General features: G+C 62.0%; 53 protein-coding genes and 4 pseudogenes (2 of these 57 only partly in view). 43 read left to right on the top strand and 14 right to left on the bottom strand.

From position 1 onward, the window contains the following. The 13 genes from AB4Y35_RS35955 to AB4Y35_RS35895 all read left to right on the top strand — a co-directional run. A protein-coding gene (locus AB4Y35_RS35955; protein ID WP_368708151.1) for a VOC family protein crosses the window boundary here: on the top strand, positions 1-673 show its 3' portion. Its footprint begins 254 nt before the window's first position; 673 of the gene's 927 nt are visible here — the last part of the coding sequence; its start codon lies off the left edge, out of view; its stop codon occupies positions 671-673. A gap of 37 nt (positions 674-710) precedes the next feature. After that, positions 711-1,637, top strand: coding sequence for an amidohydrolase family protein (locus AB4Y35_RS35950; RefSeq protein ID WP_368708150.1), 927 nt, complete (start codon positions 711-713; stop codon positions 1,635-1,637). A 115-nt stretch (positions 1,638-1,752) separates the two neighbouring features. Further along, entirely contained in the window at positions 1,753-3,030 is a 1,278-nt protein-coding gene (locus AB4Y35_RS35945; protein WP_368708211.1) for an MFS transporter, read from the top strand. 14 nt (positions 3,031-3,044) lie between these two features. After that, the gene (locus AB4Y35_RS35940; protein WP_368708149.1) at positions 3,045-3,608 is read left to right on the top strand and encodes a V4R domain-containing protein; all 564 of its coding nucleotides are present in this window, start codon (positions 3,045-3,047) and stop codon (positions 3,606-3,608) included. Next, positions 3,605-4,930 carry a Rieske 2Fe-2S domain-containing protein gene (locus AB4Y35_RS35935; protein WP_368708148.1) on the top strand — a complete coding sequence of 442 codons (1,326 nt, stop codon included), beginning with the start codon at positions 3,605-3,607 and terminating at the stop codon, positions 4,928-4,930. The genes AB4Y35_RS35940 and AB4Y35_RS35935 overlap by 4 nt, the downstream gene beginning before the upstream one ends. Further along, positions 4,927-5,910: a 2Fe-2S iron-sulfur cluster-binding protein gene (locus AB4Y35_RS35930; protein ID WP_368708147.1), complete on the top strand. Its 984-nt coding sequence runs from the start codon at positions 4,927-4,929 to the stop codon at positions 5,908-5,910. Before AB4Y35_RS35935 ends, AB4Y35_RS35930 begins: the two co-directional genes overlap by 4 nt. 17 nt (positions 5,911-5,927) lie before the next feature. Further along, positions 5,928-7,265, top strand: coding sequence for an aromatic ring-hydroxylating dioxygenase subunit alpha (locus AB4Y35_RS35925; protein ID WP_368708210.1), 1,338 nt, complete (start codon positions 5,928-5,930; stop codon positions 7,263-7,265). Beyond that, positions 7,262-7,762 carry an aromatic-ring-hydroxylating dioxygenase subunit beta gene (locus AB4Y35_RS35920; protein WP_368708146.1) on the top strand — a complete coding sequence of 167 codons (501 nt, stop codon included), beginning with the start codon at positions 7,262-7,264 and terminating at the stop codon, positions 7,760-7,762. The genes AB4Y35_RS35925 and AB4Y35_RS35920 overlap by 4 nt, the downstream gene beginning before the upstream one ends. A gap of 175 nt (positions 7,763-7,937) precedes the next feature. After that, on the top strand, positions 7,938-8,351 hold the full coding sequence (locus AB4Y35_RS35915; RefSeq protein ID WP_368708145.1) for a LysR substrate-binding domain-containing protein: 414 nt from the start codon (positions 7,938-7,940) through the stop codon (positions 8,349-8,351). Between the two features lie 134 nt (positions 8,352-8,485). After that, complete coding sequence (locus AB4Y35_RS35910) at positions 8,486-9,544, top strand: LacI family DNA-binding transcriptional regulator (protein WP_368708144.1); 1,059 nt, start codon at positions 8,486-8,488, stop codon at positions 9,542-9,544. Positions 9,545-9,636: 92 nt separating this feature from the next. Beyond that, positions 9,637-10,995, top strand: coding sequence for a sugar MFS transporter (locus AB4Y35_RS35905; RefSeq protein WP_368708143.1), 1,359 nt, complete (start codon positions 9,637-9,639; stop codon positions 10,993-10,995). Continuing rightward, the gene (locus tag AB4Y35_RS35900; RefSeq protein WP_368708142.1) at positions 10,992-12,158 is read left to right on the top strand and encodes an ADP-ribosylglycohydrolase family protein; all 1,167 of its coding nucleotides are present in this window, start codon (positions 10,992-10,994) and stop codon (positions 12,156-12,158) included. The genes AB4Y35_RS35905 and AB4Y35_RS35900 overlap by 4 nt, the downstream gene beginning before the upstream one ends. A 173-nt stretch (positions 12,159-12,331) precedes the next feature. Beyond that, positions 12,332-13,474, top strand: a complete 1,143-nt coding sequence (locus AB4Y35_RS35895) for a porin (protein ID WP_368708141.1) — start codon at positions 12,332-12,334, stop codon at positions 13,472-13,474. Positions 13,475-13,559: 85 nt separating this feature from the next. Here AB4Y35_RS35895 and AB4Y35_RS35890 read toward each other — a convergent pair whose 3' ends face one another. The 3 genes and pseudogenes from AB4Y35_RS35890 to AB4Y35_RS35880 all read right to left on the bottom strand — a co-directional run bounded on the left by AB4Y35_RS35890 (position 13,560) and on the right by AB4Y35_RS35880 (position 17,231). Then, entirely contained in the window at positions 13,560-14,762 is a 1,203-nt protein-coding gene (locus AB4Y35_RS35890) for a mechanosensitive ion channel family protein (protein ID WP_368708140.1), read from the bottom strand. Between the two features lie 277 nt (positions 14,763-15,039). Next, positions 15,040-15,282 (bottom strand): annotated as a pseudogene (locus tag AB4Y35_RS35885) (sugar ABC transporter substrate-binding protein); the annotation flags it as partial. 422 nt (positions 15,283-15,704) lie between these two features. Further along, the gene (locus AB4Y35_RS35880; protein WP_368708139.1) at positions 15,705-17,231 is read right to left on the bottom strand and encodes a PLP-dependent aminotransferase family protein; all 1,527 of its coding nucleotides are present in this window, start codon (positions 17,229-17,231) and stop codon (positions 15,705-15,707) included. 195 nt (positions 17,232-17,426) lie between these two features. Between AB4Y35_RS35880 and AB4Y35_RS35875 the strand changes: the two genes are divergently transcribed. From AB4Y35_RS35875 to AB4Y35_RS35840, 8 genes and pseudogenes are all read left to right on the top strand, one after another. Continuing rightward, on the top strand, positions 17,427-18,179 hold the full coding sequence (locus tag AB4Y35_RS35875; protein ID WP_368708138.1) for an SDR family oxidoreductase: 753 nt from the start codon (positions 17,427-17,429) through the stop codon (positions 18,177-18,179). After that, positions 18,152-18,529, top strand: a pseudogene (locus tag AB4Y35_RS35870) (SDR family NAD(P)-dependent oxidoreductase); the annotation flags it as partial. The gene AB4Y35_RS35875 and the pseudogene AB4Y35_RS35870, both read left to right, overlap by 28 nt. Positions 18,530-18,850: 321 nt before the next feature. Then, positions 18,851-19,819 carry an ABC transporter substrate-binding protein gene (locus AB4Y35_RS35865; RefSeq protein ID WP_368708137.1) on the top strand — a complete coding sequence of 323 codons (969 nt, stop codon included), beginning with the start codon at positions 18,851-18,853 and terminating at the stop codon, positions 19,817-19,819. A 111-nt stretch (positions 19,820-19,930) separates the two neighbouring features. Then, positions 19,931-21,445, top strand: coding sequence for a sugar ABC transporter ATP-binding protein (locus tag AB4Y35_RS35860; RefSeq protein ID WP_368708209.1), 1,515 nt, complete (start codon positions 19,931-19,933; stop codon positions 21,443-21,445). After that, entirely contained in the window at positions 21,442-22,482 is a 1,041-nt protein-coding gene (locus tag AB4Y35_RS35855; protein ID WP_368708136.1) for an ABC transporter permease, read from the top strand. Before AB4Y35_RS35860 ends, AB4Y35_RS35855 begins: the two co-directional genes overlap by 4 nt. After that, a complete protein-coding gene (gene yjfF / locus AB4Y35_RS35850) occupies positions 22,479-23,558 on the top strand; it encodes a galactofuranose ABC transporter, permease protein YjfF (protein WP_368708135.1) in 1,080 nt (359 codons plus the stop codon). Before AB4Y35_RS35855 ends, yjfF begins: the two co-directional genes overlap by 4 nt. A 41-nt stretch (positions 23,559-23,599) precedes the next feature. Continuing rightward, positions 23,600-24,598 carry a hypothetical protein gene (locus tag AB4Y35_RS35845; protein ID WP_368708134.1) on the top strand — a complete coding sequence of 333 codons (999 nt, stop codon included), beginning with the start codon at positions 23,600-23,602 and terminating at the stop codon, positions 24,596-24,598. Positions 24,599-24,692: 94 nt separating this feature from the next. Next, positions 24,693-26,249, top strand: coding sequence for a methyl-accepting chemotaxis protein (locus AB4Y35_RS35840; protein ID WP_368708133.1), 1,557 nt, complete (start codon positions 24,693-24,695; stop codon positions 26,247-26,249). A gap of 102 nt (positions 26,250-26,351) precedes the next feature. Here the strand turns inward: AB4Y35_RS35840 and AB4Y35_RS35835 are convergent, their stop codons facing one another. The 5 genes from AB4Y35_RS35835 to AB4Y35_RS35815 form a co-directional block, all read right to left on the bottom strand. After that, positions 26,352-26,756, bottom strand: a complete 405-nt coding sequence (locus AB4Y35_RS35835) for a RidA family protein (RefSeq protein ID WP_368692241.1) — start codon at positions 26,754-26,756, stop codon at positions 26,352-26,354. Beyond that, positions 26,746-27,882, bottom strand: coding sequence for a DSD1 family PLP-dependent enzyme (locus AB4Y35_RS35830; protein WP_368708132.1), 1,137 nt, complete (start codon positions 27,880-27,882; stop codon positions 26,746-26,748). Before AB4Y35_RS35830 ends, AB4Y35_RS35835 begins: the two co-directional genes overlap by 11 nt. A 4-nt stretch (positions 27,883-27,886) precedes the next feature. Further along, complete coding sequence (locus AB4Y35_RS35825) at positions 27,887-28,564, bottom strand: HAD-IA family hydrolase (protein ID WP_368708131.1); 678 nt, start codon at positions 28,562-28,564, stop codon at positions 27,887-27,889. Positions 28,565-28,682: 118 nt separating this feature from the next. After that, positions 28,683-29,588, bottom strand: coding sequence for a LysR family transcriptional regulator (locus AB4Y35_RS35820; RefSeq protein WP_368708130.1), 906 nt, complete (start codon positions 29,586-29,588; stop codon positions 28,683-28,685). An 85-nt stretch (positions 29,589-29,673) separates the two neighbouring features. Further along, complete coding sequence (locus AB4Y35_RS35815) at positions 29,674-30,351, bottom strand: TetR/AcrR family transcriptional regulator (protein WP_368708129.1); 678 nt, start codon at positions 30,349-30,351, stop codon at positions 29,674-29,676. Between the two features lie 198 nt (positions 30,352-30,549). On the opposite strand from AB4Y35_RS35815, the gene AB4Y35_RS35810 reads away from it, so the two are divergent. The 11 genes from AB4Y35_RS35810 (at position 30,550) to AB4Y35_RS35760 (ending at position 43,538) form a co-directional block, all read left to right on the top strand. Then, positions 30,550-30,960: a Zn-ribbon domain-containing OB-fold protein gene (locus AB4Y35_RS35810; protein ID WP_368692236.1), complete on the top strand. Its 411-nt coding sequence runs from the start codon at positions 30,550-30,552 to the stop codon at positions 30,958-30,960. Beyond that, entirely contained in the window at positions 30,957-32,129 is a 1,173-nt protein-coding gene (locus tag AB4Y35_RS35805; protein WP_368708128.1) for a thiolase family protein, read from the top strand. Before AB4Y35_RS35810 ends, AB4Y35_RS35805 begins: the two co-directional genes overlap by 4 nt. A 3-nt stretch (positions 32,130-32,132) precedes the next feature. Then, entirely contained in the window at positions 32,133-32,999 is an 867-nt protein-coding gene (locus AB4Y35_RS35800; protein WP_368708127.1) for a xanthine dehydrogenase family protein subunit M, read from the top strand. 7 nt (positions 33,000-33,006) lie between these two features. Beyond that, positions 33,007-35,952, top strand: coding sequence for a molybdopterin cofactor-binding domain-containing protein (locus AB4Y35_RS35795; protein ID WP_368708126.1), 2,946 nt, complete (start codon positions 33,007-33,009; stop codon positions 35,950-35,952). 4 nt (positions 35,953-35,956) lie between these two features. Next, entirely contained in the window at positions 35,957-37,204 is a 1,248-nt protein-coding gene (locus AB4Y35_RS35790; protein WP_368708125.1) for a CaiB/BaiF CoA transferase family protein, read from the top strand. 14 nt (positions 37,205-37,218) lie between these two features. Next, the gene (locus tag AB4Y35_RS35785) at positions 37,219-38,784 is read left to right on the top strand and encodes an alpha/beta fold hydrolase (RefSeq protein ID WP_368708124.1); all 1,566 of its coding nucleotides are present in this window, start codon (positions 37,219-37,221) and stop codon (positions 38,782-38,784) included. After that, positions 38,772-39,425 (top strand): SRPBCC family protein, encoded by a 654-nt coding sequence (locus AB4Y35_RS35780; RefSeq protein ID WP_368708123.1) that lies wholly within the window; start codon positions 38,772-38,774, stop codon positions 39,423-39,425. The genes AB4Y35_RS35785 and AB4Y35_RS35780 overlap by 13 nt, the downstream gene beginning before the upstream one ends. 151 nt (positions 39,426-39,576) lie before the next feature. Next, the gene (locus AB4Y35_RS35775; RefSeq protein WP_368708122.1) at positions 39,577-40,863 is read left to right on the top strand and encodes an MFS transporter; all 1,287 of its coding nucleotides are present in this window, start codon (positions 39,577-39,579) and stop codon (positions 40,861-40,863) included. 64 nt (positions 40,864-40,927) lie between these two features. Further along, on the top strand, positions 40,928-42,073 hold the full coding sequence (locus AB4Y35_RS35770) for a porin (RefSeq protein ID WP_368708121.1): 1,146 nt from the start codon (positions 40,928-40,930) through the stop codon (positions 42,071-42,073). A gap of 26 nt (positions 42,074-42,099) precedes the next feature. Next, positions 42,100-42,483, top strand: coding sequence for a BON domain-containing protein (locus tag AB4Y35_RS35765; RefSeq protein WP_368708120.1), 384 nt, complete (start codon positions 42,100-42,102; stop codon positions 42,481-42,483). 47 nt (positions 42,484-42,530) lie between these two features. After that, a complete protein-coding gene (locus AB4Y35_RS35760) occupies positions 42,531-43,538 on the top strand; it encodes an XdhC family protein (protein ID WP_368708119.1) in 1,008 nt (335 codons plus the stop codon). A gap of 163 nt (positions 43,539-43,701) precedes the next feature. On the opposite strand, the gene AB4Y35_RS35755 is transcribed toward AB4Y35_RS35760, so the two are convergent. After that, a complete protein-coding gene (locus tag AB4Y35_RS35755; RefSeq protein ID WP_368708118.1) occupies positions 43,702-44,337 on the bottom strand; it encodes a TetR/AcrR family transcriptional regulator in 636 nt (211 codons plus the stop codon). A 93-nt stretch (positions 44,338-44,430) separates the two neighbouring features. Between AB4Y35_RS35755 and AB4Y35_RS35750 the strand changes: the two genes are divergently transcribed. The 11 genes and pseudogenes from AB4Y35_RS35750 to AB4Y35_RS35700 all read left to right on the top strand — a co-directional run bounded on the left by AB4Y35_RS35750 (position 44,431) and on the right by AB4Y35_RS35700 (position 53,696). Then, a complete protein-coding gene (locus AB4Y35_RS35750; RefSeq protein WP_368708117.1) occupies positions 44,431-45,204 on the top strand; it encodes an SDR family oxidoreductase in 774 nt (257 codons plus the stop codon). A gap of 237 nt (positions 45,205-45,441) precedes the next feature. Next, the gene (locus AB4Y35_RS35745) at positions 45,442-45,624 is read left to right on the top strand and encodes a hypothetical protein (RefSeq protein ID WP_368708116.1); all 183 of its coding nucleotides are present in this window, start codon (positions 45,442-45,444) and stop codon (positions 45,622-45,624) included. A gap of 49 nt (positions 45,625-45,673) precedes the next feature. Beyond that, positions 45,674-46,357: a hypothetical protein gene (locus AB4Y35_RS35740; RefSeq protein ID WP_368708115.1), complete on the top strand. Its 684-nt coding sequence runs from the start codon at positions 45,674-45,676 to the stop codon at positions 46,355-46,357. Between the two features lie 11 nt (positions 46,358-46,368). Beyond that, positions 46,369-46,644, top strand: coding sequence for a hypothetical protein (locus tag AB4Y35_RS35735; protein WP_342923770.1), 276 nt, complete (start codon positions 46,369-46,371; stop codon positions 46,642-46,644). A gap of 15 nt (positions 46,645-46,659) precedes the next feature. Next, the gene (locus tag AB4Y35_RS35730) at positions 46,660-47,040 is read left to right on the top strand and encodes a hypothetical protein (protein ID WP_368708114.1); all 381 of its coding nucleotides are present in this window, start codon (positions 46,660-46,662) and stop codon (positions 47,038-47,040) included. A gap of 284 nt (positions 47,041-47,324) precedes the next feature. Further along, positions 47,325-48,464 (top strand): annotated as a pseudogene (locus AB4Y35_RS35725) (2-isopropylmalate synthase); the annotation flags it as partial. 133 nt (positions 48,465-48,597) lie between these two features. Beyond that, the gene (locus AB4Y35_RS35720; protein WP_368708113.1) at positions 48,598-49,692 is read left to right on the top strand and encodes a branched-chain amino acid aminotransferase; all 1,095 of its coding nucleotides are present in this window, start codon (positions 48,598-48,600) and stop codon (positions 49,690-49,692) included. 381 nt (positions 49,693-50,073) lie between these two features. Next, the gene (locus tag AB4Y35_RS35715) at positions 50,074-50,772 is read left to right on the top strand and encodes a YfiR family protein (protein ID WP_368708112.1); all 699 of its coding nucleotides are present in this window, start codon (positions 50,074-50,076) and stop codon (positions 50,770-50,772) included. Beyond that, a complete protein-coding gene (locus AB4Y35_RS35710) occupies positions 50,769-52,037 on the top strand; it encodes a diguanylate cyclase (protein WP_368708111.1) in 1,269 nt (422 codons plus the stop codon). Before AB4Y35_RS35715 ends, AB4Y35_RS35710 begins: the two co-directional genes overlap by 4 nt. 83 nt (positions 52,038-52,120) lie before the next feature. Continuing rightward, positions 52,121-52,633, top strand: coding sequence for an OmpA family protein (locus AB4Y35_RS35705; RefSeq protein ID WP_368708110.1), 513 nt, complete (start codon positions 52,121-52,123; stop codon positions 52,631-52,633). Positions 52,634-52,799: 166 nt separating this feature from the next. Beyond that, on the top strand, positions 52,800-53,696 hold the full coding sequence (locus AB4Y35_RS35700) for a class I SAM-dependent methyltransferase (RefSeq protein ID WP_368708109.1): 897 nt from the start codon (positions 52,800-52,802) through the stop codon (positions 53,694-53,696). A gap of 180 nt (positions 53,697-53,876) precedes the next feature. Here the strand turns inward: AB4Y35_RS35700 and AB4Y35_RS35695 are convergent, their stop codons facing one another. The 5 genes and pseudogenes from AB4Y35_RS35695 to AB4Y35_RS35675 all read right to left on the bottom strand — a co-directional run. Continuing rightward, complete coding sequence (locus AB4Y35_RS35695; RefSeq protein ID WP_368708108.1) at positions 53,877-54,245, bottom strand: helix-turn-helix domain-containing protein; 369 nt, start codon at positions 54,243-54,245, stop codon at positions 53,877-53,879. A gap of 55 nt (positions 54,246-54,300) precedes the next feature. Continuing rightward, a pseudogene (locus AB4Y35_RS35690) lies at positions 54,301-54,519 on the bottom strand (FAD-binding oxidoreductase); the annotation flags it as partial. Positions 54,520-54,636: 117 nt separating this feature from the next. Further along, positions 54,637-55,977: an amino acid permease gene (locus AB4Y35_RS35685; protein ID WP_368708208.1), complete on the bottom strand. Its 1,341-nt coding sequence runs from the start codon at positions 55,975-55,977 to the stop codon at positions 54,637-54,639. 197 nt (positions 55,978-56,174) lie between these two features. After that, positions 56,175-56,684, bottom strand: coding sequence for a hypothetical protein (locus AB4Y35_RS35680; RefSeq protein WP_368708107.1), 510 nt, complete (start codon positions 56,682-56,684; stop codon positions 56,175-56,177). A gap of 171 nt (positions 56,685-56,855) precedes the next feature. Then, a protein-coding gene (locus AB4Y35_RS35675) for a class II aldolase/adducin family protein (RefSeq protein ID WP_368708106.1) crosses the window boundary here: on the bottom strand, positions 56,856-57,275 show its 3' portion. It continues 363 nt past the right edge of the window; only the last 420 of its 783 coding nucleotides appear in the window; its start codon lies off the right edge, out of view — the gene reads right to left on this strand; its stop codon occupies positions 56,856-56,858.

The following is a 57,275-nucleotide window of genomic DNA, read 5'->3' as shown; positions in this document are numbered from 1 at the left end:
GGCAGGACTCGACGTCCTGGAGCAGGCGCCGACCGGCGGCCACCGCGACGGCCTGTGGTTTCAGGATCCGTGGGGCACCTGGATTCACCTCAGCCCGGATCTGCCAGTGTCGCTCGCGGAGCCGGCCGCCGATGCCGCCGTGCGCCGGCCGGTGGACGTCGCGGCGTGGCAGTCGCTGGAAGGCGGGCGACCGCCGCGCAAGTTAGGTCATGTGCTGATCTTCACCCCCGAGCTGGCAAGCGCCGAGCGCTTCCTGTGCGAGACGCTCGGCCTGCGTGTGGCCGACAGGGCAGTCGGGAAGGTGAGCTTCCTCGCTGCGGGTGAGGGCGTGATCGACCACCACTGTTTCGGGCTGATCGCCAGTACGCATCGCGGCTTCCAGCATGCCAGCTTCCAGGTGGGCGGGATCGACGACATCGGCCTCGGTGCCTGGCGCATGCGCGAGGCGGGTTACCGGGACAGCTTCGGCCCGGGACGGCATGCGCTGGCGTCGAACCTGTTCCAGTACGTGCGGGATCCGTGGGGTAGCTGGGTGGAGTACTACGCCGATATGGACAAGATCAGCGACCAATGGGTCAGCCGGGACTGGACGGTCCTGCCGTACATCTGGGGACCGACGTGGTCGCCGGAGTTCTGGGGAGGGGAGATGAATGCCAACCTGGAGCCACGGTGACCCCGCGTATGGATTGTCGGAAGACGAAGGAAAACCCATGTCCTCGATCGCATTGGATGTCCATACCCACCTTGTGCCCGGCGGCACGGCTGCATTGCCGCCATTGGATGGCGTCGTCAGGCGGCCTGCCGACGGTGTGATGGTGATCGACGGCCAGCCGCTGATGGCCGAGGACCTGTATCACCCCGAGCGGCTGCTTGCCTGGATGGAGGTCAACGGCGTGCAGCGTGCGCTGGTCTCGGTGCCGCCGCCGCTCTACCGGCAGCACCTGGACGCCGTCGCAGCCCACGAGTGGGCCTGTTACCTCAACGATGGCCTGCTCGAGATCGCCACTCGCCACAGTGCAAAGCTGGGTGCCTTGCTGCACTTGCCGATGGAGCACCCGGCGGTGGCGCAGGCGTTGGCCGCGTGTTATGGCGAGTCGGTTCATGCAGGATACGCGCTGGCGGCAGGAGGCGTTGACGCCGTCGATTACGGCGATCCGGCGCATCGGCCGCTGTGGGAGAGGCTGGACGCGCAGGGCGCCTTCGTCTTCCTCCATCCGGCGCACTGTTGCGACGGCAGGCTCACACGGCATTACATGGACAACCTGATTGGCAATCCTTACGAGACCGCGGTCGCGGCGTCGCAACTGGTGATGGCGGATGTCCCGAGGCAGTACCCGCGCATCCGCTTCTGTCTGGCGCACGCTGGCGGCGCATTCCCGGCTGTATGCGGGCGCTTGCAGCGCGGCCTCGAGAGCGGGCGTCCGGGAGTGCCGCCACGGATCGAGCCTCCCTTGCAGGCGGCGAGGCGCTTCTTCGCCGATTGCATTGCGCACCAGCCTGCCGGCCTGCGGCTGGCACAGGAGGTGTTCGGCCGCCCCAATGTGCTGTTCGGGTCGGACTGGCCGTTTCCCATGGGCATCCCCTCGCCGGGCACCGATGACACTGTGCGCGTGTGGAGGCAAGACGCCACGCCGTAACAACCCGGCGCACACACCCCAACAGGCAGAGAACGAGAATCAAGGAGACAACATGAATGTGGAACAAGGATCAGCCACGGCCGGTGTGCCGGTGGCTGCCGATGCGCGGCGGGCGATGTTGCGCAAGACCGTCATGACATCGATCGTCGGGCAGGCACTCGAGTGGTATGACTTCTTTCTGTATGGCACGGCCGCCGCGCTGATCTTCGGCAAGCTGTTCTTTCCGATCGGCACCGATCCGCTGGTGGGCACGCTGGCGGCGTTCGGCGGCTTCGCGGTGGGGTTCGTCGCGCGCCCGCTCGGCGGCGTGATCTGCGGCCACGTGGGCGACCGCTACGGTCGCAAGCTGGTGCTGGTTCTGACGCTGATCGTGATGGGGCTTGCCACGGCCCTGATGGGCCTCCTGCCGACGTATCAGCAGATCGGGATCTGGGCGCCCGTGCTGCTGGTGTTGCTGCGCCTCCTGCAAGGGCTGGCTGCCGGCGGCGAATGGAGCGGCAGCATCCTGCTGATCAGTGAGAATGCGCCGCCGACGCGGCGTGGCTTCCTGTCTGCCTGGAGCCCGAGCGGGGCGACCGTCGGCTTCGTGCTGTCGGCAGTCGCCTTCTGGGCGGCGCAGAAGCTGCCTGCCGAAGACTTCATGAACTGGGGATGGCGCGTCCCGTTCCTCGCCAGCATCGTGCTGGTCCTGGCGGGCTACTACATCCGCAGCCGGATTCCCGAAAGCGCGGAGTTCGTGGCGGTCAGGCGCAGCGGCCACGGTGTGCGCCTGCCCGTGATCGAAGTGCTGCGCCAGCAGCCGAAGGAAGTGCTGATGGTGGTGGGGCTGCGCATGGCGGAAGGCGGCGCGTCCTACATCTTCTTCGCATTCTCGCTCGCCTATGGCGCTCATCTTGGCATTCCTAACCAGGTCATGCTGGAAGGACTGACGATCTCGATGGTGCTGGTCATGGGCACCGCACTGGCGTATGGCCACCTGTCTGACCGAATCGGCCGACGCACCGTCTATATGGCAGGCGCGGTCGGCGTGATGCTGGTGGCGTTCCCGTTCTTCTGGCTGATCGATACCGGCCAGCCGTTCCTGGTGCTGCTCGCCTACGTACTGGCCGACTCCGTGGTGCTGGCCGCCATGGTCGGGGTGCAGCCGAGCTACATGGCGGAATTGTTCCGCACTGAAGTGCGCTACTCGGGCATGGGCGTTGGCCGCGAACTGTCGTCGGTGATCGGCGGCGGCGTGGCACCAATGGTCGCCACGGCGCTGCTGGCGGAGTACCACTCGGCGACGCCGGTGGCGCTCTATCTGATCGTGCTGGGGGGCATCACGGTGATCGCGCTGATGTTCACGCCGGAAACGCTGCCCAGTGAGGCGCGCAGGCGCTCCGGGCAGGCCTGAGGGAAGGGAGCGCCATGACAACCCAGACTTCACCCCTGACCACGCCGATCGCCCAGCGGCTCGTATTCGATCTGGTGCGCGGAGAGGTGCGTGACCATGACCGCCGCTACCTGCTGATGCGCCCAGATGTCCTCATGGGCATGCTGCAGTTGCTGGATGACACCACGCGGTCGCAAGCGCTGTGTGCCTTCGCCGACTCTACTGCCCAGCACGGCAAGCGCAGCATCCTCGCCTATCTCGACGGCCTGCCCGGCCGTGGGGCGGGCGACGGCAATGCGCTGCTCGATCTGATCTGCGAAACCTCGCCCGCCCTCGGCTGGGGGCGGTGGGACTTCGAGCGCAGCGGCGATGGCCTGGTTCTCAATGTTTTCAACAGCCCCTTTGCCGCGGGCTATGGGTCGGCGGCCCAGCCGGTCTGCGCGCCGATCGCAGGCATGTTCCGCACCGTCGCCGCGATTGTGTTGGGGCAACCGGTGCGGGTGCAGGAAACCGCGTGCGCCGCCGTGGATCCGCATGCCACTTGCCGTTTTGTCGCCCGCCCGGCGCTGGAGAGCGATGAGGAAGGAGACTTGACATGACCCGCTACCGGGACGATGCCGGCGCCATCCGCGCGCTGGTGCAGGAAGACCGCGTGCACCGCGACGTCTACCTCAGCGAGGAGTTGTTCCGCCTCGAGCAGGAACGCTTGTTCCAGCGCAGCTGGAATTACGTCGGCCACGAAAGCCAGGTGCCCGAGCCGGGCGACTACTACACCACCGAAATCGCCGGCCAACCATTGATCCTGGTGCGCCAGCCGGACCGCAGCCTGCGTGTGCTCATGAACCGCTGTGCCCACAAAGGTGCACGACTGGTTTGCCAGGTGCAAGGCAACACCGGCAAATTCTTTCGTTGTCCGTACCACGCGTGGGCCTACAAGACCGATGGCGCCTTACTGGCCGTGCCGCTGAAGACAGGCTATGAACACACCCGTATGCATGCCTGCGAGTCCGGAGCTGGCCTGGTGGCGCCACGCATGGCGGTGCATCGCGGTTTTGTCTTCACTTGTTTGTCGGCGGACGGCCCGGAGTTTTCGCATTACGTCGGTCCTGTGCTGACGGTGCTCGACAGCCTCGCCGACCGCTCCCCCATGGGCGAACTGCAAATTGCCGGCGGCTGCCTGCGCAGCGTGATGCGGTGCAACTGGAAGATGTACCTCGAGAACGTCAACGATTCCGTGCACCCGGTTTCCACGCACGAGTCAGTCTCGGCGACGGCCAGGTTCGTGCAGGACACGCAGCCGGCCGATGCGCCGGAGTCGATGGCCCTGCAGCAACTGCTGCCATTCGGCTCGGGCTATGACTTCTTCACGAGGACCGGCGCGCGCGTCTATCCGAATGGACACAGCGTGCTGGGCATTCACGCCAGCATCCATTCGGGATATGACATGCCGGCGGATTACCGGCAGGCGCTGGAGGCGGCCCATGGCGCGCAGCGAACCGCTGAAATTCTCGGCTTCGCGCCGCAGAACGTGGTCCTGTTTCCGTCACTCGCGCTCAAGGGATCGCCGCAGACGCTGCGTGTGATCAAGCCGCTTGGCGTGGACCGTACCCTGGTCGAGGTCTGGGCGCTGGCACCCAAAGGGGCGCCGCAAGCGCTGCTGGAGCGCACGCTGACCTACAACCGGCTGACGTTCTCGCCGATGTCGGTGGTGGCGCATGACGACATCCATATTTTCGAGGGCGTCCAGAGATCGCTGGCCGCCCAGGGCAATCCATGGATCAGCCTGCATCGCGAGTACCGCGATGGCGAACAGCTGGAGCCCGAGCAGGAGGTGAGCGGCACCAACGAGTTGCTGATGCGCAACCAGTTCCGCGCGTGGGCGACGCTGATGACGGCGGATGCGAAAGGAGCAGCGGCATGACGGGCTCCGACGCAACGATCGAACTGGTGGTCGACGAAGTGCTTCCGCTGACCGGCACCATCACCGAGTTCCGCCTGCGGGATCCGGCGGGCAGGGCGTTGCCGGGGTACACCGCGGGCGCTCATCTGCGCGTGCGGGTCGCGCCAGGCGGGACCGCGGACTGGCGCCATTACTCGCTGATCAACGCCACGGTGGGCGCCACGCTGGCGCCTGAGGTCTACCGTATCGCCGTGCGGCGCGAAGACAATGGTCTGGGCGGGTCTCGCTGGATGCACACAATGCTTAAGCCTGGCAGCCGGTTGCTGACCAGCCGGCCGCGCAACGCCTTTGTGCTCGACGCGGATGCCGAAGACGCCGTGCTGATTGCCGGTGGCATCGGGGTCACGCCCATTGTGTCGATGGCGGCCGTGTTGGCGGCCGCCGGGCGGCGCTACCGCGTGCACTACAGCGCCCGCAACACCCGCCAGCTGGCATTTGCGCAGGAACTGCGCGGCATCGCCGGCGCGCAATTGTCGCTGTACGCCGACCAGGGCGTACTGCCAGCGCTGGATATCGCGGCACTGCTGCAAGGCCTGCGTCCCGGCCAGCCCCTCTACGTCTGCGGTCCGGCGGGGATGATCGACGCGGTGCTGGCGCAGGCGTGCGCGCGCGGGTGGGCTCGCGAGGACATTCACTTCGAGCGGTTTGCCGCGCCGGCGGCCGCGGCGTCCGACACCGGCTTTGAAGTCGAACTGCGCCAGTCGGGCCGCACGCTCACGGTGGCGGCCGGGGAATCGATTCTTGACGCCATGCTGGCGGCGGGCCTGGACCCGCTTTACGACTGCAAGCGCGGTGAATGCGGGCTGTGCCGGACGACAGTGTTGGAGGGGGCGCTCGATCACCGCGACTATTGCCTCACTGAGTCGGAACGGCAGGCTGGCAATGTGATGCAAATCTGCGTGTCGCGTGCCGGCTGCGGGCGGCTGGTGCTCGATGCATGAAAGGGAGCGGGAACATCGTGGGTAAATACCGGGACAATCCTGAAGCCCTGCGCCGGCTGGTGCAGGACGAGCAGGTCCATCGGGACGTCTATCTCGATGAGGAGGTCTTCGCGCTGGAAATGGAGCGGCTCTGGTCACGGGCGTGGGTGTACGTCGGTCACGACAGCCAGGTGCCGCAAGCCGGTGACTTCATCACGGCGGACATCGCCGGGCAGCCCGTCGTCATGGTGCGGCAGCCCGATGGCACGGTGAAGGTACTGCGCAACCGGTGCGCGCACAAGGGCGCCCGGGTGGTCTCGCAGGCCAGCGGAAATGTCGGGCGCTTCTTCCGTTGCCCGTATCACGCATGGACCTACAAGACGGATGGCGCGCTGCTGTCGATACCGCTGCGGCAGGGCTACGAGGGCTCCAGCCTGGATGCCTGCCCCGCGAGCCAAGGCATGGGGGCGTTGCGGCACGTAGCGAACTACCGAGGCTTCGTGTTTGTCCGCCTGGCTGACGACGGGCCGGAATTCAACGCCTACTTTGGCGCGGCGCTGTCGTCCATCGACAACATGGCCGATCGCGCGCCGGAGGGCGAACTGGAAGTCGCGGGCGGCGTACTGCGCTACACCCACGACTGCAACTGGAAGATGTTCATCGAGAACCTGAACGACACCATGCACCCCATGGTGGCGCACGAGTCGTCAGCCGGCACGGCAAGACAGCTGTGGGCCGGCAAGCCGCAAGACGAGCCCTTGCCGATGGCGATCGAACAGCTGGTGCCCTTTACGTCGGGCTATGCGTTCTCCGACGAGATGGGCGTGAGGGTGTTCGCCAACGGGCACAGTTACACGGGAGTCGGCACGGTGTCATTGCATGCCGACTATGTCCGCATGCCCGAATACGAGGAGCGCATGGCCGAGGTCTATGGTGCGACACGTGCCGCGGAGATACTCGCGACGGTGCGGCACAACACCGTCTTCTATCCGAGCCTGACCATCAAGGGCGCTATCCAGGCGATCCGCGTAGTGCGGCCGGTGGCGCCCGGCAAGACGATCGTCGAATCGTGGACCTTCCGACCCAAGGGTGCGCCGGAAGACCTGTTGCGCCGCACGCTGATGTACACGCGGCTGATCAACTCGCCGATGTCGGTGGTCGGCCACGACGACCTGCACGCCTACCGCGCGATGCAGGAAGGGTTGCGTGCAGGCGGCAACGAGTGGGTGAGCCTGCACCGCAACTTCGATGCTGCCGAAGTCGGGCAGGAGGACACCACCGCTAACGGCACGAGCGAAATCTCCATGCGCAACCAGTTCCGCGCATGGGCCCGATACATGACACCGGAAATTCAGTCAGGAGATACAACAAAATGAGCCAGCCCCAACTCGCGACGCCGCCCGCACGGGATGACCTGATCGCCTTCGTCTATGAAGAAGCACGGCTGATCGACGACAAACGCTTCGACGATTGGTTAGCGCTCTTCGCGGACGACGGCCACTACTGGATTCCGCTCGTGCCGGACCAACGGGATGGCATCGATCACGCGTCGCTGATGTACGAAGACCGCCTGCTGCTTCAACTGCGCATCGAGCGCATGCGCAGCCCGCGCGCTTTCTCCCTGCAGCCGGAAAGCCGTTGCCTGCATGTGCTGCAGTGTCCGGAAGTGCTGGCGCAGGACCACGACAGCGGTACGTACCTCACGCGCACCCGCTACATCTACGTGGAGACGCGCGGCGACGAACAGCAGGTTTATGCCTGCACCGCTGAGCACACCCTCGTGCTGCGAGACGGTATGCTGAAGGTACGCCAGAAACGGGTCAACCTGCTCAACTGCGACGCGGCTCTGCCCTCGGTCCAGCTTTTTATGTAAGGCCAGCGGCGCGGCACGCGGCAGGAATCAGAATGACTGGCCGGCGCGCTGCTGAATACCTAATCTGCTTCTGCCGCGGTAAGCGCTAGAGGCCGGTCAATTCAAATACGATACGGATTCCTCATTCAGATAGTCGAACCATGGCAGCAATCCATATTGTGTCGCTCGTTGCCAGTTGTCGCTGACCCAGTCGGCGATTAGCCATCAGATCCTCCAACTCGAGGAATGGACTGGGCAATCAAGCTTTTTGCGTGTGGGCCGGTCACAGGAATGGGCACCCTGGTTGCCCGAACTGCGGCGCTGCGGTCTGCAAACCCGGCGCGTAATGACGAGTGCCGATCCGCATCTGCTCGTGGCGGCTGCGGAGCGGGAGGCCGGGATTGCCATGGTCTCGCAGCTGTTCGCGAGCGAAGCGCTGGCGCAACAGCGCGTGTGCCGGCTGCCACAGGTGCCACGAATCGCAATGCCGCCTCTGTGGCTCATGAAATCGAAGCTGCCCGCGCGCTCAACGGCGGTCGAGCCTGCCTTCCGATGGATTGCATCGGCCTGCGGCGCCTGTGTCGATGATGGTGCCACGCCGATGCAGTGATTTTCCACTGCATCGAGCATCGCGGCGCGCGAGATCAACAGATCGACTCACGTTTTCCCTACTGCATGTTGATCATCGAAGTATCTGTGGTATCGTTCCCAAATCAAAGCTGATAAGCGAACAGGAGACCAGCCATGGAGTCCCTCAACGGACGCAGGCCGACCGTCATCGACGTAGCGAAGCGTGCAGGGGTCTCCAAAAGTACGGCGGCTCGGGTGCTGTCGGACGCGCCCAACATTTCCGATTCGGCGAGAGAGCAGGTGCTGCTGGCTGCGAAAGCGCTGGGCTACACGCGCAATGAGCTGGCGGTCAGCATGCGTTCGGGCCGCAGCGGCATGCTGGGCCTCGTCTTGCCGGACATCGCGAATCCATTTTGGGGCGAGGTTGCGCGGGGTGCGCAGGACCGGGCTGCGGATGCAGGTGTTTCCATCCTGATTTTTTCGTCCAACTGGAGCGCGGAAAAAGAAAAGATGCATTTGAGCACCATGATGCAGGCGCGTGTTGATGGCGCGATCATCAATCCAGTCGCAGACGAACTCGGCGATTTCGAGCGTTTTGGATTGCCTTGCATCATGATTGGATCGAGTGCTGAGCGGTTTCCCGACAGTGCTTCGGTCGGCTCGGACATTGCACAAGGCGTGGGTCTCGGCATGAATTATCTGCGCTCCAAAGGCCATCTTCGGCCCGCCCTCATCGTCGGACAGCGCACGCGCCTTGCCCGTGCGAGGTTCTTACGCGCGGTACACGAACACTGCATCAAGCATGACATCGATCCTGTCACGCTGCCCGTGGAAGATGCCGACTACACGACGGAAGGCGGCGCACTCGCTATGCGACGTCTGCTGGAGCGGCATGAGGGTGGACATCTATGTGTGTTCGCCGCGAACGACCTCATGGCGCTCGGGGCGATGAGCACCGTTCGAGAGGCGGGTTTGCATTGTCCACAAGATGTGTCGATTCTTGGCTTCGACGGCATTCAAGCGGGCGCATTCGCGTGGCCAGGACTCACAACAATAGAAAAACCCGCTCGTCAGATCGGCGCCGAGGCCGTCGCACAACTTCTTAAACGCGATGTCGAAGCAGCCCACGGTACGCGGATTTATCTGCCATGCACCTTAACTGAACGCGGATCGATTGCCGATCTGCGTCGCAAATCGATGCGCGACTCCGCGGCATCAGGGGAGAGGCGCTGAGCCGCGAGGCCATCGATATATTTTTTTCCGCAAAATGGGAACGTTCCCATAGCAATGACGAAGCCAAAAACTTATTGAAGGAGACAGGAACCATGTTGACCGCTCACCCAATCGTCCAGCCGCCCGATAGAACATATCTCCGGCCCATGCTGACCATCGGCATGCTGTACTTCGTGACTGGAGCCTTCAGTTGGCTAAACGGGCCTTTGACCGTCTTCGTCAAATTGGCCTTCAGACTGGATGATGTTCAGGCGCTCCTGATTACCGTCGTCTTCTATGTCCCATATTTCGTGTTCGCATTGCCGTATGCCGCTGCGCTGAAGCGGATCGGGATGAAAAGAGGGATGGCGGCGGGCCTGGGCGTCATGTCGATCGGTGCGCTGTCCTTCAGCTGGTTCGTTGGTGCGCACAGCTACCCCGGCGTACTTGCAAGCCTTTTGGTGATCGGAACGGGGCTGTCCCTGATGCAGACCGCCTACAACCCGTACGTCAGCATTCTGGGACCGATCGACAGCGCGGCGCGGCGTGTGGCTACGATGGGAATCTGCAACAAGACCGCCGGTATCCTTGCGCCCTACGTATTCGGCGCATTGGTTATGGGTAGCGTGGGTGAATTCGTCACGCGGGTCAAAGCGGCGCCGACAGCAGCACATGCCGACGCTCTGCTCAACGCATTTGCCGCCAGATTGCACGGTCCGTATCTCACGCTCGCGGCCATTCTCGCGGCGCTCGCCGTTTTCATCGCATTTTCGTCTCTCCCCGACATCAAGCCATCGGAAGTCAATGTCGCTGAGCGCGGTAGTCATTCCGTGCGCAGCATCTTTTCATTTCCTCATCTTTGGTTGGGAGTGCTTTGCATCTTCACGTACATAGGCGCAGAAGTGCTGGCAGGTGACGCGATCGGCCTATACGGGCAGAGCTTGAACTTGCCGCTCGACGCAACCAAACATTTCACGTCTTATACGATGTCCGCGATGCTCGTTGGCTACCTGGTCGGGCTCGTTCTCGTGCCGCGCTTCATCTCGCAGCAGCGCTATCTGGTCGTTTCCGCACTGATTGGCGTGCTGCTCAGCGCTTGCGCCTATGTCTCCGACGGCTATACGTCGATTGCGTTCATCGCTGCACTGGGCTTCGCGCACGCGATGATGTGGCCGGCGATCTTTCCGCTCGCGATCAAAGGCCTGGGCCGGTTTACCGAAACCGGATCGGCATTGTTGATTATGGGAATCGTGGGTGGCGCCGTGATGCCCCAACTCTTTGCACACCTGAAGCGAGTGTATGACTTTCAGTTGGTGTACATGGTGCTAACCGTGTCGTGCTACCTGTACATCATGTACTACGGCTTTCACGGCCACATGGTGGGAAAACGTGAGTCGAACGTAACGAGCACGTCCAAAACTCAACGGGCCCGACGGGGCAGCGACGAAAACAAGGATAAGGAGAACGTATGAGCATTACCCACCAGTCACTGCAGGACCGCATCCGTGGACTTGTTTACGGGGTCGCGTACGGCGATGCGCTCGGAGCCACGGTCGAGAAGCTTTCGGCGTCGCAAATCCGTGAGCGCTTCGGGCGCGTCACTTCGATCAATACCGAATGGCATCGTGCGAAAGATGACGAAGCGGGCCGCAAGGGGCGCATACGCGGCGGCGGCATTGTCACCGACGACACCTTCATGGTGCTTTCGCTGATGAGTGTGTACAACGAGGTCGGTCGGCACCTCGACGCGTGGGATATGGCCGATGCAATGGTGCGCCAGATCGCCTGGGTTCCGCGCTGGATACCCGAACTGCAGCGCGAGACGGTGCTGATCGAGCGCCTGTTTTATCCGGAGAAATGGATCTATCTGCGGCATCAGCTTGCTTCCTGCGATCCGCGTCAAGGAGGCATCGGGAACATGGTCAACTGCGGTGCGGCCATGTACATCGCGCCGATCGGCGCGATCAACGCCGGCGATCCCAGGGGCGCCTATGACGAAGCGATCGCATTCGCCAGCGGGCATCAGGAGAGCTACGGTCTTGAAGCAGCCGGTGTGCTCGCCAGTGCGGTAGCCGCGGCGTTCGTGCCTGGCGTCGCGATCGAAGCAGTTGTCGAGGCTGCGCTCGACGTCGCCAGGGACGGCACACGTGCAGCGATTGACGCGATCGCCGATGCCGCTGTGAGGCTGCGTGGCAAAGACTACGAGACGGTGGTTACGGAATTTCACCGGATCATCGGTCGCTACTCGCCGATTGGTGACGATGTCGAGCATACCGCGAGAAAAGCGGGTATTGCCTCCGACGCCTATCGGCCCTCGCGGCGTCTTTCGATCGAAGAATTGCCGCTGGCGCTCGGCTTCATCCAGACGAACTGCGGGGACTTCCATCAGGCGATCGAGGACGGCATCAATTCAGGGCGCGACACCGATTCGATTGGTGTGATGATCGGAGCGGTGCTGGGGGCGATGCATGGCAGCACCGTGATCGACGAAGGCGTTTGCCGACAACTTGACGAGGTGAACCGGCTGGAACTGCTATCCGCTGCCGATTGCTTCGGTGAAACGGTAAAGGCCATCCATGAGGCGGACCGCGCGTTCGCTGAAAAGAAGTTCAAGGTGCGCGCGGACTTGTCCTGAAACGAATAGGGAATCCTCACGCTCCAGGCAAAGAATAGTCAAAGCTGTTGACGAGGTGGCGGTGTTCAGATCAAGCCCGCCTTTTCCATTAGTTAGTAGTGCGACTGACAAAATTAAATCTGGTGAAGCGACGCAAGCCGATTCGCTTACCAGTCTTATCGGGAGACGACGTCATGAAAGACAATATCCGGGTAGCCGCAATCGCAACCGCAATCCTTGCAATGACCAGCATTGCGCGAGCACAGTCCAGCGTCACGCTCTACGGGATCGTCGACGACGGCCCGAGCTACACGAGCAATGCGGGTGGCCATGCCGGCTGGCAAATGGTCAGCGGAAGCGCGCAGGGAAGTCGTTGGGGTCTAAAGGGAATCGAAGACCTGGGAGGTGGCCTGACGACGATATTCCGGCTCGAAAACGGCTTCAACATCAATAACGGCACGCTCTCGCAGGGCGGACGTGAGTTCGGCCGGCAAGCGTATTTCGGATTGGCTTCGAGCACGCTCGGGACGCTGACCCTGGGTCGGCAACTCGACATGATCAATGACTATGTGGCGCCAATGACCGCAAACTCGTCGTGGGGCGGTTACGCCTTCTCGCATCCGTTTGATAACGACAATACGGACGGCTCGTTTCGCATCAACAACGCGATCAAGTACACCAGTGCGAACTATCTGGGTCTAAGTTTCGGGGCGACATACGCGTTCAGCAACGCAACGGGTTTCGCGCAGGACCGCGAATACAGCATGGGGGTTCAGTACACGCACGGTCCGCTGGTTATCGCCGGGGCGTTCTCGAACGTCAACGGCCTCGGCACCAGCACGAACGGTGCCGTCACGCCCGACACCGCGCCGTTCGTCGCAGATTCCCAGAAGATTGCTGGCGCGGGAATCAAGTACGCCTTCGGCCCTGCGGCAGTCGCCTTCGTTTATACGTATACGGACATCGGCCAACCCGTAAGGAACAACCTCGTCCGCGCAACACTGAACGGCACCAGCTTGAGGTTCAGCAACTACGAAATCAACGGGACATACCAGCTTGCTCCGCAGTTCTCCGTTATGGCGATGTACACCTTTACACATGGCGACTACGCGGCGAGCAGCGGTACCGTCCGCCCGAACTGGAACGAAATTGGCTTGATGGGCGACTACCTGCTATCCAAGCGCACGGACGTGTATGTCCAGGGCGTGTGGCAGCACGTGAGCGGCGTGGCCGATGACATGGGCGGAATGAGCGGGGCGTTGATACTCGGCAGTGCGGGGCAGTCGAGTACGGCTAGCCAGATGCTCGTGCATGTGGGTTTGCGGCACAAATTCTGAGTGTGCGAACCGGTGGGTTGCTGTCAATCAGCCAGGTGACGGTGTGGCGAATTGGGTGTGGCCAGACCGATCAACGCTCCCGGCACTACAACGCTCTTCGGTCCTGCCAGCAACGCAGTCCGAATAGCGGCACGAGTGCGTAAGCATGATCGAGCATATCCGACTGCAGGCTTTCATACGGCTCCCAGCGCGTCTCGCCAACGTAGAGAATGATCTCCAGTGCAATCACGGGCTGGCTCGACTGGACCTGGCGGATGACAAGCGGCATGTCGCGGCGCACTGCCGGGTGGTCACGATAATACGCACTCAGACAGAGACGGTACAGGCCGAGATTCGTGCGGCGTTGTGCTTCCCCCGGTACATACGACGCAAGCGGCCGGTCGATATCGTTGCTCAACCGGGCAAGCAGGGACTCGTCGGGAAGGCGAACCGTATCGGCATCGAAATGGATTGCATGCCTGACGCGCCTGCCGCCCGATTCAGTCATGCCACGCCAGTTCCTCATGCTATTGGTTAGCAATACGTAGCTTGGCAGCATGATGATCGAATTGTCGAAGTTCCGCACCTTGATCGTATTCAGCGCGATGTCGATCACGGTGCCGTCGGCGACGAAGCCGGGCACTTCGATCCAGTCGCCCACCCGCACCATGTCGTAGACGGTGAGCTGGATGCTCGCCACGAAGCCGAGCAGCGAATCGCGGAAGATGATGATCAGGAGCGCCGTCATGGCGCTCAGGCCGGTGAGGAAGTAGGCCGGCGAGCGTTCCAGCAAAACCGAGATTCCCGCGATCAGCGCGATCACGTAGAGTGCGATCGTCGCGATCTGCAAAAAGCTTTTGATCGGCCGCTCGCTCGCAGTCGGGAAGTGACTGTAGCGCTCAGCGACGCTGTTGAGGAATGCCAGCGCGGCGCGCAGGAGCGTGTACACCATATAGCAGGCCGCGAGCAACGCCAGGGGATGCCCGAGCGCCGCGATCAGCGGGAACGTGAGGCCGGAAAGCAGGGGAGCGGCCGCATAGAGGATCATGGCGGGCACGAGTGGCGCGAGCCGATGGAACACCTTGTGGGACTCGGCGGCGCGCAGCCACTTGCGGTGCGGCTGGCGCGCAAGGCGGCCGACGATCATCAGCATGACTGTGCGCGTCACGTAGTAGCAAATCGCACTCGCCAGCAAGATCGCAAGCAGCAAGGCGGCAACGAGCAGAATCGCGACAGGCATGCTGTCGGTATAGATGTGGAAGTGATGCCAGTCGGGCCCGCCCTCGATACGCAGTTGCCTGTCGAACATGGGTTCCCTCCAGTGCCGGCAGCCGTTCTCGCCGGGCATGTTCCATCTGGCCAATGGTGCGGGACGCTGCAGTGGCTCGAGCGCGCCGCCTGCGGCGGCGGCATGCGAAGCGATGCGGGCAGGGCGGACTGGGCGGCGTCAGCGGTAGATTATTGCATGGCCGCCGGCATCGGGGATGGCTATCCGGTCATCGCGGGCGCATGCTCGGGGCGAGCTGGAAACACGATTGCCGGTGTTGATGCGACAGGGTACCTGCGCGTTGGCACTGGAGCCGTTCAGACCCGGTCGATGCGTCGAGCCGCGACTTTGCGCGGCGGTCGTTCTCTCCGAAGTAGCTGATCTCGATCTTCGTTCCGGTCTTTTTCTCGTAGTCCGGCAAGGACTTTTCCATCACGGTGAGGCCGAGACTTTTCTGCGCGAGCACCTTGATGACCGGAACATTGCACGACTGCGCGACTGACACGACAGGCAGGGTCGCGCCCAGCAACGCACACAGTGCGGAATAGTGGAACCTTTTCACTGCCGTCTCCTGAAAGGTTTTAGTTCGAGTGGTTGTTATCGGCCGGTGGAGTTTGCGTGCCGGTAGATAGCGAGCGTAAGTTAGCACCGGCCTGGCGAGCCAGCCACGCCAAAACGGGGCAGCGGTTCTGTACTTTTTGCTCAGTTTTTGTGTGCAGCGCAAAATTTTGTGTCGAACCCGGTTGGTTTGGGAAACCATGGCTGTATGCGTTCTGGGAGATCGCGACACCAGTTCGATGGGGTCAGGGATGGTCGCGCGCGCAACTTTCCGCTTTGTCACGCGGCAGATCATTCCGGCCTCGATGATAAGTATCCCTATATTATTTTCTTGTTCGCGGGGATCGAATCTGTCGATGTCCGGGTTCTCCAGGGGAAGTGCAAAAACGAGGCCGATCCTCCGATGCAGGGAGACCGGCGTCGGCGTCACTCCTCGAGACACCCACGCAGCGTTCGCGCGAGCCGGGCGGCCTCACCTGCGTCGGCAATGTTCGCGAACCCCATCACAAGGCCGCGCGGCGTGTGCTGCGTGCGGCCATTCGCGTACCAGATCGAAAGCGGCAGCACGGCGAGCCCCGCTTCGCGGGCTCGCGCGGCAACGGCGACGTCGTCGACCGGACCCTCGCGGCCTTCGCCGAACCGCACCGCGAACTGGATCCCCCCGGGCGGCAATTCGACAGCCAGCCGTTCGCCGAAGGCCTGCTCCAGTGCGCGTACGATCAGCACGCGCCGCTGCGCGTACAGGGTTCGCATGCGCTTCAGATGCCGCGCAAAATGCCCCCGCTCGATGAAATCCGCCAACGCCGCTTGCAATAACGTCGGCGATCCGGCGTTCATGCTGTACGCGACCCGAGCGACGCGCTCGACGGCCCGCTCCGGCACCACTGCATACGCCAGCCGCAAACCGGGAAACATCACCTTGCTGAACGTGCCGCAATAGATCACATGATCGTGCCGGTCGAGGCTCTTCAGCGCCGGCAAAGGACGGCCGAGATAACGGAACTCGCTGTCGTAATCGTCTTCGATGATCCAGCTCGATGCCTGCTCTGCCCAGTCCAGCAGCGCCATGCGTCTCGCGAGCGACAGCGTGCGCCCGAGCGGACTCTGATGCGATGGCGTGACCAGCGCGAAACGCGCCTCGGCATCCAGCCGTTTGCCGCGCTCGACATCGATGCCTTCATCATCCGCCGGCACCGCTACGAGCTGGACGCCGGTCTCGGCCAGAAAACCGCGCGCGAGCAGATAGCCCGGATCTTCGAACCATACGCGATCGTTCGGGCGGGCGAGGCTGCGCAACACGAGTTCGAGCGTCGCGCGATAGCCGCCGGTCACGAACACCTGCTCCGGCAGGCAGGTCACCCCGCGCGACAAGCCAAGATAGGTGGCGATGTGTTCGCGCAGGGGCCGGTAGCCCGCCGGATCGGGGTAGGCGAACATCGCGCGCTCGCCGCTGCGCGCGCGATGCGACACGAGACGATTCCAAACCTTGACGGGAAACGCGTCGAGTGCCGGCAACCCGGGCTGCAACGGTCGCGGCTCGCCGCTCATGGCGGCGGCGATGGCAAGCGGGCGCGGCGCCACATGTGCGCCGCGCGAGTCGACCGGTGCTTCCGCCGTGGCCTTTCCCTGCGTGTTTGGCCTGCCGTTCGAATCCCTCGCTATCTGTGCACGCGCTGGGCGCGTGACCGACGCCGGCAGCGACGGCGAGACGAAGGTGCCTGCCGCCCCGCGCATCTGCAGGTAGCCCTCGTCGACCAGGATCGTGTAGGCCAGCTCAACCGTGCCGCGCGCCGTGTTCAGCTGGGTGGCGAGGCTGCGCAGGGCGGGCACGCGATCGCCGGGACGCAGGTGCCCGGCAGCGATCGCCGTTCTGAAGCGCTCGCAAATCTGCAGGTAGATCGGCGCGTGCTGCTGGCGATCGATATCGATGGTGAAGGTGGCGGGCGACGGCATGCTGTCTTGCTGACAAGGGCTGCGGAAACGACTTGGCCTGGTCGAAACGGCAATTCTTGGCACTTTTCGATAGTTCATGATCTTCCCACAATAGCTTCACGCGATGCGACGGCGGCCCAATCGTTCGGTCGACGCCGATGCGACACCCGCCAGGCGCTTTCGCGCGTTCACTGCCTCTCATCTGGAGAATCTGTCATGAAGATCGTCGTAATCGGTGGTTCCGGCCTGATCGGGTCGCGTCTCGTGAAACTGCTTGGCGATGCGGGACATGAGGCGCTCGCCGCGTCGCCGCGTCACGGCGTGAACGCCGTGACGGGGGAGGGCTTGAGCAATGCGCTAGCGGGCGCGGACGTCGTCGTGGATGTGGCGAACGCGCCATCGTGGGAGCCCCAGGCAGTGCTCGACTTCTTCCGCAACTCGGCGCGCAATCTCGGCAAAGCGGAAGTGGCCGCTGGGGTACGCCATCACGTCGCACTGTCCATTGTCGGCTGCGAGCGCACGCCGGAGAATGCGTATTTCGTCGCCAAGGTTGCGCAGGAAGAAGCGATTGAGGCGGCCGGAGTGCCATACACGATTGTGCGCGCGACCCAGTTCATGGAATTCATCGGCGCAATCGCCGACTACGGCACCGAAGGCGGGACGGTGCGCGTTGGCGACGGACTGTTTCAGCCGATCGCCGCCGATGACGTCGCGGCAAGCCTCGCGCAGGTCGCGCTCGCCGCGCCGCTGAACGGCACGGTCGACATCGCCGGCCCCGACCGCGTGCCGTTCGCGGAGATCGTCTCACGTTATCTGAAATCGGTGGGCGATGCCCGCCCGGTGGTGACGGATCGCGATGCGCTCTACTACGGCGGCCGCGTCGAGGAACAATCGCTTGTCCCGCTTGGCGACGCACGGATCGGCCGCATCAGTCTCGACCAGTGGCTGGCGCAGGCAAAGAAGGCTTGAGCGCGCCTCGCCTGTTTGAAGCCGTCAAGGCATTTCGCAGTCTTGACTATCGCATCGTCGCGACCGCACGCTCGACCAAGCCATCGGACGATGCGGACGTTCTTGCGGTTGCCGGTGACATTGGCGATCCGGCAACCGCCCGCCGCGTTGTTTCCGAGGGCGTCGCGCGATTTGGCCGGATCGACACGCTGGTCAACAACGCCGGCATCTACATCGGCAAGCCTTTCACCAAACACACTGCGGAAGACTACGCCGCAGTGATGAACGTGAATATGGCGGGCTTCTATCACATCACGCAGCTCGCCATTGCCGAGATGGAAAGGCATTCGAGCGGCCACGTGGTCAGCGTGGACCACTACCCGGCGTGGAAAGGATAGGTATTTACACCAATGCCAAAACGTGTATCGGGGAAGGCGAATTTTTCATTAGAAGGTTATCGGGCTTCTCCATAGACTGTGCCGAACCCAGTGATCGAGCGCTGTCCCGAGGTCAGGGGCCGGGTCGACGGCGTTCTTGCCTTACCCAATTGCCAGGAAATTCAAATCTAACGACACAAAGGGGGAGCGGAATACTTGCGTTTTGCCTAATGCATCCATTCGATCGGTGATTCGAACAGCATCAGGCTGTGGCGAAAAATAGCAATTAGAAACTCGTACATCGGAGACAGAATAATGAAGCTGGTCAGAAAGATCGCACTGCGTACGATGGTGGGAGCGGCGTTCGCGCTTGCTGCCGGGACAAGCGCATTCGCGCAGGGCAAGCCGGTTACGCTTGGGTTCTCCCAGGTGGGCGCCGAGAGTGCATGGCGCACGGCGAACACCGTGTCGGTGAAAGCGGCAGCCAAGGATGCCGGCATCAACCTGAAGTTCTCGGACGCTCAGCAGAAGCAGGAAAACCAGATCAGGGCGATCCGCTCGTTCATCGCGCAGAAGGTTGACGTTATCGCGTTTTCGCCTGTCGTCGAGTCGGGCTGGGAGCCGGTGCTCGAAGAGGCGAAGCGGGCAAAGATCCCGGTCGTCCTCACCGATCGCGCGATCGACGTAAAGGATCCCTCGCTGTACGTGACGATGATCGGCTCCGACTTCATGGAAGAAGGGCGGCGCGCCGGTCACTGGCTCGAGGAGCGTTACAAGAACGAGCCGGGTCCCATCAACATCGCAGAACTGCAGGGGACGGTCGGTTCCGCGCCGGCCAACGACCGTCATGCGGGCCTGATGGAAGTGATCAAGAGCGATCCGAAGTTCAAGGTCATTGCCTCGCAAAGCGGTGACTTCACGCTCGCGGGCGGCAAGCAGGTGATGGAAGCGTTTGCGAAGACGTACGGCAAGAAGATCAACGTGGTCTATGCCCATAACGACGATATGGCGCTCGGCGCGATCCAGGCCATGGAAGAGGCAGGCATCAAACCGGGCAAGGATGTCACGGTGGTTTCCTTCGATGCGACGAAGGGCGGCTTCCAGGCCATGGTGGACGGGAAGATCAACGTGGACGTCGAATGCAGCCCGCTGCTCGGTCCTCAGCTGATGGCCGCGGTGAAGGACGTCGTGGCCGGCAAGCAGGTTCCGCGGCGCATCGTGACCGACGAAGGCATCTTCCCGATGAATGTCGCAGCGCAAGTCATGCCGAGCCGCAAGTACTGATCCGCACGTCATATCCCGCCGCTGACGGGCGCGTTCGGGAGGGTCGCTCCCGAGCGCGCCGGCTCGTCCCCGACACCCTTGGCGAGGCCGTCCGCGGATCTCGCGAACACCATGAACCCTTTACCCATCCTCGAAATGACCGGCATCGACAAGACGTTCCCGGGCGTCAAGGCGTTGCAGCAAGTCGATTTTCGGCTGTATCCCGGTGAGATTCACACGTTGATGGGCCAGAACGGCGCGGGCAAATCGACGCTCATCAACGTGCTCACCGGCGTATTCGCACACGATAGCGGCGAAATCTGCCTCGCCGGGAAGCCGGTGCGCTTCACGGCGCCGCTCGACGCCGAAGCCGCCGGGATCCAGACGCTGTATCAGGAAGTGAACCTCTGCCCGAACCTTTCCGTGGCGGAGAACATCTTCGCCGGCCGGCACCCGAAGAAGCGCGGAGCGATCGACTGGAAGGCGATCAACCTGCAGGCGCGGGACGCGCTGGCCGCGCTGGATCTCTTCATCGATGTCACGCACTCGCTGGACGCCTACCCGATTGCGGTCCAGCAAATGGTGGCCATCGCGCGCGCCGTCTCCGTCGACGCGAGCGTGCTCATTCTCGACGAACCGACTTCAAGTCTCGATGACGGCGAAGTCGCGCGGCTTTTCGCCGTGCTGCGCCGCTTGAAGGAATCGGGAATGGCGATTCTGTTCGTGACGCACTTTCTCGAGCAGACCTATGCCGTATCGGATCGCATCACCGTCATGCGCAATGGCGCACGAGAAGGCGAGTACCTGGCAAAGGACTTGCCCGTCGACGTGCTGGTCGCGAAGATGACTGGCCGGGAAGGCATGAACGAGGCGATGAAGGCAGGCACATCGGACGGTCCGCACCCGGATGCAGCGTCCACGCCTTTTCTTTCCATGCAGGGTGTGGGTCGGCGCGGGTTGATGAGTCCCGTCGATCTCGACGTGTGCCCTGGTCAGATCGTCGGCCTGGCCGGACTGCTCGGTTCTGGCCGCACCGAAACAGCGCGGCTGGTGTTCGGCGCCGAACGCCCGGACACCGGGACGATGCTGATCGACGGACATCGCGCCAAGCTCACTTCGCCGCGAGACGCGGTGCGACATGGCATTGCCTATTGCCCGGAGGATCGAAAAAAAGAAGGCATCGTCGCGGCGTTGTCGATCCGGGAAAACATCGTTCTGGCGTTGCAGGCACGACGTGGATGGTGGCGCATGCTGAGTTACACCCGCCAAAGAAAAATGGCCGATCAATACATCGCGCAACTCGGGATCAAGGCACGCGACGCAGAGCAGCCCATCGGTTTGCTTTCGGGGGGAAACCAGCAAAAGGTGCTGCTCGCCCGCTGGCTCGCGACCGAGCCAAAACTGCTGATTATGGATGAGCCAACCCGCGGCATCGACGTTGCCGCAAAGTTCGAGATCATGGACCGCGTGCGTTCGCTTTGCGCGAAGGGCCTCGCAATTCTCTTTATCTCTTCTGAAATGAGCGAAGTGGTTCGCGTCAGTCACAGGATTGCGGTCCTGCGCGACCGTCGCAAGGTCGCCGAGATTGCGGGCGATCGCCTCTCGGAGGATCAGGTGTATCAACTCATCGCAGGAGGCGAGTCATGAAGCCGGTTCACGCGCTGATGCGGCACCAACTGGTGTGGCCTGCCATCACGCTCATCTTGCTGATCCTCCTGGACGTTGCGCATCGCGCAAGCTTCCTCTCGGTGACAGTCCTGGACGGTCACCTTTTCGGCGCGCCGATTGATATCCTGAATCGTGCTGCGCCGCTTGTGCTGGTCTCCCTCGGAATGACGCTCGTTATCGCGACGCGCGGCATCGACATCTCGGTCGGAGCAACGGTGGCCATTGCCGGCGCGGCCGCCGCGATCATCCTCGAGGCGGATCCGTCGCACGTAGGCATGGCGCTTGTGGCGGCGATTGCCGTCGGACTGTTGGCCGGGATGTGGAACGGTCTGCTTGTCGCGCTCGTCGGTATGCAACCGATCATCGCCACACTCATTTTGATGGTCGCAGGGCGGGGCGTTGCACAGCTGCTGACAGGTGGCCAGATTATTCCCATCGGTGCACCGGGCTACCTCAGGCTGGGTGATGGATATCTGGCGATGGTTCCCTGCTCGGTCTGGATCGCGGTCGTCGTGACACTCGCGCTCGCGCTTCTGGTGAACCGCACTGCTCTGGGACTCTTCGTTCGCTCCATTGGCGTCAACCCTGTCGCAACGCGGCTGGTGGGGCTGCGTTCCGGTGCGATCGTCTTCGGCGTGTACGTCATCTGCGGGCTGATGGCGGCGCTCGCCGGGATCATCGCAAGCTCGAACGTACGGAGTGCTGATGGAAACAATGCGGGACTGTTGCTCGAACTCGACGCGATTCTGGCCGTGACGCTCGGCGGCACGTCGTTGCTCGGCGGCCGCTTCAGTCTTGGCGGCACGGTGCTCGGCGCATTGATCATCCAGACGTTGACCTACACGACCTATTCGATCGGTGTGCCGCCGGAAGCAACGCTCGTTGTCAAGGCGATTGTCGTGGTCGTGGTGAGTGTCATCCAGTCGGAAGTTGCGCGCGCGCTGGTCGTCAAGCAGGTGAAACATCTTCTTTCCCCGGCGCGCGAACGCGCATCCACCGGAACGAGTCCATCATGAGAAAGCTGACTGGCCGGCTGGCTGATCCGAGAACCTTGCCCATCGTCGCAACGATCGTGCTGTTCGCTGCGCTGTTCGGTTTTGGTTCCGTCATGTACACGGGTTTCTTTTCGATGCAGGTATTGACGGGCCTGTTCGTTGACAACGCGTTTCTGCTTGTCGTGGCGATTGGCATGACGTTCGTGATCCTGTCGGGAGGCATCGACCTGTCGGTCGGCGCTGTGGTTGCCCTGACCACGATACTGTGCGCTGTGGGCGCGCAGTGGCTGCACTGGCCCATCTGGGTCGTCGTGCCGATCGTGCTGGTTTTCGGCGCGCTTTACGGTGCGGCGATGGGAGCGTTGATTCACTTCTTCCGCCTGCAGCCATTCATCATCACGCTCGCGGGCATGTTCCTGGCCCGCGGCGCATGCTTCCTGATCACGACGGAATCCATCACGATCGACGAGCCGACGTTCCATGCTGTCGCGTCTCTGAATATTCCGGTCGGCGGCGGCTCCCTCAATGCCGGAGCGCTGGTTGGCATTGCGACGCTCGTGGTCGCCATTTTCATCGCGCACTTTACGCGCTTCGGGCGCAACGTCTATGCGATTGGCGGCAATGAGCGCTCTGCGCTCCTTATGGGCTTGCCAGTCGCAAGAACGAAGATCGCCGTGTATGCGCTGAGCGGCTTCTGCTCGGCGCTGGGCGGGGTGATCTTTACGCTGTATGTGCTTTCCGGGTACGGACTGCAGGCACAGGGGATGGAACTCGATGCGATCGCCGCAACGGTGATCGGCGGAACGTTGTTGACCGGCGGGGTCGGCTATGTAATTGGCTCGCTGTTCGGCGTCGGCATCCTCGGCACCATCCAGACGCTGATCACCTTCGACGGCACGTTGAGTTCGTGGTGGACGCGCATCGTCATCGGCGCATTGCTCTGTGTGTTCTGTTTGCTGCAGCGGATCATCGAGCGGCACGCGGGCCGACGCCGCACGGGCGGCGCGGATCTCGCGCCGACCTCGGCCGGGCCGTCACACGGTGGGCAGCGGGGGCGGGACAAGCGTGGCAGCGGTGATCTCGTCACGACGACCTGATCGTTGCAGGTTGGTATTCGGTCTGAACGAGAGGGGAAAACATGCTCGAGCTGCGGGAAACGGATGTACGAAAGCCAGCCTTCGGGGAGGCGGTGCGACCTGGCGAGCCAGAGCAGGGCGCAGCCGGGAAGGCGTATCGGCAGACACTTTCGAACGCCTATCTGAGGCTCGACATAGAGGCAGGGCGCCACGGCGGGATTGCGCAACTGGAGTGGAACGACCGCGGGGTGTGGACGCCCGTCTTTCGACAGGCGGAGCGGCGAGGGCATGGAGCGGCTCCCCGTCGACTATCGTGTCAACCGTCGATCTGGGTTCAGAACGCGGCGCAGGACATCGAGGCAGCGGCGCCGTCGTCGGGGTCGCAGCCAATCGGCGCAAGTCGGCGAGCTCCAGTGGCCGATGTTGCTCCAGATGTTGCACTCATGGGTGACTGGAAACTCGACCCCACTGGGGAAAAATGTCTCCGCCTGAAAGCCGAAGTCGCAGATCGCTATAAGGCGGTCCAGACATACGAGCTTGACGGGCCGACACTGGAAATCGCCATTGAACTCGAAAATTCGGGACACACGCCGCTACCGTGCGAAATCGAGGTCAGTCCGGTCCTGGTGCGGGATTCGGATACCCGCATCAGCGCACCGGCGGGCGGGATCTGGATTGCGCGAGAGAACGGAAAAGCTCCCAGGCTCGTTCCGGCTCCGTTCGCGTGGCAATTCGGGGTGACATACCCTTTGCCGGCGAAGGCGGTTGACCACGCATTCACTGGCTGGGGAGGGAGGGCACTGGTCGAATGGCCGGCGCGACAGTTTTCTCTCGCGATCGTGGGAAACACGGACTGCTATCGCCTTCGCGCCTATCCGGAAGACGATTCGTTTTCGTTCCAGGTGATGAATGATCAGTCGGAACACCGCTACATCCGCGAAGGCGATGGCGTGCGCGGACTTTCGGTTCTTGCTGCGGGACAAACGCTCAGCCGTCGGGTGAGCTTCACAGTCGAACGTCTCGCGTCTCTGACGAGGACCGCGCGTTACTCGACGGAGTAGCGGCTTATTCCGGCTGGAATCTTTTTCTATTAATAGAAAGTCATCACGGCCCGCTTGAGAGGTCTATTTGACAAATCATGAATCGGGGGGAAACATGCTCAAGGGGCTCAGTATCAAACGCGGGCTGACCTGCGTAATTTCGGTGTTTGTCGTCATCCTTGCCTTGACGAGTTCTGCGGGCATTCTGGCGCTGAAGTTGAACAACGACGCGCTGCGAGCCATGTACGAAGTCGATACCGGTTCGCTGGTCGCGCTGAAGACCAGTGACGCCTTGCTTCAGCGTGCACGCGTTTCGCTCGACAGCTACCTTTCGTTGTATGGTCTGGGCGACCCGGAACCAGAGCTGCTTTCGGGCGCGCGACAGGATCTAAAGGATTCCGAACTGGAATTCTCGAAGTATCTTTCACTGCAATCGGGCGCGGACTCCGAGGCGGCGAGGCAGCTGGCAGGGCGCCGCCGGTCGGTCCTCGACAAGGCAATCCTGCCGGCGGCCGACGCGCTCAGCCAGATGGACTTCGGCCGCTTCAAGGAGCTCCAGGGGAAGGCGACGCAGGATGCGGTGGCGTCTTATCAGAGCGCGATGAAGGCGCGCGAGAACGCGGTCGTCGACTTGCAACGGGAACGTTTTGCGCAGGCGCAGTCGCGCTTTCATTCGATGGTCGCCATGCTTGCCGCAACGGCGATCGTCGCACTTGCGGTGGGGATAGGCGCGAGGCGGATCCTCGTCGGCATCGTTGTGCGCCCTGTCGCTGAAATCAAGGGGCATCTCGCGCGCATTGCCTCAGGCAATCTTCAGGGGGATGTGCTCGCAGAATCCCGGAACGAGATGGGAATGCTCATGGCGGACGTCAGGACAATGCAGGACGCGCTGGTGCGAACTGTCCGGAGCGTTCGCGGCGGAACGGAAACCATCAACGTCGGCGCACAGGAGATCGCCTCCGGCAGCGCAGATCTTTCCCGGCGAACCGAGCAACAGGCCGCTTCGCTCGAGCTTGCGGCCGCGAACATGGCGCAGTTGACGCGGGCCGTCAAGAAAAACGCGGAGACCGCCAATAGCGTGAGTCGACAGGCATTGGTAGCTTCACAAACCGCATCTGCCGGCGGCGAGGTGGTTCACGAAGTCGTCCGCACGATGCAAGGCATATCGGTGCATTCCAGCAAGGTTGCCGAAATCGTGGGCCTGATTGAAAGCATCGCCTTCCAGACCAACATTCTGGCGCTGAATGCCGCCGTCGAGGCGGCACGCGCTGGAGAACTCGGGCGCGGTTTCGCGGTCGTCGCGAGCGAGGTTCGAAGTCTCGCTCAGCGAAGTGCCCAGGCGGCAAAGGAGATCAAGCAGCTGATTGACGCGACGGTCGGAAAGATCGACGAAGGTTCGCTGCTCGCGCAAAAGGCAGGCACGATCATGACCGAGGTCGTGTCGTCAGTCACGGCGGTAAGCGGCTTGATGGCGGAGTTGCATCGGGCTACGCAGGAACAGAGCCACGACATCGAGCAGGTGAATGGCGCGGTCGTGCAAATGGACACGACCACTCAGCAAAACGCAGCGCTTGTCGAGCAGGCTGCAGCCGCAGCCCAGTCGCTCAAGGAGCAGGCCGCGCTGCTCGACGATGTCGTTTCGGAATTCAAGCTTGCATCGGGTACGGCGTGACTCTCCGCGCGCTCAGACGGTATCGTTCACGAGCCCCGTCGGGTTGCCGCTCGCCACATCCCGGCCGGTCCTCGCCATTCACGCCCACGAACTCAAGCAGGCTTACAGCACTGCCGTCGCTTCGATCTCGATCTTGAAGCCGAAGTGGAGCGGCCCCGTCGGCACGATTGTACGTGCCGGCCGCGCCTCGCCCGCCCAGCCCGCGTAGATCTGGTTGAAACTCGGCCAATGTTCGATATCGTCGAGATAGACGCGAACCTGGACCAGTTGCGCGATGCTGCTGCCTGCGCCTTCCAGCGCGACCTTGAGATTCGCCAGCACCTGCTCTGCCTGCACCTCGAACGACGCGTCGGTCAGCTTTTGGCCCTGCGGGTCGATCGGCAACTGACCGGAGACGAATACCAGTCCGTTTGCGATCGCCACGTGACTATAGTGGCCCCCCGGGGGACGCAGGTTCAGCGGATTTTCCGTGCGCGGCAATCGCGTGCCCGATTCGTTACCAGCCATGAAAGCGGCTCCATACGGTTGTTTCGCCATCTGCGGATAGCGCGTGATACTCCGGGAACTGCGTACCCGTCGCGCAGGCGTGATTGGGCAGGATACGCAGCTTCGTTCCGATCGGAAAGCGCGTCGCAAGGCTCGTGGTTTGCTGAGTCTCATGAGCGGGCGACAGAATGCCGTGCTCCTGGTTTGCGCCGCTCAAAACCCAGTCGGTCAAGGGCGTGCCATCGAGACTGCAGGGCAGACCATAGCCGAAATCTTCCGCCTGCCGCGACGTCCCGCGGTCGCGGCTCATCGCCATCCAGCCTGCGTCCACGATCACCCAGTTTTTCTCCGGCTGATGGCCGATGACCGTCGTGAGCACGCTCAACGCGATGTCTTCGCTCGAGCATACGCCGATGTTGCGCATCACGAGATCAAAAAAGACGTAAACCCCCGCGCGCACTTCGGATACGCCATCGAGTTTCCCGGCGGACAACGCGGTAGGTGTCGAACCGACGCTCACCGCGTCACAAGGGAGGCCCGCGTCACGCAACCGTTGCGCCGCGCGAACACAGCCCGAGCGTTCCTGCTCGGCGAGCGCAGACAGCGCGTCGGGCGTGTGAAGTTCGTAGCTGGATCCCGCGTGCGTCATCACGCCGCCGAGCTTCACGCCGCTGTCGTGCAGAATGCGGCCGACCTCCAGCAACGCATCCTGTTCCGGTGCGATTCCTGAGCGATGCCCATCTGTATCGACCTCGATCCAGACTTCGAAGGCTTCCTGCTGCGCGGCGCAAAACTTCGCGACCTCTACCGCGGCGCGCGTGTTATCCACCACCAGCTTCAGATCGCAGCCCCGTTGTCTGAGCGCCATTGCTCTTGGCAGCTTCGACGGCGCGATACTGACCGCATAGAGAATATCGGTCACGCCAGCCGCAAAGAACGCTTCCGCTTCCTTCAGCGTCGATACCGTGATGCCGTTCGCGCCGGCCGCCAGTTGCGCCCGCACGACCTCCAGACATTTGGTCGTTTTCACGTGCGGGCGGAACCTCACGCCGAGCGCGTTCATGCGCGACTGCATGCGCGCAATATTCCTGTCCATCCGCGGGATATCGACCACGGCCGCGGGGGTATCGAGTTCATCGAGTTTCATGATTTCAGGCGGTCAGGTTGTTGTGCGCCGAAACGTCAAACCGGCTGCACCAGGGCGCAAGGGCTTCCAGTGTCGGCGCCTCGATTTCAGGAGGCGGCGCACCTTCTACCAGGGGCAGGGCAACCCGGTTGTGCCAATAGGTCCGCAAGCCGACCGCGGCGGTGCCGAACATGTCGTAGCTCGATCCGGCGACGAAGACGGCTTCCGAAGCCGTCACGCCGAGCACGTCGAGCGCCAGGCGATAGGGCGTCGGATCGGGTTTGTAGGTGCCGGCTTCTTCGGCGGTGATCACCGCATCCCATTTGACGGGAATGATTTCTGCCGCCTGGCGGCCAAGTCGTATCGAGCAGTTGGTTACGATGGCGATCTTGCAATGCGATCGAAGCTGTTGCAATGCCTCGACAGCACCGCTCCACGGGGTCAGTTGAAGCCAGTCCGCCTCAAGCGCGAGTGCGGCGGATTCGGGCAAGCCCACGTGCGCCGCGGCCTCCTTTACCAGCTGTTCGTAAGCGACATAGCGCCCGCACCCGTAGGTTAGACGCAAATATTCGGCGCGCCACGCACGCCCCGCCTGTTCCGAGCCTGCGGAACGGTTCCAGAGCGTCCACGAGTCGAGCAGTGCAGTCAGGAGATCGAAGAGGACCGCCTTCGGATAGCCGGTCGTTGAAGATGGATTGCTCATGAGCGAGGCCTCCACGTGGTTCGTTCATGGCATCAAGTATAGAGTTCGATGAGGCGCCGGGAATTCAGTCTCACGAAATCAATCATTCAGAAAGATTGAATGTCTTCCGAGGTGAAGGCTAGCTTCGCCACGGCGGCTGTGGCCGAAACTGCGCCTGCAGATATTGCATGAATTGCCGGGTGCGGGCGGGCAAGCCGGCGCGATTGTTGGTGAGTGCGATCACATCGGCGTCGTGCGCCTTCCATGCAGGGAGCAGCCGCACGAGGTTTCCCTTCGCGATATCGCCGGCAACGTCCCATTCCGAGCGCAGAATGATGCCGCGGCCCTCGCACGCCCATTGGCGTATCACCTCGCCATCGTTGCAGCTCAACTTCGACGACACGCGGATGCTGCGCGCCGTACGGCCCTTGCGGAACTGCCAGAGCGACGCGTCTTCGTTGTTCTCTCGCAGCACGATACATGGCAGTTGGGCCAGATCGTCGGGGGTTTCCGGGCTCGGAAAGCGCTTCAGAAACGCGGGGGATGCACACACGAAGCGTGCATTCGGCGCAATCGCATAGCCGATCATGTTGGACGCAGGCAGCTCGCCGATGTGAACCACGATGTCAAAGCGGTCGGCGGACTCGGTCAATGGTTGATCGGTGAGCGTCAATTCGATGTCGACGTCGGGGTTGCCTTGCTGGAAGCCGGACACGACGGAAGCGAGATAGCGCCGCCCGAAACCTAACGGCGCGCGAACCCTCACGGTGCCGACGAGCCCACCGCGGCGGGCGCGCAAATCCTCGAACAGCGTGTCGAACTGTGTCACCAGGTGCGCGCCGCGTTGACACAGCAGCATTCCCTCTTCCGTGAACCGTAGGCGGCGAGCGCTGCGGTCGACGAGGCGGATATCGAGTTTTCTTTCGATCTGCTGCAACCGCTGCGTGACCGCTGGTGGCGAAAGCCCAAGCTTTCTCGCTGCTGCAACGAGGCTGCCGGCTTCCTGGATGGTCAGCAGGAAGCGAATGTCATTGGAATCGCTCATGTCGGTCTCGTCGCAGTCGCGGCTGCAATCGTTGTCTGGTAGACCCCGCACCGCGAGGGACGCAGCGGCATCGCTGCGATGCGATTCATTGCACTCGATATCGCGCCAGGAAAGTGCAAACGGCGCTCTCGACGATGCGTTCTACCTGAGCGTCGGACAGGGCGTAATCTGTTTGCATCAGGCGAGGATAAAAAACGGTCTCGCCCAGCATGCCAATGAACTCCGCGCGTGCAAGCTGCACGTCGGCAACATGCAGCTCGCCTTCGTCAACGCGCCTTTGCAACCAGGCGTCCGTAATATCGCTGAATAAATGCTTCGCAAGTTGAAAGCGGGCGCCCACGGCGGGAAAGTTTCGCACTTGCCCAATGATCAGGCGCATCGCGGAAATCAAACGCGCATCCGAAACGAGCTCGCAGAATGCGCGTCCAATTTCGCGCAGACCCGGTTCGACGTCGTTGGGCACGACATGATCTTTCCAGCTCGAGAATAGCTGATGGATCAAATGGTCCACCGCTTCGACGAACAGCGTTTCCTTGCTGGGAAAATGTTTGTACAGGGTCGCGTATGACACTGTCGCGCGATCGCCAATGGAATCCATCGTGGCCGCGTCATATCCGCTTTCCAGGAACGTTGCGATTGCAACCTCCAGGATCAGCGCACGCTTTTCCCTGCTAACGCGCTGCTGATATCCCTGTACGCCGTCCGTCGAGGAAGCCTCTCCCCGCGAGATGGGCTTCTTCCTTCCTGTCTTCGCTATTTCCACTCACAAGCTCCAAAACTATCGGTCTGGAAGGCATTCTGCCCCCCGTTGGCAAAAATCGCCAGCAAGCGAGACTGCGGGCGGTCTTTCGGCATCGGCCGCAGCGGCCGTGCCGGGTTTTCCCTACCTTTCTCGTTGCCGTTGACTACTATAGTGTAATACACACTACACCATGAAACTCGAACAGAAATGGGAGCCAGCGTGAACGGTTTCAGACGATTAGGCACCGCCTCGGTGGTGAGAGGCGGGAAGGGCTGGTCTTTACTCGGAGCGAAGTGCTCCGCTTGTGAAGCGCCGATCTATCCGGTACTCACCGTGTGCCCGCACTGCGGCGGTCGTGACTTCGTTGCGTTGCCGTTGCCGGCGATCGGCACCCTCTACTGCCATAGCGTGGTGCATATGGGACCCAGGGGCGTCGACACGCCCTATATCGTCGGCTATGTGGACTTTAGTGACGGCCTGAGGGTCTTCGGGCGCATCGAAATGGAAGTTGGCGCCGTCCAGACGGGGCAGCCACTCGAATTGCGGGTGAAACCAGCAAACAAACGAGCAAGCCAGTTCATCTATTTCTTTGCCGCACCCGGCGAAGGTTCCCGGCAGGCAGGTTCATGAGCGCGACGAACGGTTTGAGGAGCGTGAGCGTCGTCGGCACAGGCATGGTTCGCTTTGGGCGCTTCCCGGAAGTCAGTCTTCCACAGCTCGCCGCGCCAGCGGTCATCGAGGCACTTGACGAAGCCGGAATCGATCGGCCGCGCATCGGCGCTATTTATTGCGGAACGGTATCCGGTGGTCCATTGGCTGCCCAACGTATCGCACGGGAGACGGGGCTGACCGGCATCGAAGCGGCGAATTTCGAAAATGCCTGCTCGTCGTCGGCGAGCGCATTCCGGCATGCCTGGCTCGCAATTGCCGCGGGGGCGGTGGATTGTGCCGTCGTGGTCGGAGCGGAGCAATTGACCCGTCTCGGCGGCGGCCCACTTGACCTGGGCGATGAGGATGTCGAGGCGGCGAACGGATTGACGATGCCGGCGCTATATGCAATGCGCGCACAGCGCTACATGCACGAATTCGATTTGTCGCCTCGCGATCTCGCGCAGATCGCGGTCAAGGCCAGGGCGAATGGCGCGCTCAACGCCTATGCACAGATCCGCAGCACCATCTCGGTGGATGAAGTGCTCGCTAGCCGGCAGGTGGCCTCGCCGCTGACGTTGCATCAGTGCTGCCCGCTGGGCGATGGCGCATCGGCGGTAGTGCTTGCGGCCTCCGACTTTCCCATTGCGAATCGGCAAGGCGCCGTGAAGATTCTTGCGTCGCATCTGACGTCGGGCCGTTACCTGCAGGGAGGCAGGGATATGACGACTCCCGAGGTCACGATGCGTTGTGCGAACGAAACCTACGAATCCTGCGGCATCGGACCTTCCGACATCGATCTCGTCGAGTGTCACGACGCCTTCACCATCGCCGAATTGCTGTACTACGAGGCACTGGGTTTTGCCCGCCATGGAGAAGGGGCGGGTTTGATCAGGCAAGGTCAAACGTCGCTGAACGGGCGGATTCCGTTCAACCCGTCCGGCGGTCTGCTCTGCCGGGGCCATCCGCTCGGCGCATCGGGAATCGCGCAGATCGTCGAAATAACCCGCCAGTTGCAGGGCCGCTGCGGCGCACGCCAGGTCGCGAAAGACAAGCCGCGCGGTCCGCGGATCGGGCTCGCGCACATCACCGGCGGAGGCACCTACGGCTTCGATCACGGTGCCTGCGCGATACACATTCTTGGAAGGTGAGAAGTGAAATCAGCACCCTTTACCTGGCACCGCCCGGAAAGCGTGGCGCGTGCCGTCGAGCTGCTTGCCACGCTGGACAACGCACGCATCGTCGCTGGCGGGCAGACGCTGATGCCGATGCTGGCCATGCGTTACGCGTATGTGGACCATCTGATCGACGTGAACGCGATACCCGGACTCGACGGGATAGCGTTGGAAGGCGCCGAGGTCTGCATCGGCGCACTGGTTCGCCAGCGGGATATCGAGCAATCTCCCTTGATTCACCAATACGCGCCGCTGATGGTCGAGGCGTATCGATTGGTCGGTCATATTCAGACGCGAAATCGGGGCACGTTTGTCGGAAGCGTTTGCAACCTCGACCCGGCCTCGGAGCAGCCCGCACTCGCCGAAATCTTCAATGCGACCATCGTCGCCGTGGGACCCCGCGGAGAGCGGCGCATCCCGTTTCATGAGTTCGCGTGCGGCTTCATGACGACTTCGATCGAAGCGGACGAAATGGTGACGCAAATTCGCCTGCGCATCTGGAACGAGCCGCACGGCTATGCGTTCGAGGAATTCGCGCGCAGGCATGGGGACTTCGCAATCGTCGGCGCCGCGGCCATGGTGTCCGTCGACGCCAGTCGCGCTATCGGCCGTGCCGATGTGGTCCTGTGCGGCATGGGCAGCAAACCTTGCCGTCTGCAACTCGACGACGTCCTCCAGGGACAGCAGCCCAGCGCCGGTCTCGCAAAGGTAGCCGCCGGCAGAGCGAGCCGGATCGATGCGCTTGGCGACACGAGTGCCAGTGCCGCCTATCGGCAACGCCTCGCGTGCACCGTGACCGAGCGTGCGCTTGGGCGCGCGTTCGCTCGCGCATTGAACGCAAGCTGAGGGAATCATGGATCAGAGAATCGAATTCGTAGAACAGGCAAGAATTGCCTTCGAACTGAACGGACAGGCGGTGACCTGCGACATCGACCCCAGAGTGACGCTCGGCGATTTTCTTCGTCACCAGCTTGGCAAGACCGGCACGCATTATGGCTGTGAGCATGGTGTTTGCGGGGCATGCACGGTACTGGTGGATGGACGTTCCATGCGCTCATGCCTTCAGCTCTGTGGCCAGGTCGACGGGCGGAAGGTCACCACCGTAGAGGGGCTGGCGAATGCCGACGGCTCGCTCGGCATCCTGCAGCAGGCGTTTCAGGATCGCCATGCGTTGCAGTGCGGATACTGCACTCCGGGCATGTTGACCACGCTCACGGAGTTTCTGCGGGCCAACCCCGACCCGTCCGAGGCTCAAGTGCGTGATGCGATCAGCGGGAATATCTGCCGCTGCACGGGCTACCAGGCCATAGTCGAAGCGGCGCTGCTCGCTGCAGCGCGAATGCGCGGCGAGCCCGATCCCGCTTTCGGACCGGTTACCGCACACTCGAAGAGCGGCGATGCCCCTTCGGAGTCGGCCGTGGGCGCGCGATATGTCGGCAAACCCGTCAAGCGCACGGAAGACCCCGCGCTGCTCAAAGGCGAGGGGCAATTCGTCGACGATATCCACCTTGCTGGAACGTTGCATTGCTGTTTCGTGCGATCGTCGCACGCGCACGCCCGCATCAGGCACATCGATACGCAAGCAGCAAAGGCCGTACCGGGCGTGCAGCATGTCTGGACGTTCGCCGACCTGGATGAAGCGCTGCGGCGGCCGTTGCCTGTCCTGGCGCCCACGCACATGCTCACTGAGCCGCGCATGTGGTCGCCGCTGGCTGCGGACGAGGTGTGCTACGTCGGCGAGGCGGTTGCTGTTGTCCTTGCCGAAAGCCGGTACATCGCGGAAGACGCCGCTAACCTGGTGCAGATCGACTACGAGGTACTGCCTGTTGCCGGCGACATCAGGAAGATATTCGACCCGGATGCGCCACGGGCTCACAGCGACGTTCCGACAAACCTCCTGCTCGACATGCCGTTTGCTTTCGGCGAAGTCGACTCGGCTTTTGCGAGCGCAGCACACGTGGTCAAGCGCGAGATATTCCATCATCGCGGAACTGCGCACCCGATGGAGTGCCGCGCGACCCTCGCGCGGCTCGATGGCGGCACCGGCGATCTGACCGTCTGGAATTCAGGCCAGGCGCCGCACCTCGAAAGACGTCTTCTCGCGCAAGCGCTCCACTACGACGAAGCGAAGATCCGGGTCATCATGCCGGACGTCGGAGGGGCGTTCGGTCCCAAGGGTATCGCCTATCCGGAAGAGTTCGTCGTGGCCTCCGCGGCACTCCGCCTGGGTGTGCCGGTCAAATGGACCGAAGATCGGCGCGAGCACTTCCTGTGCATTACCCAGGAGCGCGATCAATTGTGGGATCTCGAGATGGCGCTCGACCAGGACGGAAAGATCCTCGGCGTGCGCGGTTCCGTGGTCCACGATAACGGTGCGTACGTGCCCTGGGGCATTGTCGTGCCGATCATCGCGGTGACCTCGTCGCTGGGTCCGTATGTCGTCCCCGCATTCGACGTGAAGCTGAAAGTCGCGTGCACGAACATGGTGCCGACCACGCCGGTGCGCGGCGCGGGGCGGCCCAAAGCGGTATTCGCGATGGAGCGGATGCTCGATGCGGCAGCCGACCAGCTCAGCCTCACCCGTCTGGAAATTCGACGCCGCAATTTCGTGCAGCCGGAACAGTTGCCGTACAAAACCGGCCTGATATTCCGTGACGGTTCGCAGATGGTGTATGACTCCGGAGACTATCCGGAGACCCAGGAAAAGGCGGTCGAGCTTGCCGGTCTGGACGCGTTCCGCGCCCGCCAGGAGCACGCGCGTGCGCAGCAACGGTATCTCGGGATCGGCTTTGCCAACTACGTCGAAGGTTGCGGTCTCGGTCCTTATGAAGGAGCGGAAGTCACGTTGCAAAACGACGGACGCATCCACCTGGACGTCGGTGGCGCCGGCGCGCAGGGACAAGGCATGAAAACCATCTTTGCCCAGATAGCGGCCGATCAGCTCGGTGTCGAGATGGATGCCATCACGGTCGTCGTCGGCGATACGGGCAAGCTTGCAATGGGCGTCGGGACATTCGCGAGCCGGATCACCGTCAACGCCGGAAATGCCGTTCACATCGCATGCGGCAAGCTCGCCGGAAAAATCAGGGCGCTGGCTGCGAACGCCCTTCGTGTTCCGCTGGATCAGATCGAGATCGCGCGTGGCGTCGTATGCGCGCGAGGTCAGCCGGAAAGGGCGTTGCCGCTCGGGAAAATCGCTCAGATGTCCTATGGGATACCTGGGTTCACGCTTCCCGACGGTCTGGATGCAGGCATGACCGTCACGCATTACTTCTCCCCGAAAGCCAGTGTCTACGCCAACGGAACGGCGTTCGCGGAAGTCGAGGTGGATCTCGGGACTGGCTACGTAAAGGTCTTGCGTTATGGCGTTGCGCACGATTGCGGGAATGTGATCAATCCGATGCTCGTCGAGGGGCAAGTGATTGGCGCGATTTCCCATGGGATCGGCAATACGCTGCTCGAGCGGCATGCCTACGACGAGAATGCCCAGCCGCTCGCGACGAATTTCGCCGAGTTTCTGCTGCCGACCGCTCTCGACATGCCATCCCACATCGCGATGGCGCATCTCGTTTCGCCCTCGCCGAACAACCCGCTTGGCGTCAAAGGCGCCGGGGAGGGCGGGACGATTCCTGCATCCGCGGCGATCGTCAGTGCCATCGAGGATGCGCTGAGCCGATGGTCTATCCGATTTGACGAAACTCCCGTGCTGCCTGAAATGATCTTTGAACGTCTGCATGCCGCCGGCGCCTACAGCGACGTCGCCCTTTCACACACCTCGAACGAAGAACTTGCAGGATAACGATATGGAATCTGGAAAAACGGGTCCGTTGAGCGGCGTGAGGGTTCTGGATCTCACGCAGTTCCTGTCGGGCCCTTTCGGAACGCAGATCCTCGGTGACCTCGGCGCCGAGATCATCAAGATCGAGCCGCCGGCGGGCGAGCTTTCACGCGGCGTGCCTCCCCATTTCGTAGAGGGAGACAGCGCCTACTATCTCGCGGTCAATCGCAACAAGAAGAGTGTCGTCATCGACCTCAAGACCGCGAGGGGAGCGGAACTCGTTCGGGAGCTGGCGGCGCAATCCGATGTCCTCGTAGAAAACAATCGCCCCGGTGTGATGGAGCGGCTCGGGCTCGGTCAAGCGGCGCTTCGTGCGCGCAATCCGCGGCTCGTCTATTGCAGTATCAGCGGCTTCGGACAGACCGGCCCGGACAGGGATCTTCCCGCTTACGACATGATCGTGCAGGCGATGTCGGGGGGCATGAGTCTGACCGGAGAGCCCGGGCAGGCACCCGTTCGCGCTGGCATTCCGATCGGCGACCTGGCGGCCGGCATGTATGGCGTGATGGGCATACTCGCTGCGCTGGTCGAGCGCCAGACTACCGGCGAAGGACGGTTCGTCGATGTGTCGATGCTCGATGCGCAAATCGCCATGCTTTGTTATCAAGGTGCCTATTACCTGCTGTCGGGCGAAGTGCCGGAACCACAGGGACGAGGCCACGATTCGATACCGACTTACCGCTCGTTCGAATGTGGCGACGGCGTTTCACTGGTCGTGACCGCCAACACCGAACGTATGTGGGCCGACCTGTGCAAGGCAGTCGGTTTGCCACACCTCGTCCACGACCCGAGATTCAAGGATCCGGCCGAACGCCTCGCAAACAAGGTGGCGCTATGGGAAACACTGGAGGCGCGCTTCCGGTCCGAACCCGCGCAGAGTTGGCTCGATCTGCTGAATTCGGCCTCGATTCCGGCCGCTCTGGTCAAGACAGTCGATAAGGCACTGAACGCCTCGCAGGTTGCGCACAGAGACATGCTCGTCGAGCTTCGCAGCCGAGCGGGATCTCATGTGCGCGTGCCCGGCAATCCAATCAAGCTCGATACTTCGGGTCCTGTCGGTGCGAGTTACCCACCCCATCTGGGGGAGCATACGAACGCCGTGCTTGGCGAGTACATCGGCCTCGATATCGACGAACTGAGGTCACTTCAGAACCAGGGGGTTGTTCGGCAGTTCGTACCGGGCATGCCATCACCCGGCGTGAAATCGCGATGAACGTGGAGACCAGAATGCATGAAAATCTTCTGCTGAAGATGAAGGGGCATGTTCTGCATATTGCCCTGAACAGCGCCGACGGCAGGAACGAGCTGGATGACGCCATGTTGCGAGCGCTCACCGAGGTGATCGGCGACCCTCCCGAGAGCACCGTGGCAATCGTGTTGTCCGGGGAGGGCGAGAACTTCTGCACAGGCCGGGCCGCATCGTCACCGCCGGCACTTGCCCCAATGGAAGATCCACGCCCCGCAATCAAGGAACGAGGGGCGGCGCCTATTCTCGCGCTCTACGAGGCCATCCGTTCGAGTGCGGTACCGGTTGCCTGTTTCGTCAAAGGGCTCGCTTCGGGTTTGGGTTGCGCAATCGTTGCAGCGAGCGACTATGCAGTCGCCGACGTGCGTAGCCAGTTCGAAGCCAACGAACTGGAGAAGCAGTTTGCTCCAGCACTGCTGATGTCCGTGCTCATCGCGCGGGTTCATGTCAAAGCAATTTCGCGCCTGGTTTTGACGGGCCGGCCCATCGACGCGACGACCGCTCTGGAGTATGGGCTGATCGGTGAAGTCGTCGCTCCCTGGGAGCTGGACAACGCGCAGGACGAGTTCATCGCGTTCATGAACAGCCGGGCGCCGCAGGCGTTACGCGGAGTCAAGACCTTCTTGCGGGAATCGGCCGGTCCGCATACGCCAACGCTCGCCGCGCTTGCCGCCGATGTTCTGGCGGACTCGATCGCGGCTCGCCTCGACGCGACAGCGCCGTTCGTGCCGTCCCACGACAAGCGGTTTCTGAGCGTCGACGGCGAGCGCATTGCCTATATCGACATCGGCAACGGGCCCGCGGTCGTTTTGCTCCATAGTCTCGGTACATCGAGCGCGCTGTGGGACGACATTCTGCCCGCACTCACCGCGAAATATCGAGTCGTGGCGATAGATGCCCGAGGTCACGGCGACTCGACGAAGCGAAGCGCGTGGAATGCAGACGCGGTTGCCAGCGACGTCGTCGCGGTGACGGGGGCCATTGGTCTCGACCGTTTTGGCCTGGTGGGCATCTCGATGGGGGGACTCACTGCAGTCCGCGTTGCCGCGAAGCTGGGTCGACGCGTGGCGGTCATGGTCTTGTCGAGCGCTTACGCAAGCGTTTCAGGACCGGCCGTAGCCAGGCGGCTCGCAGCAACCGAAGGGATGTTGAAAAAGCTGCCAATGCATCTCTTTGCGCGCATGTACGTGGAGCAGACGCTTCACAGAAACACGGCGTATCCGAAGCGGGAGCGACTTGCCCAGCAGATTGCGGCCATCGCTTCTACCGATTACCTGGAAATATTGCACGCCATTGCCACGGACGATGTGTCCAGTCTGCTGTGCGACATCGAAGTCCCGACGCTCGTGCTCAACGCCGAACTCGACGGGAGTGTACCCAGAGCCGTATCGGCGCGGTTGACGCAAGGAATCCGCCGCGCGGAGGAACGAACGCTGCGCGCTGCCGCGCACCTCGCATGTGTCGACGCGCCCGATGCGTACGCGGAAGTGCTATTGGGCCAGTTTGAGCAATACACGGATGAAGGTGGAGAAGTATGGAAATCGTAAATCGCTTTTCGGTCGACTCGACGATCGAGAGTGCCTGGAACGCACTACTCGACGTACCGCTGGTGGTGTCCTGCTTTCCCGGTGCGACGCTCACGGACACACTCGGCCAGGACTCGTACAAGGGGCTGATTCGCGTCAGGCTGGGTCCAATCGCGATGGAGTTCTCCGGCCTGGTCACCTTGAGCGCCCCGTTGGGCGACGCGTATACGGCGACCGTTGAGGCCACATGGCAGGAGACCAGGAACCGCGGATCGGCCAATACGGTGACCACGTTTTCTCTATCTCGCCTCAGTGACGCCGCCGGCACCCAGGTCGACGTTCGCACCAGTGTGCAGATGGCGGGGCAGGTGGCGCAATACGGCCGCGGGGTTGGAATCATCAACGCCGTATCGGAACAGATGGTCCGTCAATTCGCGGCTAATTTGCTGGAGAAACTTGCGGACCGGCAGACTGAAGCAAGGGTGCCCCGGGTCGACACAGACGCGTTCGCTTCGACAGCCACTGGAGAAAGAGAACCTGTGGCGGCAACACGCCGTGACAACGCTGCGGGCTCGACGAACGAGATTTCCGTGCTCGGCTTGCTGTGGAAAACGCTGGTTTCGAAGTGCAGGCAGTGGTTTGCCAGGCCGCGTTCGTCATAGTTTTCCTGGTTGAGGTTTTTGTTCAGTCTGGTCAGGTCGTGGCAAACGGCAGCCGCTTCTACTGAGCCTTGTCATGCCCGATATGCGATGCCATCGAAGTGTCGGGAAGTGCTTTTCCAATCATAAGTTGTGCAAAGCAGGAGATGGGAAGATGGAAACGAAATCGACTCCTTTTGAGTCGACAGAACATGGGAGCAATGTCGGCGCTTCTGTCGTGGGCAAGGCCGCGTGGATCGTGCTTGCGTCCGCGTTTGTGGGGTGGATGTTCGATGCGATGGATCTCTACCTGTTCACCATGATCATGGTTCCGGCCCTTCACGACCTGCTCGGGGCCTCACAAGGCAGCGTCATGCGGATTGGCGGGCTCATTGTCGGCGCAAAGCTGCTTTGCTGGGGCATCGGCGGCATTCTGTTCGGTATCGTGGCAGACCGGTTCGGACGAGCTCGAGTGATGCTCGGCACGATGCTGATTTACTCGGTATTCACGGCAGCCGGTGCCTTCGCGCGAGACTGGTATCAGCTGCTCGTGTTTCAGATGCTGGCGGGCTTCGGAATCGGAGGGGAGTGGGCCGCCGGGGCCGCGCTCGTCGTGGAGACCTGGCCGGAAAAGCACAGGGCGAAGGCCGTTCAGGTGATGCAGGTTGCCAATGTGGCAGGGCTGGTTGCCGCCTCCGCGCTTGCGATCCTGCTTTCCGGCGCTGGATGGCGTTGGGTGCTTGGCGTAGGTGCGGCACCGGCACTCGCGAGCCTTGGCCTGCGTTTCATCACACCGGAATCGGCGCGTTGGGAGCAGTCACGTGCGGCCGCAATGCGTCACGCAGGTCCAAAAATGGGCTCGATATCGGAGATATTTGGCAGCCCGTTGCGCCGTCGAACCCTGGTCGGAACGCTCATTGCCTCGGCAATGATGATCGGTGGCTGGGGGGCATCCATCCTCTTTCCCACCTTGCTGAGAGAGTTCTTCCCATTCGCCGGGAACGCGGAATTCACGCGACAGACGGGCATCGCTTTCATGGCGACCAACGTCGGTGCGGCACTTGGATATGCCTCGATTCTGCTCCTCGTCAGTCTGATACCGCGTATTTCCAGACGGATCGTCTACGCGGTGTTTTGTGCCGGCGCCTGGATTGCAGTCGTCGCCCTTTTTGGAGGGGCGAAAACACTGGGGACGTTTTACTTCGCGATGCTTGGATTCGGGTTTTTCGCAATGGGCGGATTTGGCATCGTCGCTCTGTACCTGACTGAGCTTTTTCCACTCCATGTTCGCGCCACAGGACAAGGCTTCGCCTGGAATATGGCACGTCTCCTTACCGCGCTTGGACCGTTGCTCGTGTCGCTTGCATCGGCGCATCTGGGATTCCGTGTGGTGGGAATCACTCTCGCCACCGTATTCGGAATGGGATTGGCCGCGGTATTTTTCGGGCCGGAAACTGCCTGAAAGGACGACGCGGAAGTTCGCAGCGTGGCACGCATCCGCCAAAAAATATGACATTGGAGACAGCATGAAAATGAAAGTGATCGTCGCCTCGACGCTCTCTGCGTGGACGGTCGCGGCACACGCGCAATCGTCGGTGACGCTGTATGGCGCCGTCGATACGGGATTGCTGTATCAAAGCGCGAATGCGCCGAATTTCCAGTCGAAAGTGAATCTCGGGCACGTGTACGCACTCAAGGACGCGGGTATTTTCACCAGTTTCTGGGGGCTCAAGGGCGTTGAAGACATTGGCGGTGGTTACAAGGTCAACTTCAGGCTCCAGGGAGCATTCACCAGTACCAACGGGAAGTTCGGACTGTCCGACACACCGGGCGTCAGCGCAATCTTCAACCAGCAAGCGACGATAGGCATCTCCGGTCCTTTCGGCTCGATCGATGCGGGCCGTCAGTTCGTGCCGATGATATTTGCGATGGCCGACACCGACGTACGTGGCGCGCAATTCTTCGGCAGTATCCTCACCGCATGGCTTGGCATGAATCAGGCTGCAGGCTGGCAGGGCACCAGTACAAACGGAGCGATCGGTGCGTTGTACGACTCTAACGCGATTGTTTACCAGTCGCCGAAATTTCACGGTCTATCGCTGGGACTCGAATACGCGCCGGGTGGCGTCGCCGGTCAATTCCAGGGGGGCACGCGCGAATCGGCAGTGCTCAGGTATTCGAACTACGGTCTGAATCTTTCGGCTGCCTACTACAACGGCCACGACAGCAATCCGTTCACGACGACAGCGGCCGGCACGATCGTCACGGCGCCGCCCACCGGGCTCGATAACAACCGCTTTTACTATGTCGGCGCGATGTATACGTTCCATGACCTGTCGGTGTCGACGTCATACAGCATCGGCAGGAATCCAGCGAAAAGTGGTCAAGACGACTTCGAGATGATTTCCGGGGGACTCGGCTACAAGTTCACTCCTTTTCTCAAGGTTACCTCGGGCTTCTATTACCTGAAGGATCGCAACGTTTCAGCCAATCAATCGGATTTGTACGCGGTGGGTGCCGAATACAGCTTGTCCAGGACAACCATCACCTACATACAGATTGGCCATGTCAATAACCGCGGCAGGATGAGCCAGACAATCGCCTATGCCGCGCCGGTTCCCGAGGGTACCTCAAGCACCGCGGCGATGATCGGCATTCGCCACGTCTTCTGATCTCACCCCGCGCACTGGAGCATTCGATGAAGACAAGCAGGGCACTCAAGATCGCTGTTGGAATACTGGTCGGATCAGCATCCATTCACGTCTGGGCACAGGCCGGCGAGAGCGAAGCGCGCAGCGCGTCAAAGGGCACAGTGGCCGAAGCGTCCGGGGACATGGGCGCGAAGAGCAACCGAAAGGATAATTTTGCGCTGCGCCGCAAGGTCTACGCGGCGATCGCGAAGCACAAGGAGATCAACGCCGGCAACATCAGCGTGGTCGTGAAGCGTGGCTCGGTGACGCTCGACGGGACCGTGGCGGACGCCTCCCAGATTGGCGAGGCGACGGAGATCACGAAAAGCGTTGCGGGCGTGACGTCCGTGACCAACCGGCTGACGCTCAAAGAGCCGTTCGGCAGTCAGTAGGGGCGCGTGCGTGACGGTGCTTGAGCAGGTACTGAAGGAACATGAGCATGAACAGTGTTGATTTCGAGGTGCTGGAAACAACGATGCGCTGGCTCGACGCAGGTCATCGGATGCTGCTCGTGACGGTTGTGAAAACGTGGGGTTCGTCACCTCGCCCGGAGGGGGCGATGCTTGTCCTGCGCGCCGACGGTCACGTGGTGGGCTCGATTTCGGGCGGCTGCATCGAAGATGACCTCATCGACCAGGTGCGTCGGCACGGCGTCGCGCAAAGGACCCCGGAAGTGGTCGAATATGGCATTAGCGCCGAGGAGGCACGCCGTTTTGGGCTGCCTTGCGGAGGTACGATGCAACTCGTGCTCGAGCCGATTACGCGGCAAAGCGGCATTCAGGCCTTGCACGAAGCGCTCGGTCGCGGCGAACTGGTGGCGCGCACGCTAGACATGTCAACGGGTGCAGCCACACTCGGGCCAGCGAGGACGACTGACGGTGTGTACTTCAACGAGACGCGTTTGACGACGATTCACGGGCCACGCTACCGTATGCTCGTGATTGGCGCGGGACAGCTATCGCGCTACTTGTGCCAGGTCGCGACAGGGCTCGATTATCAGGTGGTGGTGTGCGACCCGCGCGAGGAGTACGTGTACACATGGGATGTACCCGGCACGAAACTCGTGCGCACCATGCCCGACGATACGGTCCTGGATATGAGACTCGACGAACGCAGTGCACTCATTACACTCACGCACGATCCTAAACTGGACGATCTTGCGCTGATGGAAGCGCTGAAGACACCCGCGTTCTATGTCGGCGCGCTAGGCTCGCGGCGCAATAATGCTGCTCGGCGGGAGCGGCTCAAAGAGTTCGATCTGAGCGACGCAGAACTCGCACGGTTGCGCGGTCCGGCCGGGGTCTATATCGGCAGCCGCACGCCGCCCGAAATTGCGATATCGATTCTCGCAGAAGTGACGGCCGCGAAGAATAATGTGTTGCTACCGGCAATCCTCCGGGTCGAGCGTGGGAAGACGGCAAGGAGATCACGACTGGCACACCAATAACTGCGCTGGATCTCGCTGACGAGCGCCTGTCGATTTGGTAGTCTGTGAGACGACCTGGTTTCGCCGGAGCAACAGAGCGCCACCGGTGTCGCGATGTCGCCCGCCTCCGGGTGGCCGAATCCCATAGTTACCGCCGTGTCCTGTTTGGTGATAACCGGTTCGCTCACGAAACCGGCTTCTGGCGATGAACTGAGGGCGATGGCCACGCCGACAACGCAATATCAGCCAGCCGCTGCAATGTTTCCCTGCATGCCCCGTCACACGCTTGCGCCGACATGCCTTGCACCACTGCGCCATAAAAGCGTGCGAGCGCATCGGTGTCGGTATCGGGGGCAAGTTCGCCCTCAGCGACGGCACGGTCGAAGCGCGCCTTGATGGTCTGCAGCCCGAGCGCGCGCCTTGCGGCGACCGTCTGGGCGACAGACTCGCACTTTTCGGCGTGTTGGAGAACAGCAGTCGAAACCATGCAGCCGCGCGGCCTTCCCGCGGCGGTAAAGCGCGTCGCCGCATCGTGCAGGTAGAACGCTATTGCATCGTGGGCCGGCATCTTTCCGCCTAGCGCTTCCAGCGCCGCTTTGTTTTCGCGCTCGCTGATATGGTCGAGCGCCTGTCTGTAAAGGTCTTCCTTGGAGCCGTACGTTGCGTAGAGGGACGGCGGCGGGATACCCATGGCCTCGGTCAGATCGGCGATCGAGGTACCCTCGTATCCATGCTCCCAGAACAGCCGGGCGGCGACATCGAGTCCCACGTCGCGGTCCAGCAACCTCGGCCTGCCGCGTTTCCGGGCGGGTTCGCTCATTTTTATATCGAGTCCTATAAAAATCGTTGACAAGCATGTTTCGACGTTAATATTATAGCGATCACTACTAATTCAGTCAGGAAGGAGTGGTCGATGTCTGCAAAACTTTCAAACAAGGTGGCCCTTATTACGGGAGGCTCGCGTGGCATCGGGCGTGCTGTCGCGCTAGCATTTGCGAGAGAAGGGGCTGCGCTCATCGGCGTGCACTACGGCACCAATCGGGATGCGGCGAACGCCACCATCCGTGAAATCGAAGCGCTCGGATCGAAAGCGGTCGCTATCGAAGCGGACCTGAATCGCGGGAAGCAAGCAACGGACAGTATCTGGGATCAGTTCAAGGCAGCCGCGATCGGCGCCATAGGCGAACCCCGGCTAGACATTCTCGTCAACAACGCTGGCGTGGCACCGGCCATCCCCCTGTCACAGACGAGTGAATCAGTATTCGACGAGGTCCTGACGATCAACTTCAAGGCACCGTTCTTCCTGATTCAGGCTATTGCAGATCACATCCGCGACAATGGACGAATTATCAACGTTTCGACGGGTTTTACGCGTGTCGCGGCTCCAACGCATCCCGCTTATGCCGCGTCGAAAGGTGCCATTGAAACGCTGACGCTGGCGCTTGCCCCCGAGTTCGGTCCTCGTGGTATCACGGTGAATGCGGTCATGCCGGGCGTGACGGAGACCGACATGAATGCGGCGTGGATCAAGGTACCGGAGGCACGTGCCGGCGCAGAGGCCATGTCGGTGTTCTCGCGAGTGGGTCAACCTGTCGATGTGGCTGACGTCGTCACCTTCCTCGCGTCGAATGAGGCACGCTGGACGACGGGGCAGGTGATCGACGCGACGGGCGGTGCGCGGCTCTAAGCATTCCGCTCCCCTGATATAAAGGCCGCACCAGGATAAACCGGATAAGAAGGGGCGGGCGTATCCGTTAGGTGTACTTTTAATGGGAAGAATGGTACGCCTCGCATGCATCCGCATGCTGCTACCGAAAGCAAAGCATTTTGGTGGTCCGCATGCGGCGATTGCATCGTAAAAGCCGGTTCGCGCGCGTCCTGTTCGGGGCTGTGAAATATTTCGCGCACTGCGGAGGTGATCAACATGAAAACTTCCCGCTTGCTGCTCGCCGGCGCCGCGGTCCTTGCGGTGGGAGCCGCTCTGCAATTCGTGTGGCCGCTCCTGCAACCGGAGTCTTATCATCACTTCGCCGACGAGCGTTCCCTGGGCACGCTGCCCAATGCATCGGACGTACCGTCACGCGCCACCCGCTCGAGCAAACCGTGACGGCGCATCTGCCTCAACGTACACATACATCTTTTCTGTCGATTGAGTCATGCCGATCGGGTTGCCGGCGGTCGAACCTGATATGCACCCGGCATTGAAAACGCACATCCTCGCTGAATCGCGCGTAACGCGGGATGCGCAACGACTTGATGCGACCGGGTTCGATGTCTACGACACCGTACGAAGCGCAGCGCGAGGATCGCGAGTACTCTTTCATCAAGCTTCACGGCAATGCTGCGGAATGGCCGAAAGCCGGTTCAGGTTCATAGCTGGTAGTTCGCTCAGCCCGATCACGCCGGAGCCGTTCATCGGCGGCCGGCCGGGGAACATGACTTCCATGGAGCATGTGATGGCAATCAGACCACGTTGGAAAACGCTGTTGTCTCTATTATTCCTGTCGCTGGCAATGATGGGGAGTGTCGCGCGAGCGCAAGGCATTCCCATCGTCACCGGACAGCAATGGATGGCGTCAACGGATGCGGAGAAGAAAGCCTATCTCGTCGGCATTGCGAATCTGCTGGATATTGAGCGTGCCTATGCCTATGCCGGCAATACGGTAAACAGCAACGATATCGCGCAACGCTTCGGCAAAGGCATGCAGGGCCAGACGCTCGACAGCGTACGCCAGGGTCTGGACAGCTACTACACGGCGAACCCCGCAATGATCCAGCATCCGGTGATCGAGACCCTTTGGTTCCAGATGGTCGTACCGGGCCAGAACAAGAGTCAATGAGGGCGAAGATCATGAAACGACTGGGATGGATCGCAAGCATCGTCGGGCTCATTGCCATGACAGGTTGCACGAATATGACCCCGCGCGAGCAGGGCGCCGTGAGCGGTGCGGCGCTTGGGGCCGGTGCGGGCGCGGGCATCGCGGCGATCGCCGGTGGCAACGCGTGGACAGGTGCGCTCATCGGCGGCGCCGCGGGTGCGGTGGCAGGCGACATACACGGTGCCCGTCAGCCAACCTGGCAGCAGCCACCATGGCAGCAACCAGGCTGGCAGCAGCCACGCTGGTAGCGGGCCGCGCGCACGGTGTTCTATGAGACCGCGCCGAAGCTCGCCATGGGCTGGAGCGACGAACACCGGCACCGGTTGATCATCCGCGGATGGCGTTACGGTGGACATCGCGACGGTGCGCTCCAATTCTTCGACGGCCCAGACACCCTGTCGCTGGTGGCGTTTGGCCTGCACGAGCATGAGCGCTTTGGCTATCTGTACGACGTCACCTCGCGGAGGTTACATGACGTGCGCGTCGAGCAGTGCGCGTACAACCAGCGGTCAAGGCCGCTACTGTGCTGCGTCGCGGGCTGCGAGCGCTGTCCGCCAGAAGACAGTGGAGCCCCCGAGAGATACATGAACGCTCAGGAAGGCCTTCTGAACACGGGAAAGAGGAAAATGCGCGGTAGACGTTAGTCGAGTACTGTTTTGGCTGCACGTGTGACATTGCCGCGCGAGTGGTTTCTCGAGATGATCCGCAAGCGGGCAAGCGCTGCGCGGGACCGGTGAGCGTTGTGTTGCCTTGCACGTTGGCCGTGCGACTGGATCCTCAAAGTCGCGGGTTGACCCCAGGTTCACCTGAAATATCGTTGGCTATAATCGCGAACGGTCGGGCGCTGTGATCCAGCGTTCCGGCAAGCGGGAAAGGTTACCCCCCATTCCCTGATCAATGCAGTTGCCGATCCCTACAGGAGACTGGCATGGCAGAACAACTCATCATTTTCGATACCACCTTGCGGGATGGAGAGCAGTCGCCGGGTGCGTCGATGACAAAAGAAGAAAAACTCCGCATTGCGAGGCAACTCGAGCGTATGCGGGTCGACGTGATCGAAGCGGGCTTCGCAGCGAGCTCCGAGGGCGATTTCCAGGCAGTGCGCGCAATCGCAAGCGAAGTGAAAGACAGCATTATCTGTTCTCTCGCACGCGCGAACGAGCGTGATATTTCACGTGCGGCCGAAGCGCTGCGGCCAGCCAGTCGTTTTCGCATCCATACCTTTCTCGCGACATCGCCGCTGCACATGGAGAAAAAGCTCCGTATGTCGCCCGACCAGGTGTACGAGCAGGCGCGTCGCGCGGTGCGTCAGGCGCGCAGTTTCACCGATGACGTCGAGTTCTCGCCAGAGGACGCTAGTCGCTCAGACATGGACTTTCTCTGCCGGGTGCTGGAGGGTGTGATTGCCGAAGGCGCGACTACGATCAACGTACCCGATACCGTTGGCTATGCCATGCCAGACGGTTATGCAGCACTGATCCGCGAACTGCGCGAGCGCATTCCAAATTCGGACCGGGCGGTTTTTTCGGTGCACTGTCACGATGATCTTGGCCTCGCGGTGGCGAACTCACTAGCCGCGGTCAAATCGGGCGGCGCAAGGCAGATCGAGTGCACGATCAACGGACTGGGCGAACGGGCAGGGAATACGGCGCTCGAGGAAGTCGTCATGGCAGTCAGGACCCGGAGAGATCATTTCGACCTTGACGTGCGCGTCGATACGAGCCAGATTGTCGCCGCTTCACAGCTGGTCTCGGAGGTTACCGGATTTGCAGTGCAGCCCAACAAGGCGGTCGTTGGCGCTAACGCATTCGCCCATGCGTCCGGCATCCACCAGGACGGTGTGCTCAAAGCGCGCGATACGTACGAAATCATGCGGGCGGAAGACGTAGGCTGGAGCGCAAACAGGATCGTGCTCGGGAAGCTTTCTGGTCGAAGCGCCTTCAAACAGCGCCTGAGTGAGCTTGGCGTCATGATGGACAGCGATGCAGAATTGAATGCAGCGTTCGCGCGCTTCAAGGCTCTCGCCGATCGTGAGGCCATCGTTTCCGATGTCGCGCTGCTTGCCCTGGCACGTCCGGGCGAAGGCGTGAATTCCGGCAGCGCGCATCGATAACGGTCAGCGACCAAGGGTTTCACGTCACAGACCGCCGGACTGCAGGAACCCTGCGACCGCGTTATTTTCGTCATTGCTCGAAGAAACCATGAATACTGAAACAACTGTCCAGTTTGCTATTTCGCCCAGCACGACACCTACCTCACGCGATGAGATCACCGCGAGCATTGCCAACCCGGTATTCGGTCGAGTGTTCACCGATCACATGGTGACTGTCCGATGGACCAATACCCTTGGCTGGCACGATGCGAAAGTTGAGCCGCGCCGGCCGTTTCAGATTGACCCCGCCTGCGCTGTCCTGCACTACGCGCAGGAGATTTTTGAGGGCATGAAAGCCTATCGCGGCGACGACGGCTCGATCTCGCTTTTCAGGCCTTACGAGAATGCCAGGCGGTTTCGCGCGTCGGCAGCGCGCATGTCCATGGCGGAACTCCCCGAAACACTCTTTGCCGGCGCAGTGGATGCGCTCGTGAAGATCGATCGGGACTGGGTTCCTGGCGGCGATGGCAGTTTGTACCTTCGGCCTTTCATGTTTGCAACGGAGAGTTTTCTCGGGGTGCGCGCCGCCAACGAGTATCTGTTCTGTGTTATCGCTTCGCCCGTTGGGCCGTATTTCAAGGCGGGTAAGACAGCGGTCACTGTTTGGGTGTCCGACCAATACACCCGAGCGGCACCAGGTGGAACAGGCGCGGCCAAGTGCGGCGGAAATTATGCCGCCAGCCTGATTGCGCAAACCGAGGCGGCAGCGAAAGGCTGCGACCAGGTCGTGTTCCTCGACGCTGCGGAACACAAATGGATCGAAGAACTGGGCGGCATGAACGTGTTCTTCGTGATGGACGACGGCTCCCTGCGTACCCCTCCGCTGTCGGGCACCATCTTGCCCGGTATTACGCGTGCTTCCATTATTGAGCTGGCCAGACGGGAAGGCATCACAGTCTCCGAAGAGCCTTATGCATTTGCATCGTGGCAAGCCGATGCGATCAGCGGTCGCGTCAAGGAGGCCTTCGCCTGTGGTACGGCGGCGGTTGTGACGGCCATCGGAGAAGTTCGTCACGCGGCGGGCGAATTCAAGATCGGCGATGGTGGCGAAGGACCTGTCACACAACGAATTCGCACTACGCTCACCGGTATTCAGCGCGGCAAAATTGCCGACCCATTCGGCTGGATCCACAAGGTGTCTTAAGCGATTTTCCTGGGATATGTGTGTAGGCATGCGAACCATCTCTCGCGGTTTGACGCCTGTGCCGACGACAAGACCAATCCAACCCACTCAACACTGACGATCGATCGCGCGCACGCCCTGCGCGCGTCGATACGCTCTTCCTTTCCCGGCCGCCTGGCCGGCCCCCCGGCGTGCACCGACGGTTTTGACGCGCCAATGTTCAGATCAATCTGCTGCAAAGTGGCAATCGTCGATGGCCACAACGAAAACAGGTGTTTCCGACTCGTTGACACAGCGACTTTGCGCCTAAGATGAATTTCGATGCGCACAAGCTGGTGCAGGCCCCCAATTGGCGGGAGCCAGAACGCAGCGCGCGGATCGACGCCAACAAGTGTTTTCATCATGGATGCGAGCGTGCGTGCGGCGGGCGCCTGTCGTGCGACAGCAATGACGCATGGGTGCGCGACGGAGATCATTGCGCTGGCGACGTCTGGCCGGGCTGGCTGGTCGGCCTCGCTTCGCCATGTCTTGCTCGCAGTGGCTTGCGCGCTGGGCGCAGCACCGGCCTCTCACGCCGACGCACCCGCCAGGTCGGTCGATCCAGCCAGCACGGCGCACGCCGTTACCGGTGCGAGCCGTACCGATGCCGCGATTTCGCCACGCGACGCCGCCGTGCACCAGGTCGTGCTGGGCATCATCAGCTTCACGCGCTGGCCGACGCCGCCCGCGCGCCTGCACCTGTGCGTGACGGGCCGGCCCGACTACGCGCAGGGCCTCGTCGACACGCTGCAGGCCGGCTCGACGCCGCTCGAGGTACAGCACGTCCAGTTTGATGATTCCACCCTCGGCACAACCTGCCAGGTCGTCTATCTAGGCGAGCTGAGCGCCGCCGAGCGACAACAGGTCAGCGCCGCCCTGGCTGGCCATCCGGTCCTGACGATTGCAGAACACGATCCGTCCTGCACCGCGGGCAGCATGTTCTGCCTCAATGTCGATGTCGAACGCGTCACGTTCGATATCAATCTCGATGCCGTGGCGCGCAGCGGTGTACGAGTCCACCCGAATGTGCTCAACCTCGCGCGGCGGCCGGTGACGCCATGACACAGCCCGCGCCCCCCGTTTCCCCTCCGCCCACGCCGCGCCCGACGCTGCAAGGCGTATTGCGCCGCGCGCACCTGCGTCTGGCGTTCGTCGCCGTCACAATGGCTGCGGTATCGTTGATCATGGTCGCCGTGATCGCGTTGCGGGCATATGCCGGCAACAACCTGAACCTGCTGGCCCGTTCGCTCGGGTATACGGTCGAGGCGGCGCTGGTGTTCGGCGATCACGTTGCAGCGACCCAGGCGATCGAGCTGATCGCCAAGGAAGAGGACGTGGCTGAGATCGTCGTCACGGATGGCAGGGGGCAGCCGTTCGCGGCATGGCAAACGCCATCCGCCAGTGCGATCGCCAGGCTCGAGCGAGCAGTTGCCGATATTGCGCTGCCCGGGCCCGTGACCGTACGGGTGCTGCACGATGGCATCGTCGTCGGTTACGTCGAAGTGCGTGGCCAGGGGCACCAGTTCTTCGGCTTCCTGCTCGGCGGCGTCGGCGGTATCCTGGCCTGCCTCGCCGTTAGCGTGCTTGGCGCCTATGTCAGTTCGAAGCGCGTGGTGCGCAACATCGTCGCTCCGCTGCGCGCGCTGGCCGGCGTCGCCCACGCAGTGCGGCGCGAACGCGCGTTCGGGCGACGTGTCGAGCCTGCAGCGATTGCCGAACTGAACCAGCTAGGCGACGATTTCAACGCCTTGCTCGATGAATTCGAAGACTGGCAAAACAACCTGCGCGACGAAAACGCGTCGCTCGAACACAAGGCAACCCACGATGCGCTCACTGGCCTGCCCAACCGTTTGCAGTTCGAGGCTCGCCTCAAGCGCGCCCTGGGCGAGGCCATGGTGACGGAGCAGCGGGTTGCCGTCCTCTATCTCGACTGTGACCGTTTCAAGGAGATCAACGACTGCCTCGGCCATGACGCCGGCGACGCGGTGCTGATCGGCATTGCGGCGCGACTGCGCACGCAGTTGCGCGAGGTCGATCTGGTTGCGCGCCTGGGCGGCGACGAATTCGCCGTGATGCTGGCGCCGATGCGCGAACTGGCCAGCGCCACCCGTATCGCCGAGGACATACTGTCTGGCATGACGCTGTCGATCACGTTGTCCGATGGCCGCACGGTGGCCACCATGATGAGCATCGGGATTGCGCTGTATCCCGATCACGCGAGCGACGCAACGGGCTTGCTGCGCGCTGCAGATGCAGCGATGTACCGGGCCAAGCGCGCGCGGCCGGGCTCGTGGCAGTTCGCCGAAGGTGTCGCCGGACCGGCCTGACGTGATGGCATGGCACAGCAGCTAGCCGCGTCGCAGGAATTCGAAATAGTGCGCGCCTGGCTGGCGTGCTCGAGGGGAATGCGATGAAGAAGCACCCGTTTCCTGCAAGTATCTGGCGCACAGGCGTGGGGAGCACGGTGCTCCTGTGTTTGCTGCTTGGGGGTTGCAAAACGCCGCCGCTTTACCGCGGCCTGACGCAGACGCAGGTTCAGGCACTCACGTCGGCAGGGTTCCAGGAGACCGAGCAGGGGTTCGAGTTCGGCTTGACCGGACCCATCCTGTTCGACTTCGACCGCTACAACCTCAAGCCCGATGCCCGCCGGATCGTCGAGCGCGTTGGCCAGACGCTTGGTGGGGCGGGGCTTAACAGCGTGCGCATCTACGGCTACAGCGACGGGGAGGGTTCGAACGCCTACGACCTCGAGTTGTCCAGACGCCGTGCAGAGGTCGTCGCGCTCGAACTCGTCGACACCGGCCTTCCTGCCGAACACATCGAAATCATCGCGAAGGGCAAGCGCGACCCGGTGGGCGACAACCGCACGGAAGCCGGCCGCGCGCAAAACCGCCGGGTCGCAATTGTCGTCTCGCCGCGCTGAGCCGGCGCGGCGTTCCGTCTATGGGCACCTTGACCTGCAATGAGGCCGGTGTCGATCTCTCCCGGCCCCTGAGCGCGCGGAGCGAAGACCGGTACTGGGGTGGTTGGCGCCAGGAGGGCGCAGAAAACTTGTATCGTATGGCAATCCCAACACGACGAAATCGCAAATGATCGAGATCAGCCAGCGCCGGACACTGCCTGGATATCCGCTAGTGCTCGTTTTTGCAATTGCTGCAGTATCCGCTGCGGTGATGACCGCGGGCTGCACCGCTTCGTCGCAAGCGGTTTCTCGCAGCTCGCAAGCTTCCGGGTTGGCGGCAACTTCGCTGACTGCGGCCATCGACGGCCCCCAGCGCAGCGAGAAGGCAAGGGCGCGAGACGTCTATCGGCATCCACAAGAAACACTGCAGTTTTTCGAGGTCGGTTCAACCCAGACGGTCCTGGAGATCGCACCGGGCGGCGGTTGGTACACGGACATACTCGCGCCGTATCTGCACGGTCACGGGCATCTCTACGAAGCGCAGTACATCAGCACGTCGGCCGAGCTGGCGGATGAGGACCGTCCAACGGATGCCGCATATCTGCGCAAGCTGGCGGGAGCGCCGGCTATTTACGGCAATGTCGTGGTCGGCACGTTGCGCGCCGGGGAATTCACGGGATTCAACGCGGATGGTCAGTTTGATCGCGTGCTCACGTTTCGCAACATCCACAACTGGATGAAGGACGGTCAGTTCGACGCGAATCTCCGGGCCTTTTATCGCGCACTCAAACCTGGCGGAATACTGGGTGTCGAGGAACATCGCGCGCGACCGGGAACAACCCTTCAGCAAATGATCGACACCGGGTACGTAACGGAGGACTACGTGATCGAACATGCGAAAGCGGCCGGATTCACGCTGGCAGGACGTAGTGAAATCAACGCGAACGCGCGAGATACCAAGGACTATCCGCACGGCGTCTGGTCGCTTCCGCCGACATATGCGGGCGGCGACGTCGACAGGGCGCGCTACGCTGCGATTGGAGAATCGGATCGTATGACGCTCAAGTTCGTCAAAGCTCAGTAGCCTGGCGTTCCCTGTGGATGTCCGGCGCTCAACCTATATACGGAACACGACATTTCTATTTAGCGGAAACCCGACATTTCTATTTGGGACCTACAGTAAAAACTTCGATAACTTTTATTATGTTAAATAATAGATGAAGAGCACACCAGCGCACCTCCACCCAGACGCAGCCACGCCCCATCAAACCCACAACCCCCAGCTTTTAAGCCGATAAACAAGTTGCGCGCGTGTGATACCGAGACTGCGCGCCGCCGCCGAAAGATTCCCCGACGCCTGGCGGACCGCGCTCTTGAGCAACGCCGATTCGATGTCGTCCAGCGAGAGCGGCGCGCCGTCGGTTTCGGTGCCCATCAACAGACTTGTGACCTTGCGCGTTATGCGTTCGGCCTCGTCGCCCGAACCCGCGCCGGCATCCGCGAGCGCGTTGAGCTTGTCGGACGGCAACAGGCTACCATGCTCGTCCACGCCAAACACTGAGAGGTCGAACGTTTCCCCGCTGATGAAGAGATGCCCCACGTCGATCGGCGCGTCGTCGCCCGCGAGTATCACACCGCGCTCGACGATGTTCTCGAGCTCGCGGATGTTGCCGGGCCAGTTGTAACTGAGGACGCGTGTCGCCTTGCGCGAGCAGATCGAGCAGCATCGAACGCGGACTCGAAAGCCCCGAGCCGCCCGCGATCAGGATGATCGGTTGCGGGTCCGATGCGCGCACGAAGAAGCTGCCGAACGGGCCGGAAAAGCGCAGCGTGTCGCTCACGTTCAGCTGCTCGTGCAGCCAGGTCGTGCCCTTGCCGCCCGGCACGAGACGCACGTTGAGTTCGATACGCGCCGCACTGCAAGGCTCGGCCAATACGCTATTCGCGCCGGCTGGCACGACCACAGCCGTCAACCTCGGTATCGGGCAGGTGATCTGAAGCGCAGCGCGGTCGCGCAGTTGGTTTTAGCCGCGCTGTCTGTTCAGGCCCACCAGCTCGGTGGGACGCTTACGCCGGCGGCGCTCTACGATCATTCCTGTAACCGCGAGCAGCGCACTCAACCCCAACGTCGACACGACTTCACTGCGATGCGCCTGGCCGCATACCATCACGACGAACGCGAGGACGATGAGTGCCACGACGAAAAGCCCGAGGAACGGATGCAGCCACATGCGCACCCGCAGCCTGTTCGATGCGATCAAGGCGCGGCGCATGCGCAACTGGCTCACGGCGATTACCAGATAGACGAGCAATGCCATGGTTCCGGTCGTGGACAGCAGCGTTTCGAACACGTACTTTGGCGCCAGATAATTGGCCGCACAGCCGGCGAATGCCGCGGATGTCGAAGCGAGGACGGCAATTACGGGAACACCCGAGCGCGTCGTGCGCTTGACCATGGCGGGCGCCTGCTTTTTTTCTCCGAGCGAATAAATCATGCGCGATGCGGTGTAGAGCCCCGAATTCAGGCAACTACAGACGGCAACGAGAATCAGCAGGTCGATCAGGGGCTTCGCATACGGAACGTGAATCGCCTGCAGCACGGCCTGATAGGAACCGATACGCGTCAGTTCCGGCGCATTCCACGGCACCACCGCGATGATCACGAAAATCGATCCGATATAGAACAGCGAGATGCGCCAGACCACCGAACTAATGGCGCGTGAGATTTCCTTTTCCGGGTTCGCCGATTCGGCGGCCGCAATCGTCACGACTTCCGTGCCGAGAAACGTGAACATGGTTGTGAGCATCGCGCCCGCGATAGGCGCATAACCGCGCGGAAGAAAGCCGCCCTGCCCGAACACGTTGCCGCTGACGTTCACATGGACGCCAGGAATGACGCCCACGATGGCCGCCACGCCGCCGACGATGAACAGGATGATCGCCGCGACCTTCACAACCGAAAACCAGAATTCGAGCTCGCCGTAGTGCTTGACGCTCGCAAGGTTGGCTATGGTCAGCGTCAGCGTCACCGCCACGCAAAACTTCCACACTTCAACCTGCGGAAACCAGCTATTCAGAATATTGGCCGCCGCTGTGGCTTCGAGCGGCAGCACGAGCACCCAATACCACCAGTACATCCAGCCAATCATGAACCCTGCCCACGGGCCGATCGCTCGCCCCGCGTAGGTCGAGAACGAGCCCGAATCCGGCATCGCGCAGGCCATCTCGCCCAGCATGCGCATCACGAGCACGACGAGCAGACTGGCAAGCAGATAGGCGATGATCGCGCCCGGCCCCGCTTCGGCAATGGCGTGGCCGGATCCAACGAACAGCCCTGCGCCGATACTTCCGCCGATCGAAAGCATGACCACATGGCGTTGCTTCAGGCTGGAGCCGAGCGAGCCTGCGGGAACGTTCGATGAGCGCGTCTCGTCGCGCCGCGTGTGGTGCTCCGCATGCGGAGCGAAATCCATCTCTCCCAGAGCGATGGCCGTGTCACCTCGATTGATTCCTTGTGGGGTCTCGTGCATGTCTCTTCCTGTCTTCCTTGCCCGCAGGCGTTTCACCGGAAAGGCGGCTCTTGCGCTGCGCTCCCGGCCATCGCCGCGAAGCGACGCCGCGCATCGCCTTCGCGCAACAGTTGATTGAGCCGCCGGCAGCGCCGCAACGCGGCGTCGAAGCTATACGATTCGCGAAAGAGCGCCATCTGAAGCGAGCGCCGCGTCACACCCAGCGCCCGTGCCACGTCTTCGATTCGCCACGCGTACCACGGCAGCCTGAACATGGCTTGCGCCAATGCGAGTCCAAAACCTCCGCCATCGCGCGAGAAGGCTTGCGTCAGGCCTTTCCAGTCCGGCTCCATTGCCGCCGTATACGCGCCAATCTCCAGCTCCAGCCAGCCGCTGGCCGCGCCGCTCTCGTCGGGTATCGCGTACACGTCGAACATTTCCTCGGTACGGACGCGCATGGGCGCATTCAAGTCCAGTTGCTTGCCGCCGAGACGGCTCGTGAGCACGTGGTGCCCTCTTTCGGCTCGCCACGCCACGGCGAAGGGAAATCGCAGGCCCTTCAATTGCGTCTCGCGCGTCGTGTCGAATCGGTAAAAAGCGTGCACGGCGAACCGCTGAATTTCGGCGAGTGCCAGTCGATGGCGGTTGAATTGAAGGTGATTCAGATTTCGGCCCGGGCAATGAGACGTGGCGTATTCGCGCCCCATTGCCCGACCGATGCGGCCGCAAGCCAATCAGCTGCGGTAATTGGCGCCGTCGCGATCGAGCAGCCGCAGCAGCGCCGTCCATTCGCGGTCCAGGTGCACGGTGTCGAGATACGCGTAATCGTCGTGCTGTTTCGCCGCGTGTTCGCAGACTTCCGGTGAAGGAATCACCACCTTTTGACCGGCCGAGAGCGTCGCGACCTGGATCTCGCAAGCGCGGTTCAGGTAGAACATGCGCGTAAAGGCTTCGGCGACCGAGCGGCCGGTCGTCAGCAGACCGTGATTGCGCAGGATGAGATAGTCGCGCTTGCCGATCGACTTGACGATGCGCTCGCGCTCGTCGAGTTCGAGCGAAATGCCTTCGTACTCGTGGTACGCCACGCGGTTGTAGAACTGCATGCTGATCTGGTTCAGCGGCAGCAACCCGCATTCCATCGCGGCAACCGCCAT

It is taken from the genome of Paraburkholderia sp. EG286A, assembly GCF_040965375.1.
Classification (GTDB): Bacteria; Pseudomonadota; Gammaproteobacteria; order Burkholderiales; family Burkholderiaceae; genus Paraburkholderia.
The sequence above is the reverse complement of the archived record's forward strand: the minus strand, read 5'-3'. Positions and strand labels throughout refer to the sequence as shown.

Bases quoted from the DNA above. Each gene is read 5' to 3' on its own strand.
- AB4Y35_RS35950 (WP_368708150.1), top strand. From the start codon at position 711: ATGTCCTCGATCGCATTGGATGTCCATACCCACCTTGTGCCCGGCGGC.
- AB4Y35_RS35945 (WP_368708211.1), top strand. From the start codon at position 1,753: ATGTTGCGCAAGACCGTCATGACATCGATCGTCGGGCAGGCACTCGAG.
- AB4Y35_RS35940 (WP_368708149.1), top strand. From the start codon at position 3,045: ATGACAACCCAGACTTCACCCCTGACCACGCCGATCGCCCAGCGGCTC.
- AB4Y35_RS35935 (WP_368708148.1), top strand. From the start codon at position 3,605: ATGACCCGCTACCGGGACGATGCCGGCGCCATCCGCGCGCTGGTGCAG.
- AB4Y35_RS35930 (WP_368708147.1), top strand. From the start codon at position 4,927: ATGACGGGCTCCGACGCAACGATCGAACTGGTGGTCGACGAAGTGCTT.
- AB4Y35_RS35920 (WP_368708146.1), top strand. From the start codon at position 7,262: ATGAGCCAGCCCCAACTCGCGACGCCGCCCGCACGGGATGACCTGATC.
- AB4Y35_RS35910 (WP_368708144.1), top strand. From the start codon at position 8,486: ATGGAGTCCCTCAACGGACGCAGGCCGACCGTCATCGACGTAGCGAAG.
- AB4Y35_RS35905 (WP_368708143.1), top strand. From the start codon at position 9,637: ATGTTGACCGCTCACCCAATCGTCCAGCCGCCCGATAGAACATATCTC.
- AB4Y35_RS35900 (WP_368708142.1), top strand. From the start codon at position 10,992: ATGAGCATTACCCACCAGTCACTGCAGGACCGCATCCGTGGACTTGTT.
- AB4Y35_RS35895 (WP_368708141.1), top strand. From the start codon at position 12,332: ATGAAAGACAATATCCGGGTAGCCGCAATCGCAACCGCAATCCTTGCA.
- AB4Y35_RS35890 (WP_368708140.1), bottom strand. From the start codon at position 14,762: ATGTTCGACAGGCAACTGCGTATCGAGGGCGGGCCCGACTGGCATCAC.
- AB4Y35_RS35880 (WP_368708139.1), bottom strand. From the start codon at position 17,231: ATGCCGTCGCCCGCCACCTTCACCATCGATATCGATCGCCAGCAGCAC.
- AB4Y35_RS35875 (WP_368708138.1), top strand. From the start codon at position 17,427: ATGAAGATCGTCGTAATCGGTGGTTCCGGCCTGATCGGGTCGCGTCTC.
- AB4Y35_RS35865 (WP_368708137.1), top strand. From the start codon at position 18,851: ATGAAGCTGGTCAGAAAGATCGCACTGCGTACGATGGTGGGAGCGGCG.
- AB4Y35_RS35860 (WP_368708209.1), top strand. From the start codon at position 19,931: ATGAACCCTTTACCCATCCTCGAAATGACCGGCATCGACAAGACGTTC.
- AB4Y35_RS35855 (WP_368708136.1), top strand. From the start codon at position 21,442: ATGAAGCCGGTTCACGCGCTGATGCGGCACCAACTGGTGTGGCCTGCC.
- yjfF (WP_368708135.1), top strand. From the start codon at position 22,479: ATGAGAAAGCTGACTGGCCGGCTGGCTGATCCGAGAACCTTGCCCATC.
- AB4Y35_RS35845 (WP_368708134.1), top strand. From the start codon at position 23,600: ATGCTCGAGCTGCGGGAAACGGATGTACGAAAGCCAGCCTTCGGGGAG.
- AB4Y35_RS35840 (WP_368708133.1), top strand. From the start codon at position 24,693: ATGCTCAAGGGGCTCAGTATCAAACGCGGGCTGACCTGCGTAATTTCG.
- AB4Y35_RS35835 (WP_368692241.1), bottom strand. From the start codon at position 26,756: ATGGCTGGTAACGAATCGGGCACGCGATTGCCGCGCACGGAAAATCCG.
- AB4Y35_RS35830 (WP_368708132.1), bottom strand. From the start codon at position 27,882: ATGAAACTCGATGAACTCGATACCCCCGCGGCCGTGGTCGATATCCCG.
- AB4Y35_RS35825 (WP_368708131.1), bottom strand. From the start codon at position 28,564: ATGAGCAATCCATCTTCAACGACCGGCTATCCGAAGGCGGTCCTCTTC.
- AB4Y35_RS35820 (WP_368708130.1), bottom strand. From the start codon at position 29,588: ATGAGCGATTCCAATGACATTCGCTTCCTGCTGACCATCCAGGAAGCC.
- AB4Y35_RS35805 (WP_368708128.1), top strand. From the start codon at position 30,957: ATGAGCGCGACGAACGGTTTGAGGAGCGTGAGCGTCGTCGGCACAGGC.
- AB4Y35_RS35795 (WP_368708126.1), top strand. From the start codon at position 33,007: ATGGATCAGAGAATCGAATTCGTAGAACAGGCAAGAATTGCCTTCGAA.
- AB4Y35_RS35790 (WP_368708125.1), top strand. From the start codon at position 35,957: ATGGAATCTGGAAAAACGGGTCCGTTGAGCGGCGTGAGGGTTCTGGAT.
- AB4Y35_RS35785 (WP_368708124.1), top strand. From the start codon at position 37,219: ATGCATGAAAATCTTCTGCTGAAGATGAAGGGGCATGTTCTGCATATT.
- AB4Y35_RS35780 (WP_368708123.1), top strand. From the start codon at position 38,772: ATGGAAATCGTAAATCGCTTTTCGGTCGACTCGACGATCGAGAGTGCC.
- AB4Y35_RS35775 (WP_368708122.1), top strand. From the start codon at position 39,577: ATGGAAACGAAATCGACTCCTTTTGAGTCGACAGAACATGGGAGCAAT.
- AB4Y35_RS35770 (WP_368708121.1), top strand. From the start codon at position 40,928: ATGAAAATGAAAGTGATCGTCGCCTCGACGCTCTCTGCGTGGACGGTC.
- AB4Y35_RS35765 (WP_368708120.1), top strand. From the start codon at position 42,100: ATGAAGACAAGCAGGGCACTCAAGATCGCTGTTGGAATACTGGTCGGA.
- AB4Y35_RS35760 (WP_368708119.1), top strand. From the start codon at position 42,531: ATGAACAGTGTTGATTTCGAGGTGCTGGAAACAACGATGCGCTGGCTC.
- AB4Y35_RS35755 (WP_368708118.1), bottom strand. From the start codon at position 44,337: ATGAGCGAACCCGCCCGGAAACGCGGCAGGCCGAGGTTGCTGGACCGC.
- AB4Y35_RS35750 (WP_368708117.1), top strand. From the start codon at position 44,431: ATGTCTGCAAAACTTTCAAACAAGGTGGCCCTTATTACGGGAGGCTCG.
- AB4Y35_RS35745 (WP_368708116.1), top strand. From the start codon at position 45,442: ATGAAAACTTCCCGCTTGCTGCTCGCCGGCGCCGCGGTCCTTGCGGTG.
- AB4Y35_RS35740 (WP_368708115.1), top strand. From the start codon at position 45,674: ATGCCGATCGGGTTGCCGGCGGTCGAACCTGATATGCACCCGGCATTG.
- AB4Y35_RS35735 (WP_342923770.1), top strand. From the start codon at position 46,369: ATGAAACGACTGGGATGGATCGCAAGCATCGTCGGGCTCATTGCCATG.
- AB4Y35_RS35720 (WP_368708113.1), top strand. From the start codon at position 48,598: ATGAATACTGAAACAACTGTCCAGTTTGCTATTTCGCCCAGCACGACA.
- AB4Y35_RS35715 (WP_368708112.1), top strand. From the start codon at position 50,074: ATGGATGCGAGCGTGCGTGCGGCGGGCGCCTGTCGTGCGACAGCAATG.
- AB4Y35_RS35710 (WP_368708111.1), top strand. From the start codon at position 50,769: ATGACACAGCCCGCGCCCCCCGTTTCCCCTCCGCCCACGCCGCGCCCG.
- AB4Y35_RS35705 (WP_368708110.1), top strand. From the start codon at position 52,121: ATGAAGAAGCACCCGTTTCCTGCAAGTATCTGGCGCACAGGCGTGGGG.
- AB4Y35_RS35700 (WP_368708109.1), top strand. From the start codon at position 52,800: ATGATCGAGATCAGCCAGCGCCGGACACTGCCTGGATATCCGCTAGTG.
- AB4Y35_RS35685 (WP_368708208.1), bottom strand. From the start codon at position 55,977: ATGCTTTCGATCGGCGGAAGTATCGGCGCAGGGCTGTTCGTTGGATCC.